Source organism: Pseudomonas sp. NFACC16-2, from assembly GCF_900119205.1.
In the GTDB taxonomy this organism is placed as follows: domain Bacteria; phylum Pseudomonadota; class Gammaproteobacteria; order Pseudomonadales; family Pseudomonadaceae; genus Aquipseudomonas; species Aquipseudomonas fluorescens_Q.
Genome location: NZ_FPIX01000017.1, coordinates 1 through 57,671, shown reverse-complemented (window position 1 = coordinate 57,671; position 57,671 = coordinate 1). Strand labels below are relative to the sequence as shown.

Annotated in this window: 38 protein-coding genes and 1 pseudogene (1 of these 39 running past the window's edge); 11 read left to right on the top strand and 28 right to left on the bottom strand. The window is 58.2% G+C overall.

Features of this window, described 5'->3' with window-relative positions:
• The 3 genes from ybeY to miaB form a co-directional block, all read right to left on the bottom strand.
• Positions 1-211, bottom strand: the beginning of a protein-coding gene (ybeY, locus tag BT116_RS15755) for an rRNA maturation RNase YbeY (RefSeq protein ID WP_072345401.1). It extends 248 nt beyond the left edge of the window; only the first 211 of its 459 coding nucleotides appear in the window; its start codon is at positions 209-211; the stop codon falls past the left edge of the window.
• On the bottom strand, positions 204-1,214 hold the full coding sequence (locus BT116_RS15750) for a PhoH family protein (RefSeq protein WP_063324241.1): 1,011 nt from the start codon (positions 1,212-1,214) through the stop codon (positions 204-206). The genes ybeY and BT116_RS15750 overlap by 8 nt, the downstream gene beginning before the upstream one ends.
• 215 nt (positions 1,215-1,429) lie before the next feature.
• A complete protein-coding gene (gene miaB / locus BT116_RS15745) occupies positions 1,430-2,758 on the bottom strand; it encodes a tRNA (N6-isopentenyl adenosine(37)-C2)-methylthiotransferase MiaB (protein WP_170845972.1) in 1,329 nt (442 codons plus the stop codon).
• 133 nt (positions 2,759-2,891) lie between these two features.
• Between miaB and BT116_RS15740 the strand changes: the two genes are divergently transcribed.
• Positions 2,892-3,221: a DUF1820 family protein gene (locus BT116_RS15740; protein ID WP_003185742.1), complete on the top strand. Its 330-nt coding sequence runs from the start codon at positions 2,892-2,894 to the stop codon at positions 3,219-3,221.
• Positions 3,222-3,415: 194 nt separating this feature from the next.
• Here the strand turns inward: BT116_RS15740 and BT116_RS15735 are convergent, their stop codons facing one another.
• The 4 genes from BT116_RS15735 to BT116_RS15720 form a co-directional block, all read right to left on the bottom strand.
• Positions 3,416-3,970 (bottom strand): tetratricopeptide repeat protein, encoded by a 555-nt coding sequence (locus tag BT116_RS15735; RefSeq protein WP_003205863.1) that lies wholly within the window; start codon positions 3,968-3,970, stop codon positions 3,416-3,418.
• Positions 3,971-4,187: 217 nt separating this feature from the next.
• Positions 4,188-5,471, bottom strand: coding sequence for a glutamate-1-semialdehyde 2,1-aminomutase (hemL, locus tag BT116_RS15730; protein WP_072345397.1), 1,284 nt, complete (start codon positions 5,469-5,471; stop codon positions 4,188-4,190).
• A gap of 28 nt (positions 5,472-5,499) precedes the next feature.
• Complete coding sequence (gene thiE / locus BT116_RS15725) at positions 5,500-6,126, bottom strand: thiamine phosphate synthase (protein ID WP_063324243.1); 627 nt, start codon at positions 6,124-6,126, stop codon at positions 5,500-5,502.
• 17 nt (positions 6,127-6,143) lie between these two features.
• On the bottom strand, positions 6,144-6,941 hold the full coding sequence (locus BT116_RS15720; RefSeq protein ID WP_003205858.1) for a hydroxymethylpyrimidine/phosphomethylpyrimidine kinase: 798 nt from the start codon (positions 6,939-6,941) through the stop codon (positions 6,144-6,146).
• Positions 6,942-7,403: 462 nt separating this feature from the next.
• On the opposite strand from BT116_RS15720, the gene BT116_RS15715 reads away from it, so the two are divergent.
• From BT116_RS15715 to BT116_RS15700, 4 genes are all read left to right on the top strand, one after another.
• Positions 7,404-9,788 carry a hybrid sensor histidine kinase/response regulator gene (locus BT116_RS15715; RefSeq protein WP_072345395.1) on the top strand — a complete coding sequence of 795 codons (2,385 nt, stop codon included), beginning with the start codon at positions 7,404-7,406 and terminating at the stop codon, positions 9,786-9,788.
• A 71-nt stretch (positions 9,789-9,859) separates the two neighbouring features.
• Entirely contained in the window at positions 9,860-11,509 is a 1,650-nt protein-coding gene (locus tag BT116_RS15710) for an acyl-CoA dehydrogenase family protein (RefSeq protein WP_072345393.1), read from the top strand.
• A gap of 92 nt (positions 11,510-11,601) precedes the next feature.
• Positions 11,602-13,101, top strand: a complete 1,500-nt coding sequence (gene amn, locus BT116_RS15705; protein WP_170845973.1) for an AMP nucleosidase — start codon at positions 11,602-11,604, stop codon at positions 13,099-13,101.
• A gap of 138 nt (positions 13,102-13,239) precedes the next feature.
• Complete coding sequence (locus tag BT116_RS15700; protein ID WP_161796661.1) at positions 13,240-13,806, top strand: pseudouridine synthase; 567 nt, start codon at positions 13,240-13,242, stop codon at positions 13,804-13,806.
• Here BT116_RS15700 and BT116_RS15695 read toward each other — a convergent pair.
• The 5 genes from BT116_RS15695 to BT116_RS15675 all read right to left on the bottom strand — a co-directional run bounded on the left by BT116_RS15695 (position 13,801) and on the right by BT116_RS15675 (position 27,269).
• Positions 13,801-14,010 carry a DUF2788 domain-containing protein gene (locus BT116_RS15695; protein WP_003185724.1) on the bottom strand — a complete coding sequence of 70 codons (210 nt, stop codon included), beginning with the start codon at positions 14,008-14,010 and terminating at the stop codon, positions 13,801-13,803. The two genes, BT116_RS15700 and BT116_RS15695, sit on opposite strands and share 6 nt — an antisense overlap.
• A 274-nt stretch (positions 14,011-14,284) precedes the next feature.
• Entirely contained in the window at positions 14,285-14,764 is a 480-nt protein-coding gene (locus tag BT116_RS15690; RefSeq protein ID WP_025215622.1) for an Lrp/AsnC family transcriptional regulator, read from the bottom strand.
• Positions 14,765-15,100: 336 nt separating this feature from the next.
• Entirely contained in the window at positions 15,101-15,778 is a 678-nt protein-coding gene (locus tag BT116_RS15685; protein ID WP_238992568.1) for a hypothetical protein, read from the bottom strand.
• A 122-nt stretch (positions 15,779-15,900) separates the two neighbouring features.
• Complete coding sequence (locus BT116_RS15680; RefSeq protein WP_083569154.1) at positions 15,901-25,542, bottom strand: hemagglutinin repeat-containing protein; 9,642 nt, start codon at positions 25,540-25,542, stop codon at positions 15,901-15,903.
• A 35-nt stretch (positions 25,543-25,577) separates the two neighbouring features.
• Positions 25,578-27,269 (bottom strand): ShlB/FhaC/HecB family hemolysin secretion/activation protein, encoded by a 1,692-nt coding sequence (locus tag BT116_RS15675; RefSeq protein WP_072345389.1) that lies wholly within the window; start codon positions 27,267-27,269, stop codon positions 25,578-25,580.
• A gap of 335 nt (positions 27,270-27,604) precedes the next feature.
• On the opposite strand from BT116_RS15675, the gene BT116_RS15670 reads away from it, so the two are divergent.
• On the top strand, positions 27,605-28,615 hold the full coding sequence (locus BT116_RS15670) for a DUF6515 family protein (protein WP_072345387.1): 1,011 nt from the start codon (positions 27,605-27,607) through the stop codon (positions 28,613-28,615).
• A gap of 184 nt (positions 28,616-28,799) precedes the next feature.
• On the opposite strand, the gene BT116_RS15665 is transcribed toward BT116_RS15670, so the two are convergent.
• A complete protein-coding gene (locus BT116_RS15665) occupies positions 28,800-29,693 on the bottom strand; it encodes a cation diffusion facilitator family transporter (protein WP_072345385.1) in 894 nt (297 codons plus the stop codon).
• A 28-nt stretch (positions 29,694-29,721) separates the two neighbouring features.
• Positions 29,722-30,141 carry a hypothetical protein gene (locus tag BT116_RS15660; protein ID WP_063324253.1) on the bottom strand — a complete coding sequence of 140 codons (420 nt, stop codon included), beginning with the start codon at positions 30,139-30,141 and terminating at the stop codon, positions 29,722-29,724.
• A 95-nt stretch (positions 30,142-30,236) separates the two neighbouring features.
• On the opposite strand from BT116_RS15660, the gene hrpB reads away from it, so the two are divergent.
• Positions 30,237-32,753, top strand: a complete 2,517-nt coding sequence (hrpB, locus tag BT116_RS15655) for an ATP-dependent helicase HrpB (RefSeq protein ID WP_072345383.1) — start codon at positions 30,237-30,239, stop codon at positions 32,751-32,753.
• A 131-nt stretch (positions 32,754-32,884) separates the two neighbouring features.
• On the opposite strand, the pseudogene BT116_RS30625 reads toward hrpB, so the two are convergent.
• From BT116_RS30625 to BT116_RS15620, 8 genes and pseudogenes are all read right to left on the bottom strand, one after another.
• Positions 32,885-32,995 (bottom strand): annotated as a pseudogene (locus tag BT116_RS30625) (endonuclease/exonuclease/phosphatase family protein); the annotation flags it as partial.
• Positions 32,996-33,174: 179 nt separating this feature from the next.
• Positions 33,175-33,888, bottom strand: coding sequence for an SDR family oxidoreductase (locus BT116_RS15650; RefSeq protein WP_072345381.1), 714 nt, complete (start codon positions 33,886-33,888; stop codon positions 33,175-33,177).
• Positions 33,889-33,890: 2 nt separating this feature from the next.
• Positions 33,891-41,288: a type I polyketide synthase gene (locus tag BT116_RS15645; RefSeq protein ID WP_072345379.1), complete on the bottom strand. Its 7,398-nt coding sequence runs from the start codon at positions 41,286-41,288 to the stop codon at positions 33,891-33,893.
• A 12-nt stretch (positions 41,289-41,300) separates the two neighbouring features.
• Positions 41,301-42,344, bottom strand: coding sequence for an ornithine cyclodeaminase family protein (locus tag BT116_RS15640; protein WP_072345377.1), 1,044 nt, complete (start codon positions 42,342-42,344; stop codon positions 41,301-41,303).
• Complete coding sequence (locus BT116_RS15635) at positions 42,341-43,402, bottom strand: Gfo/Idh/MocA family oxidoreductase (protein WP_072345375.1); 1,062 nt, start codon at positions 43,400-43,402, stop codon at positions 42,341-42,343. The genes BT116_RS15640 and BT116_RS15635 overlap by 4 nt, the downstream gene beginning before the upstream one ends.
• A 3-nt stretch (positions 43,403-43,405) precedes the next feature.
• Positions 43,406-44,092 carry a hypothetical protein gene (locus BT116_RS15630; RefSeq protein ID WP_072345373.1) on the bottom strand — a complete coding sequence of 229 codons (687 nt, stop codon included), beginning with the start codon at positions 44,090-44,092 and terminating at the stop codon, positions 43,406-43,408.
• The gene (locus BT116_RS15625; RefSeq protein WP_072345371.1) at positions 44,089-45,342 is read right to left on the bottom strand and encodes a M20 family metallopeptidase; all 1,254 of its coding nucleotides are present in this window, start codon (positions 45,340-45,342) and stop codon (positions 44,089-44,091) included. Before BT116_RS15625 ends, BT116_RS15630 begins: the two co-directional genes overlap by 4 nt.
• A gap of 21 nt (positions 45,343-45,363) precedes the next feature.
• Positions 45,364-46,680 (bottom strand): glutathionylspermidine synthase family protein, encoded by a 1,317-nt coding sequence (locus tag BT116_RS15620; protein WP_072345369.1) that lies wholly within the window; start codon positions 46,678-46,680, stop codon positions 45,364-45,366.
• Positions 46,681-46,861: 181 nt separating this feature from the next.
• Here BT116_RS15620 and BT116_RS15615 point away from each other — a divergent pair, with 181 nt between their 5' ends.
• The gene (locus tag BT116_RS15615) at positions 46,862-48,145 is read left to right on the top strand and encodes a nucleotide sugar dehydrogenase (RefSeq protein ID WP_072345367.1); all 1,284 of its coding nucleotides are present in this window, start codon (positions 46,862-46,864) and stop codon (positions 48,143-48,145) included.
• A 77-nt stretch (positions 48,146-48,222) separates the two neighbouring features.
• Here BT116_RS15615 and BT116_RS15610 read toward each other — a convergent pair whose 3' ends face one another.
• The 6 genes from BT116_RS15610 to BT116_RS15585 all read right to left on the bottom strand — a co-directional run bounded on the left by BT116_RS15610 (position 48,223) and on the right by BT116_RS15585 (position 55,611).
• Complete coding sequence (locus tag BT116_RS15610; protein WP_072345366.1) at positions 48,223-49,890, bottom strand: proline--tRNA ligase; 1,668 nt, start codon at positions 49,888-49,890, stop codon at positions 48,223-48,225.
• Complete coding sequence (locus tag BT116_RS15605) at positions 49,856-50,788, bottom strand: alpha/beta hydrolase (protein ID WP_170845974.1); 933 nt, start codon at positions 50,786-50,788, stop codon at positions 49,856-49,858. Before BT116_RS15605 ends, BT116_RS15610 begins: the two co-directional genes overlap by 35 nt.
• 18 nt (positions 50,789-50,806) lie before the next feature.
• Positions 50,807-51,523, bottom strand: a complete 717-nt coding sequence (locus tag BT116_RS15600) for an autoinducer binding domain-containing protein (RefSeq protein ID WP_072345362.1) — start codon at positions 51,521-51,523, stop codon at positions 50,807-50,809.
• Between the two features lie 253 nt (positions 51,524-51,776).
• Positions 51,777-52,976: an MFS transporter gene (locus tag BT116_RS15595; RefSeq protein ID WP_072345360.1), complete on the bottom strand. Its 1,200-nt coding sequence runs from the start codon at positions 52,974-52,976 to the stop codon at positions 51,777-51,779.
• A gap of 802 nt (positions 52,977-53,778) precedes the next feature.
• A complete protein-coding gene (locus tag BT116_RS15590; protein ID WP_072345358.1) occupies positions 53,779-54,858 on the bottom strand; it encodes an endonuclease/exonuclease/phosphatase family protein in 1,080 nt (359 codons plus the stop codon).
• 90 nt (positions 54,859-54,948) lie between these two features.
• Positions 54,949-55,611, bottom strand: coding sequence for a YciC family protein (locus BT116_RS15585; RefSeq protein WP_072345356.1), 663 nt, complete (start codon positions 55,609-55,611; stop codon positions 54,949-54,951).
• 175 nt (positions 55,612-55,786) lie between these two features.
• Here BT116_RS15585 and BT116_RS15580 point away from each other — a divergent pair, with 175 nt between their 5' ends.
• From BT116_RS15580 to BT116_RS15570, 3 genes are all read left to right on the top strand, one after another.
• Positions 55,787-56,536 carry a DUF2076 domain-containing protein gene (locus tag BT116_RS15580; protein ID WP_072345354.1) on the top strand — a complete coding sequence of 250 codons (750 nt, stop codon included), beginning with the start codon at positions 55,787-55,789 and terminating at the stop codon, positions 56,534-56,536.
• A 128-nt stretch (positions 56,537-56,664) separates the two neighbouring features.
• Positions 56,665-57,144 carry a LabA-like NYN domain-containing protein gene (locus tag BT116_RS15575; protein ID WP_063324258.1) on the top strand — a complete coding sequence of 160 codons (480 nt, stop codon included), beginning with the start codon at positions 56,665-56,667 and terminating at the stop codon, positions 57,142-57,144.
• Positions 57,145-57,165: 21 nt separating this feature from the next.
• Positions 57,166-57,671: 3'-5' exonuclease (locus tag BT116_RS15570; protein WP_072345351.1), on the top strand; the 506-nt coding region annotated here is incomplete at its 3' end.

Below are 57,671 nucleotides of genomic sequence, written 5' to 3'. Positions count from 1 at the left end.
GTACGTCGGCGGGGAACGACAGCACGTTGGTGGCGTAGTCTTTCTGCCGCCAGGTGTGGTTCAGTTCACGGCCTTCGGGCTCGTCCACCAGGCGGATCGTCAGCTCCGAGTCGGCGCTGCGCTGGCGCAGGGCCAGTTCGCACCATTGGCGGAACTGGGCTTCGCTGGGGGCGGCGTGTTTGCAGGCCACTTGCAGGTCGAGTTCAAGCATTGTGGCGATTGCCTTTGCCTTCAGGCGCATCGTCGGCCTCGCGATGCTCGAAGCGCTCGTAGGCTTCGACAATGCGCTGGACCAACGGATGACGCACCACGTCCTTGGGCATGAAGTGCGTGAAACTGATGCCCGGCACGTCCTTGAGCACCTGGATCACATGGTTCAGCCCGGACTTGGTGCCGCGGGGCAGGTCGACCTGGGTGATGTCCCCGGTGATGACGGCGGTGGAGCCGAAGCCGATGCGGGTCAGGAACATTTTCATCTGCTCGACCGTGGTGTTCTGGCTTTCGTCGAGGATGATGAAGCTGTTGTTCAGGGTCCGACCACGCATGTAGGCCAGCGGCGCGACCTCGATGACCTGGCGCTCGATCAGCTTGGCGACGTATTCGAAGCCGAGCATTTCATACAGCGCGTCATAGAGCGGGCGTAGGTACGGGTCGATTTTCTGGGCCAGGTCGCCGGGCAGGAAGCCGAGTTTTTCACCGGCTTCGACCGCCGGTCGCACCAGCAGGATACGCCGCACCTGTTCACGTTCCAGCGCATCGACGGCGCAGGCCACGGCCAGGTAGGTCTTGCCGGTACCGGCCGGGCCGATGCCGAAATTGATGTCGTTGCCCAGGATTTCCTTCACGTAGCGCTGCTGATTCAAGCCGCGCGGGCGAATCATGCCTTTTTTCGTGCGCAGGGCCACGGCAGGTTCCGACGGGGCATGGTTGTCGAGTTCTTCGACAGCCGACTCCTGCAGGAACAGGTGGACCGTATCCGGCGACAGCTCGCTCCCCTTGGTTTCCCGGTAGAGACGGCGCAGCAGGTTTTCCGCGGAGGTGGTGTGCTTGGGTTCGCCGATCAGTTCGAACTGGTTTCCGCGATTGCGGATCTCGATGGCCAGGCGCTGTTCGATCAAGCGCAGGTGCTCGTCGAATTGCCCGCACAGATTGGCGAAGCGGCGAGCCTCAAAGGGCTCGAGAATAAAGCGATGTGGTTCGATGGGTGCGTTCAAGGTCGTTTTTAGCCGCCCGGGGGCAATTAAGGTGAAATCAAGGATAACGCCAGTAGGCTGGGTGCGAAAGCTCTTAAACAGGCGAATCTGATCACAGGGCTTGGCACGGCCACTGTGGGAGCGAGCTTGCTCGCGATGGGGCCCTCACATTCAACATTGATATTGACTGTCGCACCGCTATCGCGAGCAAGCTCGCTCCCACAGGAAGTGTGGGGTTACTGGATCAGTGAACCGCGCAGGGAGTGCGGTTGCGCGGCGTCGATGTGCACGTCGGCGAACTGGCCGATCAGGGCCGGGGTGTCGCAGCGGAAGTTGACGATGCGGTTGTTTTCGGTTCGGCCTTGCAACTCGCCCGGGTCCTTTTTCGAGTAATCGGTCACCAGAATCCGCTGGACGGAGCCGACCATTTGTCGGCTGATCTCGAAACCTTGCTGGTTGAGGCGATGTTGCAATGCGTTGAGCCGTTCCTTTTTCAGTTCTTCGGGGGTGTCGTCCGCCAGGTCGGCCGCCGGAGTGCCAGGGCGCTGGCTGTAGACGAAGGAATAGGAGAAGTCGAAGCCCACGTCTTCGATCAGTTTCATGGTCTGCTGGAAGTCTTTCTCGGTTTCGCCAGGGAAGCCGACGATAAAGTCCGAGCTGATGCAGATCCCCGGCACCGCCGCGCGCAACTTGCGCAGCTTGGATTTGTACTCCAGTGCGGTGTGGTTGCGTTTCATGGCCGCCAGGATCCGGTCGGAGCCCGATTGCACCGGCAGGTGCAGGTGCTTGACCAGTTCAGGGACTTCGGCGTGGGCCTGGATCAGGCTGTCGGAGAACTCCAGCGGATGAGACGTGGTGTAGCGGATGCGGTCGATGCCATCCACTGCCGCCACGACGCGGATCAGTTCGGCGAGATCCGCCAGGCGCCCGTCATGGGTCAGGCCGCGATAGCCGTTGACGTTCTGTCCCAGCAGGGTCACTTCGCGCACGCCGTGTTCCGCCAGGTGGATGATTTCGGCGATCACGTCGTCGAACGGCCGGCTGACTTCTTCGCCGCGGGTGTAGGGCACCACGCAGAACGTGCAGTACTTGCTGCAACCTTCCATCACCGACACGTAGGCACTTGGGCCGTCGATGCGCGGTTCGGGCAGGTGGTCGAATTTTTCGATTTCCGGGAACGAGACGTCCACTTGCGGCAGCTTGGTGCTGCGCGCGGCGTCGATCATCTCCGGCAGGCGGTGCAAGGTCTGCGGGCCAAAGACCACGTCCACGTACGGCGCGCGATCACGAATGGCCGCGCCTTCCTGGCTGGCCACGCAACCGCCCACGGCGATGACCATTTCCGGGTTGGCCAACTTCAGTTCGCGCCAGCGGCCGAGCTGGGAATACACCCGGTCCTGGGCGCGTTCGCGAATCGAGCAGGTGTTTAGCAGGATCACGTCCGCGTCTTCAGCGCGGCCGGTGACTTCCAGGGCCTGGTGTTCACCCAGCAGATCGACCATGCGCGAGCTGTCGTACTCGTTCATCTGGCAACCGTGGGTTTCGATGTAAAGCTTCTTGGCCATGGACGGGATCATCACGTGATTCAAAGAACCGCGCATTATAGGGAACAAGTCCTTGGGTTCCTACCGCTATGCGAGCAGTGGCTATGCTATAGTTCGCGCCCTCATTTTTACCCGCCGATGTGTTTCGCCAGCCATGACCAAACGTGAAGCTCCAATCTACAAGGTGATTTTCCTCAACCAGGGCCAGGTGTTCGAAATGTACGCCAAGCAGATCTATCAAAGTGATCTGTGGGGTTTCCTGGAAGTGGAAGAATTCGTCTTTGGCGAGCGCACGCAAGTGGTCGTCGATCCGAGCGAGGAAAAGCTCAAGGCGCAGTTCGAAGGCGTGGTGCGCAGCTTCGTGCCGATGCATTCGATCGTGCGCATCGACGAAGTCGAACGCCTGGGCACCCCGAAAATCAGCGAAGCCCGCGGCGCGGTCGGCAATGTGATGCCGTTTCCGATGCCGATGCCTGAGAAGTAACCCTCGGCTCTTGGCAACATGAGTCTCTAAGGTCGGGCACAGTCCTTGCGGCGAGGGGATTTATCCTCGCTGGGGCGCGAAGCGACCCTAAAACCTGACACTGCGGTATTGGAGCTCGATTGAGTTGACGGATTTGGGGCCGCTTCGCAGCCCAGCGGGGATAAATCCCCTCGCCACAGGGGGTCGCAGTGAACTTAGGGCAGTGGCGAGAAGGGCGTACGCCCATCGGCGTTTTGCAATTCCATCAGGTACTTGCGAAAGATCTGCCCCAGCACCTGGGTGGCCACTTCCAACTCGTCACGGGGCATTTGCTCGGCGACTTCGTCGGCAGTGTCCAGGGCTTCTTCGGCGCCGTTGACCGCGGCCATCTTCAGGACGATATAGGCCTGGACGTTGTTGGCTGGCACGCCTTCGCCATGGAAGAACATGCCGCCGAGCTTGAATTGCGCCTGGGCATGGCCTTGCAGCGAGGCTTTTTCGAAGTAGTCGAGGGCTTTCTTGAGGTCGCGCGGCGCAGCCTTGCCTTCGTAGTAGAACTCGCCCAACTCGTATTGCGCTTGTGCATCACCTGCGTCCGCCGCTTTTTGACAGGCGTCGAGTGCCGGTGCGAGATCTTGTGGCTGGGTATTGAGCGTGCAACGGCCCAGCGCCGGGATCAACAACGAGTTACCGCCTGCCTGTGCATTCGCGAGCAGGGGCTGAAGGAGCAACAGGCAGCCCAAGGCAAGGGTGCGGCCGGTGCGGTTCATGGGAATCGACTTACCTCTGAGGGGCGCGCGGACCCTCCGGGGGATCCAATAAGCGCGCATTATGAAATAAGCAGGGCCATCCTTACAAAGTCTTTACTCGTTTTTCTGCTGCGAGGGAATGCTAATAGCTCCTTCGGGCATAAATACGTAGGAAAAAGGCGGGAGGTTGTCAGCAATCGCTGACGCCAGCTTCAGCCGGCGTCAGTTATCCACAGGCTTACTTCAGTGCCGCGAAGGCCCGTTCGGCCGCATTGAGGGTGATCTTCAGCTCGGTCTCGCCATGGGCGATGGAAGTGAAACCGGCTTCGAATGCGCTCGGGGCCAGGTACACGCCGCCGTCGAGCATCAGGTGGAAGAAGCGTTTGAAGCGGTCGGCGTCGCTGGCCATCACGTCTTCGAAGGTGACGATGTCATCGGCACCGCTGAAATACAGGCCGAACATGCCTCCGGCCTGGGTGGTCACGAACGGAATGCCGGCCGCGTCGGCGCGGACCTGCAAACCGTCGAGCAGGCGGGTGGTGTAGTCGGTCAGTTCGGCGTGGAAGCCCGGGCGGCTGATCAGGCGCAGCGTGGTCAGGCCGGCGGCCATGGCCAGTGGGTTGCCCGACAAGGTGCCGGCCTGGTAGACCGGGCCCAGCGGCGCGATGCATTCCATGATCTTGCGCTTGCCGCCGAAGCAGCCCACCGGCATGCCGCCGCCGATGATCTTGCCGAAGGTGCTCAGGTCCGGCGTGACGCCGTAATGGGCCTGGGCGCCGCCGAGGGCCACGCGGAAACCGGTCATCACTTCATCGAAAATCAACACCACGCCATGCTGGTCGCACAGGCTGCGCAGGCCTTCGAGGAAACCCGGTGCCGGCGGCACGCAGTTCATGTTGCCGGCCACTGGCTCGACGATGATGCACGCCACTTCCTGGCCGACTTCGCCGAGCATCTTCTCGACTTCTTCGAGGTCGTTGAATGGCAGGGTCAGGGTGTGTTTGGCGAACGCTGCCGGTACGCCTGCCGAGCTCGGCACGCCCTGGGTCAATGCGCCAGAACCGGCCTTGACCAGCAGGCTGTCGGAGTGGCCGTGGTAGCAGCCTTCGAACTTGATGATGCTGTCGCGGCCGGTAAAACCCCGCGCCAGGCGGATCGCGCTCATGGTCGCTTCGGTGCCGGAGCTGACCATGCGCACCATTTCCATCGACGGCACGATCGAGCAGACCAGGTCGGCCATCTCGGTTTCCATTGCGGTCGGGGCGCCGTAGGAGAGGCCGTGTACCAGTTGCTTGCGCACCGCATCCAGCACGTCCGGATGGCTGTGGCCGAGGATCATCGGGCCCCAGGAGCCGACGTAATCCACATAGCGCTTGTCGTCTTCGTCGGTGACGTACGCGCCTTCGGCGTGCTTGAAGAACAGTGGGGTGCCGCCGACGCTCTTGAACGCACGAACGGGCGAGTTCACGCCGCCGGGGATGTGTTTCTGGGCATTGGCAAACAGGGTTTCGGAACGGGACATGGTTGGGCTCTCGAAAACGGAAAATAGACTATTTGATCTGCAGCAGCTCATTGAAGGCGCGGGCGCGGCGCGTCACTTCAGTGGTGCTGTCGGCGCCGAACAGGCCGTGGACCACCGCCAGCAGGTCGACCCCGTGGGCCACCAGCGGGGCGGCATTGTCCAGGGTGATGCCGCCAATGGCGCACACCGGGATATGCAATTTGAGGTGCGCCTGTGCGAGCAGTTCAAGGTTTGCGCTGGGGGCGCCGGGCTTGGTGTTGGAATTGAAGAAACGCCCGAACGCGACATAACTGGCGCCTTCGCTGGCGGCCTGTTCGGCCAGTGCCAGGCTGGCGTGGCAAGTGGCACCGATGATCGCCTTGTGCCCGAGCAGTGCCCGCACTGGCGCCAACGGGCCATCGGTCTGGCCCAGGTGCACACCGACGCCCAGGCGCGCAGCCAGTTCGGCGTCGTCGTTGATGATCAACTGGGTCTTGTAGCGTTCGCACAGGTTGCGCAGTGCTTCGGCTTCCCGCAGGCGACGGGCCTCGTCGCTGCTTTTATCGCGGTATTGCAGCAGGGTGACGCCGCCTTCCAGTGCCGCTTCGACATAAGCGAGGAACTTGCCGGCCAGCAATTGGCTATCGGTGATGGCGTAAAGGCCACGTAATTTCATTCCACAGGCCTCCGGTGCTACGAGCAGAAATCCAGCGGCAGGCGACGCGGTACGAACTGGCCTTTGCCCAGTTGTTCGGCATCGCGCAAGGTGCGCCAGGTGTAATCCAGTGCGGTCTTGACGGCGCTGGCGAGCTGTTCGCCCTGGGCCAGTCGACCGGCCAGGGCGCTGGCCAGGGTACAGCCGGAACCGTGGTAACTGCCGGGCAGACGCTGGCAGGTAAAGGTTTCGCGCCCGCCGTCACGGCTGTACAGGCGATTATGGACTTCATGTTCGTCGCCGTGACCACCGGTGATCAACAGGTGTTTGACGAAGGGCAGCAGTTTTTCCGCGCATTCGTCGGCGCTGCCCTCGGGCAGTTCGGCGAGGATGCGTGCTTCAGGCAGGTTGGGGGTGGCGATGATGGCCAGGGGCAGCAGGCGTTCGCGCATGGCGTAGCCGACTTCATCCTTGCCCAGTCGCCCGCCACCGCCGGCGCGCAGCACCGGGTCGCAGACCATCGGCAGGTGCGGGTGCGCCTGGAGCAGTTCGACCACCGTGTCGACCATTTCCAGTGAGCCAAGCATCCCCAGCTTGACCGCTGCCACCTGGGCATCGTTGAGCACGGCATTGGCTTGTGCCAGTACCCACTCTCGGTCGAGCACTCGGAAATCGCTGACGTTGACGGTGTCTTGCACGGTCAACGCGGTAACGGCAGGGGCGGCATGGCAACCCTGGGCGAGCAGGGCTTCGATATCTGCCTGCAAGCCGGCGCCACCACTGGGATCGTGGCCGGAGAGGCAGAGGACAACGGGGCGAGAGCTGTAGATATTCATGGTGGGCGAGCTTACCACCAAACCCTTTCGATCGGCGCACGCCTGTAGTAGGTGAAGCTGCTATAGGCAGGATTTATTTGTGGTGAGGGGATTTATCCCCGCTGGGCTGCGAAGCGGCCCCAATACCCATCGCCTCGGTATATCAGACAGTTTGAATGGGGGCGCTTCGCACCCCAGCGGGGATAAATCCCCTCGCCACAGAACCCTGGGCCTGATCAAACAAACGAGAGCCTGGCTCCCGGGTCGTATTGCAATCTGACCAAAGCAACAGCTCTATCTCAATGCTTCGCGCTGGAACGCCCGTCCTAGAGCCTTCTGTAGGAAAGATTTCAATGGTGCAAATTGGCCATCAACGGCTATGCTACAGATGGATCCAACTCATAACAGGTAATGCCGGTTTTACGTCTACTCAGGGAATGGGGGGCTTCCTGACTCAACCGGACAGGCCACGCTGGGGCTTAAATGCGCTATTTGCTGATGTTGCTGCTGTGCTTGTCCCCTCTGGCAAGCGCCCTTGAATTCGGTGAGTTCACCCAAAGCCTGCCCTTGGGCCATGCCCTGCAGGTGTTCGAAGATGCGGGCGGCACGGCCTCCATCGACGATGTCTTGGCCCAGGCTGCCGCCGGTGCTTTCAAAACCCACGACCAAGCCACGCTGAACGCCGGTTACTCGCGATCAGCCTTCTGGTTGAAAATCGACCTGCACTACCGTCCTGTCAATCCGGACGCCCAGCGTACCTGGCTGCTGGAGCTGGCGTACCCGCCGCTGGACCACCTCGACTTGTATTTGCCCGATGCGTCGGGGGGCTATCGCCTGGTTCGCCAGACCGGTGATGCATTGCCGTTCGCCAGCCGCGAGATCCGCCAGAACAACTATCTATTCAGCCTGGCTTTCAAACCCGAACAACAGCAGACCCTGTACCTGCGCCTGCAAAGCCAGGGTTCGATCCAGGCGCCGCTGACGCTGTGGTCGAGCACCGCTTACCTCGAACAACAGCCAGTGCGCTTGTATGTACTGGGGATCATCTATGGCGTGCTGCTGGGGATGCTGGTCTACAACCTGTTCATTTACCTGAGCGTGCGCGACACCAGCTACCTCTATTACATCTTCTATATTGCCTCGTTCGGCCTGTACCAGTTGTCGGTCAACGGTGCCGCCGTGGAGTATTTCTGGCCGGACAACCCCTGGTGGGCCAACGCCGCGACGCCGTTCTTCATTGGCTGCGCGGGCCTGTTTGGCAGCCAGTTCGCCCGCAGTTTCCTGCAAACCGCCCAGCACAGTCGTTGGCTGGACCGCTTGCTGCTGGCGCTGATCGCCTACAGCGCTGTGGTGGTCGGCCTGTCGCTGATGACCAGTTATGCCCTGGCGCTGCGCCTGGCGACGGTGTTGGCGCTGCTGTTCACGGTGGCGATCTTTGCTGCCGGGTTGTTTGCCTGGTGGCGTGGCCTGCGGGTGGCGCGTTATTTCATCATTGCCTGGTCGGCGTTTCTGCTGGGGGGCATTGTCAATACGTTGATGGTGCTCGGTTACCTGCCAAACGTCTTTTTGACCATGTACGCCAGCCAGATCGGCTCGGCCATCGAAGTAGCGCTGTTGTCCCTGGCCCTGGCCGACCGTATCAATGCCATGCGCGAGCAGCAGGCACAGACCCTGTTGGACGCCGGGCAGAAACTCGAAGTGCTCAACCAGCAACTGGCCCACGGCAACAAGCTCAAGGATGAATTCCTCGCCACCCTGACCCATGAACTGCGCACGCCGATGAATGGCGTGATCGGTTCCCTTGAGCTGATGGAAACCGTCGAGATGGACGAGGAACTGACCCAGTATCAACAGACCGCCGCTGGTTCGGCGCGGGACATGATGCGCATGGTCAATGGCATCCTCACCCTGACCGAGTTGCAGGCCGGCAAGCTCAAGGTCTATCCGGCACCGTTCAGCCTGCGTGGGGTGGTCGATGCGCTGCAGGTGCAGTTCGGCGCCAATGCGGCGGCCAAGGGCCTGGATTTCAAGGTCGACGTGGCCCCTGGCCTGGCGGACCGGTTGCTTGGCGACAGTGGCAAACTGGCCCAGAGCCTGGAATGCCTGCTGGACAACGCCATCAAGTTCACCCGGGTTGGCGGCCTGACCCTGCGAGTCAGCGGCAGGCCGACGGCGCTTGATCGGCTGGTGCTGTCCTTTGCTGTCATCGACACCGGAATCGGTTTTACCGACCTGGGGGAAGCGACCTTGTACCAGCGCTTCTTCCAACTCGACGGCTCGATGACCCGCGAATACGGCGGTCTTGGCGTGGGCCTGGCCATTTGCCGGCAGTTGGTGGAACTGCTGGGCGGACGCCTGACCCACACCTCCGAACCCGGTCGTGGCAGCCGTTTCCAGTTGGATGTGGAGTTTGACGTGGCCTTGCCAGCGGTGGTCCCGACGCCGTTTTCCTTCGGTGGCCGCCAAGGCTCGCGTGTGCCGCAGGATTGCACGGTGCTACTGGCCGATGACAACAGCATCGATCAGTTGGTCATGCGCGGCATGTTGCTCAAGCTCGGTTATCGGGTGCGCACCGCCGACAGTGGCCGCGCCGCGCTGGATCTGCTGCACGGCGAGCGCTTTGATGCGGTGCTGCTCGACTGTCAGTTGCCGCCGCTGGACGGCGTGTCGCTCTGCTGCCAGATCCACACCTTGCCCGGCTGCGAGGAACTGCCGGTACTGGTGGTCAGCCCGAATGTGGCGCGCGAATGCTGTCCCTTGGGCGCTCAGATCGATTACCTGAACAAACCCGTGAAATTCGAGGCACTGCAGGCGATGCTCCAGCGCCGGGTGCTTTGCCCGAGACAGGGTGAAAGCGCCGACATTTAGGCGGATATGACACTTTGTCCGGCTTGGAGGTGGTGCTTAACTGAATCCCTGCCCGATCGAGGAGCCCTGTCATGAACCTGCACCAGTTCGCTGAAACCCACGACGTCACCAACCAACCGCCGTCCCTGGATGGCGCCAACCTGTACCGCATCGACCTGCCGCTGCAGCAGTGGTCGCAGTACTTTGGGGCGGGCTGGGCGCAGGCGCGGATCGATGCGTATGGGGCGCTGGCCGGCGGGCCGTTGATGGAAGCGGGCTTCCTGGCCAACCAGAACAAGCCGGTGTTCTCCAGCCATGACCGCTACGGTCATCGCATCGACCTGGTGGAGTTCCATCCTGCTTATCATCAGTTGATGCGCACCGCCGTCGAGCATGGCCTGCCGAGTTTGCCTTGGTCCCATCCACAGCCCGGCGCCCATGTCGCCCGTGCGTCGATGACCTATCTGCACAGCCAGGCCGAAGCCGGTACGGGTTGCCCGTTGACCATGACCTTCGCCAGCGTGCCGGCGCTGCGCCTGCAACCGGATCTGGCCGAGCGCTGGTTGCCGAAGGTGCTCGCCACCGAGTACGACCCGCGCAACGTCGGCATGGCCCACAAGGCCGGGGTGACCCTGGGCATGGCGATGACCGAAAAGCAGGGCGGCACCGATGTGCGGGCCAACACCACCAAAGCCTATCCGGTGGGCGCCAGCGGCCCGGGCCAGGCCTATGAACTGGTGGGCCACAAATGGTTCTGTTCGGCGCCGATGTGCGATGCCTTCCTCACTTTGGCCCAGACCGACAAGGGCCTGACCTGTTTCCTGCTGCCGCGCCATCGCCCCGACGACACCCGCAATCAGTTTTACATCCAGCGGCTGAAGAACAAGCTGGGTAATTGCTCCAATGCCTCCAGCGAAGTCGAGTTCCGTGGTGCACTGGCCTGGATGGTCGGTGAAGAAGGCCGCGGCGTGCCGACGATCATCGAGATGGTGGCCATGACCCGCTTCGATTGCATGGTCGGCTCCAGCGCCCTGATGCGCCAGGCGTTGACCCAGGCCAGTCATCACTGCGCGCACCGCAAGGTCGGCGGCAAGCTGTTGAGCGAGCAGCCGCTGATGCAAAACGTCCTCGCCGACCTGGCGCTGGAAAGTGAGTCGGCATTGGCCTTGAGCCTGCGCATGGGACGGGCGCTGGACCACTTGAGTGACGAGCACGAGGCCAAGTTCGCCCGGCTGGTGACAGCGGTGGGCAAGTACTGGATCTGCAAGCGCGCCCCCGCGATGATCAACGAAGCCGCCGAATGCATGGGCGGTGCCGGCTACGTCGAAGACAGCATCCTGCCGCGTCTGTACCGGGAGGCGCCGGTCAATTCGACATGGGAGGGTTCCGGCAACGTGCAATGCCTGGATGTGCTGCGCGCCTTGTCCAAGGAGCCCGGCGTGCTGGAGGTATTGTTCAGCGAATTGGGCGACGGCCACGGCGACAAGCGCCTGGCCGGCCATATCGACCGCTTGCAGGCCGCGTTCAAGGACTCCGACGACATCCAGTACCGCGCCCGGCAATTGACCGAAGACATCGCCGTGGGCCTGCAAGCCAAGCTGTTGCTCGAGGCGGGGAACAGCGCTGTCAGCGATGCCTTCATCGCCAGTCGCCTCGGCTCGGCTAGCCGGGTGTACGGCGCCTTGCCTCGGGGCTTGAATGTCGAAGCGATCGTGACGCGCTCCACCCCACACGGCTTCTAGACACAACACATACCCCTGTGGGAGCGCGCTCCCACAGGGAATCGATCGAGTCCATTACGCCACTGTTCCCGTCGGGCGGCGATGCAGGCAAGATGAAGGCCTGCAAGTCAGAACACAGGAAGCTGATCGTGACCGAAGCGTTTATTGTCGTTCAAACCGCCGAACAAGCCGTGGATCGTCTGGCGGCCCTGCACGAGCGTGCGACCACCGCGTTGAACCAGGCGCTGATGCGTTATCTCAAGGATCGCGTCGAGCCGGATGCCGAGCAGCGTGCGTTGTTTCGCTATCCCGCCTTGCGCCTGACCTATCACTGCCACGGCGAAGTCCCGCAAACCACCCGCGCTTACGCCAAGGTCCAGCTGCCCGGCACCTACAGTGTCACCGTGACCCATCCCGGCGCCTTCCGTAAATACTTGCTGGAACAGCTGGTCCCGCTGATGCACGACTTTACCGTCACCGTGGAAGTGGGCGTCAGCGAGCAGAACATTCCGTACCCGTACGTGGTGGAGCAGGGCGACGAACTGGCCGGCTCCGGCGTGACCGCCGCCGTGCTGGCACGAGTTTTCCCCAGCACCGACCTGTCGGCCGCCACCGATGGCATTGCCGACGGCCTCTATGATTGGGAAAACACCGACCCGCTGCCCTTGGCGCTGTTCGACGCGGCGCGGGTGGATTTTTCCCTGCGCCGGCTGGTGCACTACACCGGCAGCGACTGGCGCCATGTGCAGCCGTGGATCCTGCTGACCAACTACCACCGCTATGTCGACCAGTTCATCGTCCATGGCCTGGAGCAACTGCGCAGCGACCCGCGCTTTGTGCGCATGGTCCTGCCGGGCAACGTGATCATCGACAAGAACATGGACCATAGCGAAGCATCGGCCATTGCCGCCGGTGTGGTCTGGCACCGCTACCAGATGCCGGCCTATCACCTGCAGGCCAACGATGGCCATGGCGTGACCCTGGTGAACATCGGCGTCGGCCCGTCCAACGCCAAGAACATCACCGACCACCTGGCCGTGCTGCGCCCGCATTGCTGGCTGATGATCGGCCACTGCGGCGGGCTGCGGCAGTCCCAGACCATTGGCGACTACGTGCTGGCCCACGCCTACATGCGTCGCGATGGCATTCTCGACCGTGTGGTGCCGCCGAACATTCCGATTCCGGCCCTGGCCGAAGTGCAGATGGCCTTGCAGCAAGCGGCGGCCAACGTCACTGGCGAAAAGGGCGACGAGCTGAAGAAGCGCCTGCGCACCGGCACCGTGCTGACCTACGACGACCGTAACTGGGAATTGCGCTGGGCCCAGGAGCGTCCGTTGATCAACCTGTCCCGCGCCGTGGCGGTGGACATGGAAAGCGGCACCATCGCCGCCCAGGGTTATCGCTTGCGTGTGCCCTATGGCACGTTGCTGTGTGTTTCGGACAAGCCGCTGCACAGCGAAATCAAGCTGCCGGGCTCGGCCAACGCGTTCTATGAGCGGGCGGTCAACCAGCACCTGAAGATTGGCATCGCGGCGTTGGACCTGTTGCGCACCGAACTCAACTCGTTGCATTCGCGCAAGCTGCGCAGCTTCGACGAGCCGCCGTTCCGTTGATACGGCGGTGGTTATTTAGCGGTCAGGCCACTAGCATTGGCGGTCCTGACCGTTAGATGCCGTGCCACCATGCCCCGTCCTCCACGCCCCGCTTCCCGTCGCCCTGGCGCGAAGCTTCCAGCCTCCGCCCCGCGCCGTGTGGCCAAGGCCCCGCCGGCCGAGCCGAAGCTGATCCTGTTCAATAAGCCCTTCGATGTGCTGACGCAATTCAGTGACGGTGAAGGGCGGGCGACGCTCAAGGATTTTATCGACGTACCGGGCATCTACCCGGCCGGGCGGCTGGATCGCGACAGCGAAGGTTTGCTATTGCTCACCAATGATGGGCAGTTGCAGGCGCGTATCGCCGACCCCAAGCACAAGCTGGCCAAGACCTATTGGGTGCAGGTGGAGGGCGAACCGAGTGCCGAACAGTTGCAGCGATTGCGCGATGGGGTGGAGTTGAACGACGGCATGACCCTGCCGGCCGAGGCGCGCTCATTGGATGAGCCGCAACTGTGGCCGCGCAACCCGCCGGTACGTTTTCGTAAAAGCGTACCCACGAGTTGGGTGGAGCTGGTGATACGCGAGGGGCGCAATCGCCAGGTACGACGCATGACGGCCGCCGTGGGCTTGCCGACATTGCGTCTGGTGCGGGTCAGGATCGGCGACTGGACGATCGAAGGGCTCGATCAGGGCCAGTGGAAGGAAGTGCCAGCGCGCTTATAACGCCCCGGACTCGATCAGGCCGATCACCACGCTCTTGATCACGAACGCTGCCACGCCCAGCCCCAGCACAAAAAACAGGATGAACGAGCCGAAACGCCCGGCCTTGGACTTCTTCGCCAGATCCCAGACGATGAAGCCCATGAAAATGATCAGGATGCTGACCAGGCCGGTCATCATCCACTCTTCGAAAACAGCAGGATCCATCAGGACACTCCGGCGTAAGCGGGGTTGAAAAGGCGCGGCGAGTATAAGGCATGAGGCGCGGGCGCGGGATTGGCCTGCGGCGGTGTGTCGCAGCTATTCATCGGCTGGGCTGGAGATTTTGTGGAGAGGGGATTTTGTGGCGAGGGGATTTATCCCCGCTGGGCTGCGAAGCAGCCCTGAAGCAGTAAATTCAATCTTCCTGGCACACTGAGTTGCCTGGTTTAGGGGCTGCTGCGCAGCCCAGCGGGGATAAATCCCCTCGCCACAGAAACGGTCAGCTGCGCAGATGAGTCAACGGCAACTCGGTGCTGTTGAGCACCTGGTTCAGCACAAAGCTCGAACGCACACTGGTCACGCCATCGATCCGGGTCAGGTGCCCCAGCAGCAGTTTCTGGTAATGGTCCATATCCGGTACCACCACCTTGAGCTGGTAGTCCGCGTCCATCCCGGTGACCAGGCTGCACTCCAGTACTTGCGGCAGGTTGCGGATGGCCGCTTCGAAATTCTCGAAACGCTCGGGGGTGTGACGGTCCATGCCGATCAATACGTAGGCGGTCAGGCTCAGGCCCAGCATCTTGCGGTCGAGCAGGGCGACCTGGCGGGTGATGTAGCCGTCATCCTCCAGCTGCTTGACCCGTCGCGAACAGGGGGAGGGCGACAGGCCGATGCGTTCGGCCAGTTCCTGGTTGGAGATACGCGCATCGCGCTGCAATTCCGCCAGAATGCTCAGGTCGTAACGGTCGAGTTTGCTCATCGGTCGGGCCTTTGTCTTGTTAATTGCGGCAGATTATCTATCCGAGGTTAAAAATTGCGCAAGCGGTGTTTATTTCCGCAATCTTCGCAATCATCTGTCGGAGGCCCAGGCTTATCCTTATCACCAAGATCACTGCTCGGACAAACAGTCCAGTGCAGCCCGCCCAATCAGGCCGGCTGCGGTCGCAGTACCCACCGGTACTGGCAGACCCCCGAGCTGCACACTGTCCAGAAGACGGTGTGAGGTGAGCCGACGTCATAAGCGTCGAGCACGGACGAAATTCTCAAGGGGAGGCCGACGGGTCTCCCTTTTTTATTGGCGCCGATTCTGCTTTGGCTAGGGCACGTCATACCCGCAGGCGCGCAAGCGCTGGCGGGTCAGGCGTTTGTCCGGGTAGTCGGCGCCCCAGTTAAGGTGCTGGTCATAGCGGGATTTGACGTGGGCGCAGGCGGCTTTGATTTTTGCATCAGCCTCGGCCAGGGCTGCATCGGACAGGCGATTGATTTTCAGGCTCTGGAAAAACGGCAGGATAAAGGCCTGATCCAGGTCATAGCCCTTGGTGCCTTCGGCCAAGCGTTGCCCGGCGCGGACATGGAACGGTTGCCTCAGGCCGCTCTGGTTTTCCCAGCACCAGTACTTGACGACTTCTTCCCAGGAGCCCGTTGGGCTGTGCCAAACGTTATGAAAACGCAGGCACCGCATCCCTTGACGAGTGACCCAGTCGATCTCCTGTGGGCGAGGCTCGCTCGAATACAGATCCATCTGAGCCCGTTTGTTTTGCAGAAATTGCTCGGGAGCATAGAGGTCCTCTACGTTCCCATCGAGCATGCCCTCTACGATCAGGAACAGTGACGACGCCAAGACCTCAAGCTCACCGGAACGAAAGCTGCCGGAGGTGCCCGCCGACAGCACGTCGCGGCGTTTGTCGTAGGTAAAGCCACTTTTGATCGTGCCGCACGTGGTGTGTCGCAGCGGCTCGGGCAGGTCATAAGAGAAGCGAGGACTGAGGGTCACCCGCTGTTCTCCCACTTCACATAACATGCGGCTCAACCGCCGATCGTCCTCGTGCACCAACGGTGTCTGCCCGCAGCCCCAAAGGGTCACGGGCAGTAATAGCAGGGCAAGTCGGCTCAGCGTCAAAGTGAAGCGCCGAAGGCATTGCCGTTCTTGTCGATAAAGGTCGGTACGATATAGGTCTTGCTTCTGGTCCCGTCCGGGTTGGTGGTCGTGCCGTTCCTGAAGTCCTGCTGCAATTGACTGGCGCCGTTTCCGCACATCGATTGAACCTGGCACAGGTAGTTGGAGTGCGGGCTGTCTTTACCCATGAGGCCAGGGAGGGTGAAGACGGCCCCCAGGAAACGACTGATCGGGTCGCTGGAGTTCATGGCGTTGCGTCCCAGAAGGTCGGACACCGAATCGGTCATCGGCAGCATCCCGAAGAACACCTGCTTGTCTGGCCGGTTGACCTGGAACACTGCATTGTCGGTAGTGTTGAAGCCGGCTTTTTCCGCTGCGGTGAAGAATTTTTGCGCGTATACCGGCGCCCCTGAAAGCTGGATGCTGCCGGCGTTTTGGCCAAAATCCAGGCCTTCGAGTGCCCGGTAGGTGAGCAACGCACCCTGGCTATGGCCGACCAGGTCCAGCTTGAAGCCCTGGTCGATGCCTGCCTGGTAGAACTCATGCAACTGCTGGGCGTTGCCGGAGCGCTTGATGCCGCCGAGGTTCACGTCCCATGCCGATTCCAACAGGTCGCCGAGGAAACCATGTTCCGGGTTGTAGGCCTGCATATAGTTGTCACGGCCGGTTTGCATACCGCCATTGACCAGCGCCGCCTCGAATGCATTCTGGATGCCGTTGGTGGCAATCGCTCCCGGCGCGTCGGGACGCAGGATCATGTCGAACTTGGTCTTGGCCAGGTCCAGCAGTGGCTTGCCGGTTTTCGGGTCCATGGCAACGTTGCCCTTGGCATCTTTCTGATAGACCAGTTCGGTGCGGTAGAAGCTCATGTCGCCACTGAGCAGCACGGGTAACTGCGTGGCTACGCCACCGTGGCTGATCACGCCTGGCATCAGGCCCAGGGTTCCGTATGAGGTTTTGTCCATGGCGCTTTGCATCACACCCGGAATCCAGGCCAGAGGTGCCAGGCTCGGATTTTCAGCCAGCGCCTGCTCAGTGGCCTTGGTCAGGTGGCCGTAGTTCTTGAACAGATCGGAGCTGTTCTTGCCATAGTCCTGCAGCCCTTTTTTCCACCGATCCAAGGTTTGCGACGGGTTGCTCACCGAGTTCAGCGACGACTCGCTCACATAGAGTTCGGTACGCTTTTCCTTGTCCTTGGTGATGTCATAGGCCTTGGTCAGATCGCGGTTGAGGCCGCTGGTGGAGTTTTGCCCGGTAACCGCGTCGTTGCGCACGATGATGTTGCCCGCGCCGACTGTAGCGCGCACATCCTGCTCGCGCTCCTTGCGGTAGTCGTAGCCGCTCACGCTCCAGCCATTGAAGCCTTCCTTGGGCGCGCCGCTCAGGCTCTTGTCGCCAGTGAAGGCCACGTCCTTGCCGCCGGTGGCCTTGGCGCCGTTACCCGCGTCCGCGCCCCAACCAAAGGCACCGCCAACGTTGACGTAGTAGCTGTGCTCCTTGTCTACGCCATTGATGTCACGGAAGCCCAGTGTGTTGGTGTCGAGCTTGAGCTTGCCGTTGTCGGCGGCGATCAGCGCACCGTCGATCTGGGTGTGTTTCTCGGTGCGGATATCCACGCCGTTTTTACCGGTGATGCTGGTTTGCTGTTCAACCCAGTTGGTCTTGCCGGTGGTCTTGCCCGCCCCCACTGAACCGCTGACGCCACCGCCACCGGCCAGGCCGATGCTGACGGTGACGCTGGCATCGAACTGCTTGCCGCTGACTTTGCCGGTGTCTGGCACCGACGACACCAGCAGGTCGCCGCCGACGCGGCCAACCACTTCGTCGGCGCGCAGGTTGGCGCCGGCGATGGTGGTGTCGTTGCCGCTGTTGAAGCGCAGTTGGTTGCCTGCGTACAGGTAGGCGGTCTGCTGTTTCTCGGTTTCCCGTTCCAGCTTGCCCTTGCCCATGTCGACGCTGGCGTAGACAGCGATGAAGTCCTTGCCACCCAGGGCGATGCCGACTTCTCCGCCACCGCTGCGCCGGGTGGATTCGCTGTCGGAGTCGTTCTGTGCGGCGCGGATGGTCAGGTCCTTGCCGGCACGCAAATCGATATTGTGGCCGGCAATCACCTGGGTACCGATCATGGTCAGGTTCTCACTGGCCTCGATGTTGGTATCACGCCCGGAGAGCAGTACGCTCGGGTTGTTAGTGCCCTGGGTCATTTCTTCGCTGGCCACGCCGTTGCTGCCACCGATCCCGGCGCGGGCACTGCCGCCGCCGCTCTGGCCATTGATGCCGCCCTGGCTGCGGGTGGTCTGGCTCTCCTGGTTGATTGCGCCATGGGCCACGTCGAGGTTGACGTTCTTGCCCACCAGGGTGATGTCGCGCCCGGCCTCGAACTGACTGCCACGCACATTGAGGTTGTTACCGGCCACGGCGTTGATGTCACGCCCGGCGCTCAAAGTGGACGGGACGTTGTCGCGAATTTCCGAACGCGAGCTGGTGCCCTGGCTGGCCGAGCCAAAGTGGGTGGCACTGGTTGGCCCGGAGGTGAAGGAGTTGATGGCGTCCACGGTGCTGAGCACGCTGGAGGCCTTGCTGACGTTGTCCTCACCCTTGCCGGTGCCGTTGATGGCATCCATGGTGTTGCCATAATTGTGGCTGATGTTGACGGTCAGGCCATTGCGGTCGCGGGTCTTGCTGCGTTCCTGGATGAAAGTTTCATCGGCGGCATCGACATTGATGTCGCGTGTGGCCTGCAGGCTAATGTCGCGCCCGGCGTCCAGGCCCGCACCTTCGAGGGTCAGGTCGCGCCCGGCCTGAACGGTCATGTCCTGGCCGGCCGCCAGTTGGCTGCCAGCGGCAGTCTGCTGGGCGGCGCGGGATTTTTCCTTAGTCGCTTCGCGTCCGGCAAACGCAGTGAAACCATTGCGATCGCTTTCCAGGGACAGGCCGGTCTGCTTCGTGGATTTCCAGTTGCTCTGGTCCTGGCTGTTGCTGCCGGCCAGTACGTTGACGTCGCGCCCTGCGCCCACTTGCAGGTTACGCCCGGCCTGGGCGGTGCTGCCGATCATGTTCACGTCACGGATGCTCTGTACGGTGACATCGCGGCCAGCGGTGACTTGGCTGCCGACACTTTGGGTCTGCAGGTTTGCCTGTCCGGATTTTTTCGCCGAGGCGATGGAGATGAAGTTGCCGGAGGTACTGAAGCCAACTTTGCTTTTGTACTTCTCGCTTTGACTGGTGGACTCGTTGGCTGCGTCCATCAGGTTGACGTCGCCGTTCTTGTCGACCATCCCGGCGCGCAATTGCGCATCGCGCTTGGCGTCGACACGGCTGGCGGACAGGTTGACGTTACCGCCAGCGACCACCACGGCATCGTTTCCGGCGCTCAGCTCGCTGCCCACCTGGGTGATGCTGCTGGAACTGCGGCTATTGCCGCTTTTGCTCAGGCCGAAGCTGCCTTTTTTCTTCATGCTGTAGCTGCTGTCGGTCTGCTCTTGCGCCGACATCAGGTTCACGTCGCCGGCACCCCCCACCAGCAAGTCGTTGCCGGCCTTGAGCTGGCTGCCGATTACGCTTACATCGCGGCCACCCGTGAGGCCGATGCGTCCGTCCTTGTCCTGGGTGACGTTGACGGTCAGGTCGTGTCCGGCCTCGATCTGCGAAGCCACGTTGCTGGTCGCCGAGTCCGCGCTCTGGGTGGTTTTGCTTTTGCCCCAGGAACCTTTTTTCTTCTGGTAGAAGGTCGAGGACTGTTCGTCCTGGGCCGAGACAATGGCTATGTCATTGCCTGCATTGAGGGCCAGGTCATGACCGGCCTTGACTTGGCTCGCCACGACCGCCATGTCACGTCCGGCGTTCACTTCCAGGTTGCCGCCAGTGGTCACGCTGGAGCCGAGGGTCTTAACCGTGTTGTTGGTCACCAGGCCACGGCGGATCGCATTCTGGGTGAAGGTGTGATCCTGCACCGCGAGCATTTCCACGTCGCGGCCAGCATTGAGCGTGGCATTGCCGTCGCTGTTGATCTGGCCTTTGTTGGTCAGGTCGCGTCCGGTGCTGACATTCAATTGCTGGCGGGCACTGATCAGGCTGCCCTGATCCAGGTTGGTCCGCGAGCCGGAACCGTAGAGCACTTCCATGGCGGCGCGCTCGTTGACGACGTCGCCTTTGACGGCGGTGAGGTCGACCTGATTGCCACGTACTTCGCCGCCCAGGGCGTTGCGAATACTGTTCTGGGCCATCAGGCTCACACGCTCGCTGGCTTGCGTCAGACCGCCCTGATAGAGATTGTTCCCCGCCTCTGCCACCAGGTTGCTGTTGGCCCGCAGGGTGCCAACGTTGGTCAGGTCGTTGCCGGCCATCAGGTTAATATCCCGGGCCTGCACCAGGCTGCCGCCGCGCAGGTTGCGCGACTCGGCCTGGGCCAGGTAGAGCACCGGCACCAGGACTTGCTGGCCCTGCACCTGGCGGGTCTCCATCCAGACAATGTCGTGGGTCAACGCCGCCACTTGCTGGGCGCTCAGGGCTACGCCGACGCTCAGTTGCAACGAGTTCTTGGCGGCGATGGCGTTATCCATCAGGTACTGGTATTGCTCGTAGTCGCTGGTCAGGCTGGCGGCGAGGAAGCGCTGACCGGTCTGAGCCAGCACTGCTTCGCGGATCAGGCGGGTTTCGTACAAGCCATCACCCAGGCGACGCCAGCTGCGGTCGTCGTTGTAGCCCAACAGGCCCAGCATGTAGTCGGAGCTCATGAAGCGCGAGAGGTTGGTCAGGTTGGGGTTGGTCTCGATCAGGTAGCGGCTGTCCGGATTCTGGCTACGCACGAACAGGCCATAGTCACCTTCCGGCAGTCGATAGGTGGCGAGCGCTGTGGGGTCGACGGCGGCGAAAGGTACGCCGGCAAAGTCCACCGGTACAAAGCTGAGCTGGGTGCTGCCGTCGGCAGTGACACGCTCGACGCGCCGTACATCTGCCGCCACCTGGGTGCTGCCGCCACTGCCCAGGGCATTGACGGTGATGGTCTGGCCACCGACCAGGCCAACGGTGTTAGCCAGGCTCTGGCCGGTCAACTGGGCGCTGGCCTGTTGAGTCAAGGTGCCGTTTTCCAGGTTGCCGGTGACGGTGAGGTTCAACTGGCGACCGGACTGCAAGGTCGAGGCGTAACCCGTCTGGGTGCCGTTGTGTACGACGCTGCTCTGGCCGATGAGCGGGTACTGGGTGATCGCCGTCGGAATCGGTTGCTGCTGGTCCGGGGCGCTGCCGGCGTTGGCCGCGTTCCAGGCATTGGCGTTGGACTCTGCCCAACGGAAGTCGCCCTGTTTCACCCCGTGCAGGAAGTAAGTGGTGCTTTCGACACGCTGGTCGAGGGTCGCCCCACGGTTGTAGAAGTTTGTCGCGTTGACGAATGCGTCGCGGTTGGCGGCAAGCAGGCTTTGCTTGTTTTCCACGGTACCGGCATTGATCAGCAGGTCACGTCCGGCAATCAGGCGTGCGCCCGGAGAGTCCTGGATGATTTTTCCCAGGTAGGTGCTGTTGACGATAAAAGTCGCGGTGTGGTGCTTGCCGGAGCAGTCGGTACAGTTGATGTCGATGCGGCGGCTGACAAGGGATTCGCCGATCTCGAAGGTGTCCTTGGTGTTTTCCAGGTTGGCGACATTGAGGTTCATGTCGCCTTCGCTTTCGATGTTCGCCGAGCGGTTGCTCAGGCTGTTTGCCTGGCCACCGTCGAGGGCGGCGAAGCTCAGGTTGCCCTTGCTGTAGATGTCGCCGTAGAGGTTGCTCAGGGTGGCACCGCGCAGGTTCATGTCGGCGCCGCTGTAGATCAGGGTATCGGCTGAGGTGCTGATGCCGTTGCCCGCGAAGATGTCCACCTGGCCAAGGGCACCGAGGGTTCCGCGGTTGCTGACTTGTGCCGCGTGGATCTTGAGATTCTGGCTGGCGATCAGGCGCCCCAGGTTGTCCAGGTTGCCGCGCAGGTTGAGGGTGGTATCACCGGCACTGGCGATACGTCCGCCATTTTGGGTCAGGTTCCCCGCCGAGAGGCTGACGGCCTTGGCCGCCGACAGCAGGCCGTCATTATTCAGGTCGCCGGTGAGCGTCAGGCTCAGGTCGCCGTCGCTGAGTACTTCGCCGCTGTTGTTCAGGGTTGTGGCGCTTAACATCAGGTTGCTGGCACTGGCGATGCGGTCACCGGCCAGCAGGTTGAGGTTGTTGCCCACGGCCACATCCAGAGCGCCATTGAACTGCAGGCGCCCGGTGCCATTGATCGAGCCAATGTCCACATCGCCGTGGCCCAGACCCGTGATGCTGCCCTGGTTGCCGCTCAGGCTGGCGAGGTCGATCTTGAGCAGGCCTGCTCCGGTGTGTTCGACGCTGCCGGCAAGGTTGTTCAGTGCGCCAGCCTTGAGGTTGAGGGCCTGGCTGGTGACGCCGATGGAGCCGCTCTGGTTGTTCAGGTCGCCAGTGAGCAGAATCTGACTCAGGTTGCCGCCAATGGCGCGGATACGGCCAGTACTGTTATTCAGGTTGTCGCCGGTTAGCAGCAGGTTGCCGCCCGATTCGATCAGGCCGGTCTGGTTGTAGGTGCTCACAGCGTTGAGGCTCAGGGTCCTGGCGCTGATTTCACCGCCCGCGCGGTTGTCCAGAACCTGGCCCTGGCTGCTGAGCAGGTCTTGGGCATAGAGGCGGCCCGCCTGGTTGGTCAGGTTGTCGACCAGCAGTTTCAGGTCGCCGACCTGGGCGTTGATGAGCCCGGCCTTGCCTGCCAGTGCGCTGTTGTCCACAGAGACGGCCACCACTTCGGCGCTGTCGCCTTGCAAAGCACCGCCCTGGTTGTTCAGCGTGCCTTGATTAAGCTGTAGATCGGCGTGGCCGCCGCGCGCCAGCACCAGGCCTTCGCTGTTATTCACGGTGGTGGCGGTGATTTTCAAACCCTCGGTGCCGGACAGCAGTTGGCCCTTGCGGTTATCCACCACCGTACCCTGCACATCCAGGCGTTTGCCTGCGAGGGTACCGCCCTGATTGTCAAACTGTGTGGCCTGGGTCACGCGAACTGCCGACTCGCCACCGTCGATCAGGCCCAGGGCGTTGTTCAATACACCTGAGACCACCAGTTCAATCGTACCGCCGGAGGCAATCACCGAACCTTGTGCGCTGTTGTCCAGGCCGGAGGCATTGGCCCCGACACTACTGCCCAGCAGCACGCCGCCGTGGTTGTCGATGTCGCTGCCATTGATCTGCAAATGGCCGTCGCTCTGCACACGCCCCTGGTTGTTGAGCAATTGCCCCCGCGTCATGCCCTGGTCCTTGAGCGTCAGCAGCGCACCCCCGGTCCCGGCCAGCAGCAAGCCGTTGGCGCTGTTGTCGATGCGCCCTGCGCCAACGGTCAGTTGATCGCCCACCACGCGGCCGCCGCGGTTATCCAGCAAACCGCTTTGAGTCAACAGCAGTTGCTTGCCGACGATCACACCTTGCTGGTTGTTCAACGCTGCGGCGCTTACGTCGAGGTCGCCGACTTTGGCTTGAAGATGACCGGCGCTGTTGTTCAGTTGCTGGGCCACGACCATTGTCAGTTTGCCGGTCTCGGCGCTGAGCACGCCTTGGGTGTTCTGGCTGAGGCTGTCCAAACCCACGCTGAGCTGGCCGCCGTTGACGTTGCCCTTGAGGTTGTTCAGATCCCGGGCAGAGAGAGTGGCGACACTTGTGCCCTGCAGCAGGCCTTCGGTGTTGTTGACGTCCTGGGCGGTAAGGTCCAGTTGATCGGCGCTGATCTTGCCTTGCTGGTTGTTCAGGGCACCTTGGCTGACCAGGGTCAACTGCTGGCCCACCAGTGTGCCGCCCAGGTTGTCCACGGTCCCGGACTTGACGGTCAGCACGGAGGCCGCCTGGATCCGGCCGCCCTGGTTGATCAGGTCTTGAGTCACGGTCAATGCGTTGTTGCCAAGTTCGGCACTGATCAGGCCATTGGTGCTGTTGTCCAGGCGTTCGGCAGTCAGTTTCAGGTGATCGGCGACGACTTTGCCGCCCTGATTCAGCACCCTGGCGGCGCTGACATCCAGCAGGCTTTGGGCTTGCAGCACGCCGCCGGTGTTGTTGAGTTGGCCGCTGACCTTGAGGTTGGACTGGCCGACACTGGAAGCGATCAGGCCACCTTGGTTGTCCAGGCGCTCGGCGGTCAGTTGTAGTTGATCGGCGATCACCGAACCGCGCAGGTTGGTCAGTTGTCGAGTGTTGAGTTCGAGGTTGCCACCGGCCAGTTCGAGATGGCCGTCGGTGTTGTCCAGGCTGTCGAGATTGAGGGTGGTGGACTGGCCGTCGCCGAAGCGGATCAGAGCGCCCAGGTTGACGATGGCCGGAGTCAATAGAGACAGCGTGTTCAGACCCAGCACCCGCGCCGAGGTGCCCTGGTTGACCAGGCGAGCACTGGTCAGTCGAACGTTGGCGCCCTGGATGATGCCGTTCTGGTTGTCGATCACCTCGCTGGCGTCTACTGCGAGGTTGCGGCTGGCGACGACGTTACCGGTGTTGGTCAGTTGTTTGGCGGTGATGGTGACGTCGCCGCCCTGGTTGCGGGTGTTGTCCGGGTTCACCCCGGCTTCGACGATTCCGTTGTTGATGACCTTGCCGGCGCTGGTGACGGTGACTTTGTCGCGAGCGGCAATGCTCTTGCCCACCGTTACATTGGCGCGGGTGTTTACGCTGACCTGGGTGCCAGCGTAGACCTTGTCTTGTACGTCCAGGCTTTGTCCGTTGACGGTGATGGCCTGGTTGGCGCTGGCGTTGTTCATGCTGACCTTGCCGCTGGCGTCGATCTGGATGTCGCCCACGCTGGCCGCCATGTCGCCCGCCAGGCGCACGCCCACACCTTTTTCGGTACCCACCAGACGAATCGCACCGGCGTACATGCCGCCCAGGGCCGAGCTGTCGATGGCCAGCTCGGGTTTTTCGCTACCATCCTCGGCGCGGGCGGTGGCGCTCAGATTGTCGGCGCTGACGTCGTTGCGGCCAGTCACCACATTGAGGTTCTTCGCATAGATATTGGCGTTGAGTTTGGCGCTGCGGGTAATCAGGTCGAACTGGTCGACGTCACTGGCATCCAGGCCTGCACCTTCGATGCTGATGTCGCCACCGTCGACCTGGAAGCTGTCCAGGCGCTGGCCGTCCATGATGGGCTTGCCGGTGGTCAGGGTGGCGCGTGGCGTGTTGATAAAGCCACAACCGCTGCAGGTGATGCCATTGGGGTTGGCGACGATGACGCGTGCCGCTTGCCCGGCCACTTCGGTATAGCCGGCCAAGTGGCTGCGATTGCCACTGGTGATTTCGTTGAGGATGACCTGTGCGGCCTGGCCCTTGAGATTGCTGTTGCCGACGATGATGCCACCCAGTTGGGTGCTCTGCGTCTTACCAGTGGCGTTGTTGAGAATCACGCCGTTCTTGCCGACGTTGTAGTCGGTGAACTTGTTGTGGGAAAGCCCGCTGCCATTGGCGCCGTTGATGTTGATCACCGGCACGCCGTTACCCGCCGCCCCAATGGTTGTCTTACCCCCCGCTGCCGCGTCGACCGCAAGACCTGCCGCCGCCGCGACGATGGGATTGAGGAACACAATCGAGGCCAAAGACAGGGCAATACTCTGAGACAGGGGGCTACGAACGTCCATGTGAAAGTCTTCCATTTACAAGAGCGAGTCGGGTGTCAGAAAAACAGATCGACGCGGAAATACACCGGGCGTTCACGTTTTTCGATAATCCCCGGGCGTTCCAGTGAGCGGGCAAAACTCACGGAAGTTGCGAGGTTCTTGCCCCTGGCGTTGAACTCCAGGGCGTTACCGGTGAGACGACCGCGCTCGTCGGGGTTCGAGGATCTTCCCTCGATCACCCCGACATCGTAGGCAAACGCCACTCCGTACTCCTGCAACAGCGGTTGCAGGGGCTGCCAGGTCACAGCTCGGCGCCAGCGCAACTGGTTACGCCAGTAACCGCCGCTGTCGCCGGTCAAAGTCTGGTCTTGCAGGCCACGTACCGAACTGACACCACCGAGGCTGATTCGTTGCGGGCTGTAGAGTTCATCTTCGCTGCGCTGACCCGTTGCAAGGCTGTCGAAGCTGAAGTTTTCACCCCATAAGCGGAACGGCTGCAGGTAGCTCAGGGTCAGGCTGTATTTGTTGTAGCGCGATTGGGGGCCATGGTGGGAGCTGTCCCGTTGGGCATCCAGCATGCCAATCCCCTGTTGCCAGCCGGCATCCAGGTTGATGAACGCCGAGCTGACGCGCCGACCATGGTTGAGGTTCAATTGGGTCTCGGTGATGGTCACGCTGGAGGTGTCGATGAAGTTATCGTCCACGTAGTTGCGTGTGCGCAGTTGGCTGAGGCCGAAACTGACGCCGGTCTTGCTCACGTTATCGCGTTGCAGTACGCGCTCGGCGCGCAATGCGTGGTTCTTGCTGGTACCGTCATAACCGAATGTGTAGCCTTGGGCGTTGCCGCTGGCGCGGTAGAAGCTCTGGCTGTAGGCGTAATTGAAGGTCCACCAGCCGTAGGGCACGCTGTAATACAGGCTCTGATTGTCGGAGTGACGCCAGTGATCGCTGACCGCGTCCTGATTGGCGCGCAGGCTCAATTGGTCGGCCAGGCCCAATGGGCTGTCCCAGTCCAGGCCCAGACCCATTTGCTGCTGGCCAGTGCTGCGGTCGCCGTCGTTGTTACGCGTGGCCGATACGCGCCAGGGTTTTTCACGCTCGCCCTTGAGGCCGATACGGCTGCCACCGACCTGCTCGCCTGGTGCCAGTTCGAGCTGGGCCTGACGGGACGGCAAGCGACTGAGCTGATCCACCAATTGTTCCAGTTCCCGCAGGTTCAGCGGCTCGCCGGTCTGACCGGGAAAAGTCATGGCCAATTCGCGAGGGGTGGCCAGGGCGGAGCTGTCGAAGCCTTCAAGTCGCCCTTCGACTACCACTATTTTCAACACGCCGCCCGACAGATCCTGCTGCGGCAGGTAGGCTCGCGTTGTGACGAAACCGCGCTCGAGATAGTGATGGGTCAAGGCCTTGAGCAAGGTATTGATCTGTCCGACCGACAGGCATTGGTTCTGATAGGGTTTGATCAACTGCTCGCGCATGCCCGCGTCTAGGTGGGCCGCGCCCTCAAGCTCGATGGTCTTGATGTCGAAGCAACGTTTGTCGTCGGGGGTGGCAGGGGCAGGCGCGGGCAAGGTCTTGCCGGGCAGTTGTTGGAGTTCGTCGAGGCGTTTTTGTTGTTCTTGCAGCAGTTGCTGCTGACGATCACGAATCAGATCGCGGTCACCGGGTGTTTGGATGGGCGCGGCATGGACCAGGGATGTAAACACCGCACAACAAGCCAAAACGTGCGTAACGCCAAAACGTGACATGCCTTCATTCCCTTGAATGGCTAACTGCGGCGGATGCCGGCGGTTGTTTCAGGCGAATAAGAAGTCCCTGTCGCCTGGCGAAAACGATGGGCATCTTAAGTGGTAACGCTTCCTGTCTTGAAAAATTACTTGCAAATCCGACGAGCGGTAGTTGCCAGGTCATTTTTTGATGATGGCACTTTGCTTTGTCTGACGTGGCCTTGCGCAAAGGTGCTGGCCTGGTTGGGGATCAGCAAATGCCTGCGAAATAAACCCCGTGACTGATAACCTGTTGCAGAACCGGCCTGGGCTTTTCCAGTCTTATCATCAAGCCCTGAACCGTTGTGAGGAATTTCATGAAGTCGCGCATCTGGCGTTTGGCAGGTGTTGGTCTGTTGTGGGCAAGTGTCAGTGCGCAGGGAATGGCCGACGATCAGCAAAACCGTGGCGGACCGGACGGCGGTCGTGGTCAGGACGGGCGCGATGGCAACGGCCAGGGTTATTCGGGCCAGCCGCGGCCACAGAACAACGAAATCATTCGTGGCGACAACAGTCGTCAGTTCGAGGTCAAGCCACTGCCGCAATATCAGGGCGGCCAGTCGTATAACCGTCCGCCTCAAGACCCCAACGGTCCCGGCCGTCCACAGCAGCAACCCGGCAACAACCTGCCGATCCAGGGCCGGCCCGACAGCGTGACCCAGACCCGTGAACCGCAACCGGGGTATTACCGTGATATCCCGCGTCGCAACGATGGCTATCCCAGCGGCGGGTCACGTCCAAGCCATGACAACCGCCCTGAGCAGCATTGGCCCGGCCGCCCGGACGGGCATGGCAATGGCTGGGGCCCGGGCCCGCAGTACCGCCCGGGGTACGTGATCGACCGCTTCCCGGATCGCAACTACCGCGTGCCTTATCGCGGCCAGGATTATTTCTATTCCGGCGGCTACTGGTATCGCCCGCAAGGGCCGCGCTATGTCGTGGTCGCGCCTCCGCGGGGCATTCGTACCCGGTATCTGCCGGATTACGCTCGGGAGGTGTGGATCGGCAGTTCGCTGTTCTTTCTTGCCGCCGGCGCCTATTACATCTACGAAGCCAACACCCAGGATTACGTCGTGGTCGATGCGCCGGTCGCCAACCCGCAGCCGCAACCCCAAGGCAACAGCTACGACGTGGTGGCTTACCCGGCCAACGGCCAGTCGCCCGAGCAGGTCAACCAGGACGGGTACGATTGCTATCGCTGGGCGGTGCAGCAGAGTGGTTTCGATCCGCGCACCTACACCTATCCGCCGGCGCCGGAAGTGGTGCAGACCTATCGCCAGGCCCAGGGCAGTTGCTTGAGCAGTCGTGGGTATCAGGTGACTTATTGAATCTTCATAACCGAATCAGAGTCGGACACTTGCTTCTGTGGCGAGGGGATTTATCCCCGCTGGACTGCGCAGCAGTCCCAAAAAGCAGTTGATTCGATCTGTCTGGCAGACCGAGTGGTGAGGTTTCAGGGCTGCTGCGCAGCCCAACGGGGATAAATCCCCTCGCCACGTTCTGTGTTCGGCATCAAGCGTTGGCGCGCTTCACTACTTCCGACGGGTCGGCATGCACCAGCACTTCGGCCTTCGGATAAGCGCGATGGATCGCATCGGCGGCCTGGTCGCTGATGCCGTGGGCCACTGACAGGGTCAATTCCCCCGGCAGTTCCAGGTGCAACTGCACGAACCAGTGGTTACCGGAAATCCGCGTGCGCAGGTCATGGGCGCCCACGACACCCGGCACGGCACAGGCCAGCTCCAGCATGTGCTGGCTGACGTCGGGCGGCAGTTCCTGATCCATCAGTACCGCGAAACTTTCCCGGGCGATCTGGACGGCGCTCCACAGAATGTAGATGGCGATCCCCAGGCCGAACCAAGCGTCCAATTGATACCAGCCAAACCCGGCCAGCACCAGCGCCACCAGGATGCTGCCATTGAGCAACAAGTCGGAGCGATAGTGCAGCGAGTCGGCACGCACGGCGTTGGAACCGGTGGCGCGGATGACCCGATGCTGCAACGCCAGCAGTGCCAGGGTCAGCCCGAGGGAAAACACGATCACGCCGACGCTCAGCCAGGGGGCATCCACCGGCACCGGGTTTTTCAGCCGCTCGAAAGCCTGCAAGGCAATCAATACCGCACTGCCGCCGATAAACAGCGCCTGGGCCATGCCGGCCAGGGATTCGGCCTTGCCATGGCCGTAACGATGATCATCATCGGCGGGGCGCAGGGCGTAATGCACCGCCAGCAGATTGAGCAGCGAGGTGACGCCGTCCAATGCCGAGTCGGTCAGGCCGGCAAGCATGCTCACCGAGCCGCTCAGCCACCAGGCCAGCGCCTTGGCGACGACCAGGATGAGCGCCACGGCCACCGAAGCCCGGGTGGCCAGGCGCAGCAGGCGGGCGTGTTCGGTGCTGGGGGTCATGGCGCGGTCGTTCCTTCAGTAGCGCTTGTCATGCGGCGGGCTTGAGGCCGAGGGCGGCCAGTTGTTGCGCGCTGCCTTTGTGCTGGATCAGCCGAGGATCGTCCAGCGGAAAGCTGCGGCCCAGTTCGCGTTCCAGGATCGCCTGCAACACGTGGTTATTGACGGTGCCGTCGGGATTGATGGCCGGCTTGAGTTTTTCTGGCTCGATCTGGACGCTTTTGCCCGGCTCGAAGTAAATGGCGCCGGTGGCGAAGTCCACGGCGAAGGCGATCAGGCCGGGGATGATGTAGAACAGCAGGCCGACGGCATCGAGGGCGGCGATGGCCGGGTCGATCTTGCCGTCGATCTGGCCGCGACGGTCCGGGTAGAAGATCGAGCCACAGGCGCTGATTTGAGTCAGCAGGGCGGCGACCAGGACGCCACCGATCACGCGAAAGGGAATACGCATAGCAATCTCCTGAACAGGTAAAGGCGTTGCTGGTTGGAGTCCAGACCACGCTAAACAGTTCGCCGTTATACTCGGCCCTCTGTTTTGGAGCCAGCATGATTTCTTTGCCGATTGATGAAGTTTTACCCGCCCTGCGTCAAGCCTTGGCATCGCGCCACGAAGCCGTGCTCGAAGCGCCGCCTGGTGCCGGTAAAACCACCCGTGTTCCCCTGGCCTTGCTGAACGAGCCCTGGCTGGCCGGGCAGACCATCCTGATGCTCGAACCCCGGCGCCTGGCGGCACGGGCGGCGGCTGAGCGACTGGCCAGCGAGCTTAAGGAAAAGGTCGGTGAGACCGTCGGCTACCGGATTCGCCTCGACAGCAAGGTCGGCCCCAAGACCCGCATTGAAGTGGTCACCGAAGGCATCCTCACCCGCCGTTTGCAGGACGACCCGGCGCTGGACGGCGTAGGACTGCTGATTTTCGATGAATTCCATGAGCGCAGTCTCGACGCCGACCTGGCCCTGGCCTTGAGCCTCAACGGTCGGGAGCTGTTTCGCGAAGACCTGCCACTGAAGATCCTGCTGATGTCCGCGACCCTGGAAGGCGAGCGCCTGGCCGGGTTGCTGGACAATGCGCCAATCCTGCGCAGCGAAGGCCGCATGTTCCCGGTGACGGTGCGCTGGGGCCGGCCGTTCCAGCCCGGCGAGTTCGTCGAGCCGCGGCTGGTGCAGACCGTGCTGGAAGCACTGCACGATGAAACCGGCAGCGTCTTGGTGTTCTTGCCCGGGCAGGCGGAGATTCGCCGGGTCCATCAGCAACTGGCCGAGGCCTTGGGCGAGGGCGGCGATGTGTTGCTCTGTCCATTGCACGGTGAACTGGACCTCGCCGCTCAGCGCGCTGCCATCGACCCCGCGCCGCCCGGCCAGCGCAAAGTGGTGCTGGCCACCAACATTGCCGAAACCAGCCTGACCATCAATGGCGTGCGGGTGGTGATCGACGCCGGACTGGCCCGGGTGCCGCGTTTCGACCCGGGCAGCGGCATGACCCGGCTCGACACCCAGCGCATTTCCCGAGCCAGCGCCACCCAGCGAGCCGGTCGGGCCGGGCGGCTGGAGCCTGGTGTCTGCTATCGATTGTGGTCCGAAGACCAGCATGAACAATTAGCCGCCTACGCCAGCGCGGAGATTCTGTCGGCGGACCTGGCCGGATTGGCCCTGCAGTTGGGGCGCTGGGGCGTGACGCCGCAGCAATTGGTCTGGCTCGACATCCCGCCCACCGCCGCCTATGCCCAGGCCCAGGATCTGCTGCAACGCCTGGGCGCGCTGGAGGGCGAACAGCTGACCCGCCACGGCCAGGCCATGGCCGAGCTGCCGGCCCATCCGCGTATCGCTCACCTGCTGCTGCGCGGTCAGGCGCTGGGGCTGGCGGACATGGCCTGCAACGTCGCCGCACTGTTGGGCGAGCGCGATATTCTGCGCGGCGCCGGCGCGGATCTGCACAGTCGCCTGGCCTTGCTGTCCGGTGAAGAACGAGCAGCGCGCGGCGCCCAGGGCGGGGTGCAGCGGGCGCGACAACTGGCCCGGCAATATCGCGGTTACCTGCGGGGCAAGACCGAAGAAGCCGTCGCCGATCCCGATCACCCGCGCTGGCTCGGTGCACTGCTGGCTTTGGCTTATCCGGACCGCGTCGCCCAGCAGCGTCGGCCCGGCGGCGCTGAATATCGCCTGGCCAACGGCCGTGCGGCGCTGTTTGCCGAGGCTGACAGCCTGATGAAACAAGCGTGGCTGGTGATCGCCGACCTGGGCAGCCGCCAGGGGCAGCGGGAAGAACGGATCTACCTGGCGACGGATTTCGACCCGGCACTGTTCGACTCGGTATTGGCCGAGCAAGTGCACACGGCGGATCAACTGGATTGGGATGAGCGCGAAGGCGTGCTGCGCGCCGAGCGCCAGCGCAAGGTTGGCGAACTGGTGCTCAGCCGCGAACCGCTGACCGGCCTGGATGAGTCTGCCCGTAGCCAGGCCCTGGTGAACCTGGTGCGGCGCAAGGGCCTGGAATTATTGCCCTGGACCCCGGAACTGCGGCAATGGCAGGCGCGGGTGGCGCTGCTGCGTCGCCTGGACCTGGACGCCAAGGGCGAGAGCCAATGGCCGGATGTCAGCGATAGTGCCTTGCTGGACAGCCTCGAACATTGGTTGATGCCGTATCTGGGCCGAGTCTCGCGCCTCAGCCATTTTGCCAACCTGGACTTGTCGAGCATCGTTCACAACCTGTTGCCCTGGCCCCTGCCGCAACGCTTGGATGAACTGGCGCCGCACCATTTGAGCGTGCCTTCGGGGTCGTCGATCCGCCTGGACTACAGCGAGCATCCGCCGATCCTGGCGGTGCGTTTGCAGGAGCTCTTCGGCTTGGCCGACACGCCGCGCATCGCTGGCGGGCGGCAGGTGGTCAAGCTGCACCTGCTGTCACCGGCGCGCCGACCGGTGCAAGTCACCCAGGACCTGGCGAACTTCTGGCGCAGCACCTACGCCGAGGTGAAGAAAGACCTCAAGGGGCGCTATCCCAAGCATTACTGGCCGGACGATCCGCTGGTGGCGGAGGCCACGGCGCGGGTCAAGCCGCGTAAGTGAATTGATTCCGGATTTGAAGCTGAAATACAAACTCTGTGGGAGCGAGCCAGCTCGCGATAGCAGTGTGTCAGTCAATAGGAGTTTGACTGATCTACCGCTATCGCGAGCAGGCTCGCTCCGACATTTGTTTGTTACGGCGCTGCCGGCAACAAAAACCGCGCAATCACCGGCAAATGGTCGGAGGTCCGCAAGGTGTCGTCCTGCCGCACTTGGGCTTCGATCCGTTTGATTCGCGGGCGATGCGGTCGGGGCCGTTGATGCAGGCAAGAGCCATGCCGCAGGTCTCGATCATGCTTTAATTAAAACCAGTTTCGTAGCCCGCAAAAGCCGCAAGCACGGTGGTTTTGACGTGTCAGCGAAAACTATATTCGAGTCGCCATCGGTGGGCACCACCCCAAGAGGTAAGACTTTCTACCATGGCTCAATCGGGTTGAAACAAAGGCCTGAGAATAACCTCGCTTATGTCGACATGAGTTGGTGAGGTCAGTGTGTTGATGATGACCTCAGCTACGTCTTCTGGCGTCAAGGGATCAAAATGACTCAGCAGATCTGTAGCATGCTCTTGACAATCATTGAAGAAACTTGCGGTAAAATCCGTGTCTTTGACAAAGCCGGGATGTATTACGGTCACCTTAGTAGTTCTACTGTTTTGACGAATCTCAGTGCGAAAATGGCTCATAAGTTCATCCGCAGCCCCTTTGGTCGCGCCATACAAATGGTTGCCAGGGGTCTTGGAAGGGCGTTTGGCCGCAAGGCTTCCAATCATCACCAAATGTGTAACCCGTTGATCAGTAGCAACGAAGTTGAGTAGGGCCATTAGCCCGAGCAGATTGGTCTCAATAATTTTGCGCCAACTTTCGTATCGTTCCAGATCAAAGGGCGCATAGTAGCCTACTCCCACACAATTGATGACCCATTTGGGAGTTAGGTTGTGACTGTTCAAATAGCAAGTTAGTTGACGCTTAAGGTCAGGTTGTGTGATGTCGAGCGACAGACTTTCTATGCCTTTAAGGTCAGTGTGCCGGCGGCTGATGCCAATGACTCTTTCGCCTTTGGCCACCAGCATGGTCGCCAGCGCCTTGCCTATGCCTGATGAACTGCCAAACACCAGATAGGCATCCTTCTGTTGAGACATGGCTAAGCCTCTTCTACGATCAAATCCAACAGGCTAAAATAACGCTCCACCCATTGTTCGATTTGGCTTTGAGTGAATTTATCTGCCCGATAGGAAAACTCCATCAGGTAATGATCGCCTTCTGTCTGTATGACAAGTTCAAAGTCACGCATCAGCTTCTCAGCTGGAAATTTAGCCAATCCAAGCGCTTCCGGACGGCCGGATGAATAGGTTCGGTGTCCCCTCACCGAGTCTTTCGGAAAGTTTTGAAGCAATATGTAAGCCTTGAAAGCATCATTCAGACTACAGCCCACGAACGGCTCCACAGACTGCACCAGATCGATCAGCGAATAATCCTGGTGCTGGTGGAAGTCCAACAGTGTTTCATTAACGCGTTGCAGGATTAGCTCCGTACGATCAAGCCCGGTCAGGTTGAACCTGAGGGGAAGCGGGTTGACGAAGCAGCCGATCACTTCATCCAGCCCTGCATGATGGCGCCCTGCAGCAGTGGTCCCGATGATAAGGTCATGGGTGTGCGTGACCTCCTTGAGCATCATGACGAAGGCTGCAGTGAACAACGGAAACAGAGTGGTCTGCGAACGACGTGCTGCGTCTTTGAGCAAGGCCAGTTTATCAGCCGACAAAACGGTGCTTAAACTTGCAGCCGTAGCGGAGCGCTCGTTAATCGGTTCGAGCGCGGGGTCCGATGGCAGTGTGGTGATTGTTGTCGCGCCCCTGAAATGCTCACGCCAGAAATATCGGTTTTTCTCATAGCCACCTGAACGTGCCTGTTTATTCTGGTAGGCCGAAAAGTTCGCATATTGTTTAACGGCGGGTATATCGTCTTGTCCTGCCTCAAGCGCCCGGTAGTACTGTTCAAAGCGCTCGACGAACAAGGAGAAAGACCAACCATCGATGGCGATGTGGTGAATTCGTCCAGCCAGAAAATGCCGGGATTCGCTCTGACGTACCAAGGCAAACTCAAGAGGCGCTTCGACACCCAGATCAAATTCGCGCTCCAGCAAATCTTGCAACCGGGCGCGTTCGCAAGCGGTGCCAGAATCTGTGAAGTCCAATACTTGCAGGTGCGGAATATGCTCTGCCAGCCTCTGCCTGATCGCGCCGCCGGGCTTCGATACATAACATGACCGCAGCACATCATGTCTCGTACAGAGCCACTCATAGGCGGTGCGGGCGATAGTCAAATTGATCGGCCCTTCAATGGCAATCAGGACACTGATATAGCCGTAACCCTGTGGCTCCAGTTTGTACCAGCGCTCCTGTATCTGCGAAGCGTCAGCTATTTGCGGCGGCTCCATTATCCATTTGAGATCGACGGGGGCTATGTCATTGGCTTGGGGGCTGAGCGTTGTTACTCGATTGACGAACTCTGAAAACGTCTTGGTCTCCAGCATATCCTTTGGCGACAGCTTCACGCCCAAAGCCTTATTGACTTCCAGAACCACCTTGATCGCACCCAGCGAGTCCCCGCCTAGCTTCAAGAAACTCGCTTCATCGTCTATGTCGACGCCCAGGACCTTGGTCCATATCTTGGAAAGCTGACTCGGTAACGTTAGCGGCTGCTGGATGGCTGGATGCCCGTGCTCAGGCTCCAAGCGTTCTGACTCACTGGAAAGCGCCAGCGCTTCTTGAGTAGAGGCCAATCGCTCATTCAGGTCCACGGTCGACAAAGTGAAAATACATTCGTTACTGGCCAGCGCGGCCGGTATGACTTGCAGGGCTCCCGCCAGGTCCATTTTGGGGAAAAGATGGGTAGAGCCCAGCTGAATATTCGTACCGGTTTTATCCAGGATAATGTCCCACACATCCCAGCGAATGATGTTCCAGGCGCATTTTGATGTCCGGGATACCTGCCGCGCAGCGTCCTCGAGCATGATATTGGACCAAACGTAAGGCCCATAACCCAAACCACCCAACATCACGGAGTTGGACGAGCAGGCGAGTTTGAACTTCATCGGCCTGTCGGCGAATGTCGACTCAATGACAAGCAAACCCAAAGCTTTTGCGCTTCGCTGGCTCGCGTATTGTTGCTCGTCCTCGCTGCCGATGAACTCGAGAAAGCTGCCCTCATCCAACTCCGCAGCAGCATGGAACACCGCATCAATGTTGATACCGCGCGCATCCAGTTGCTTGATGGCGCGTTGAAAACTGCCGGCATCCGCTACATCGCAGCTTAGATAAACCCTCTCGGGACACAGCGCGCTGATCTCGCTCAACAGTTGCGTGACCCTGGGGGCTGTCGCAGGGCTGCGGCCCATTATCACAGGCGTTACGTTGTGGGAGGCCAGATACTTGGCGACTTCCTTGCCGACCCGGCCGCAGCCACCGGTGATCAGGCACACCGTAGCACCGAGCAGTTCATCGGGTTTAGCCGAAGGCAGGGGGGCCAGCCTGTAGTCGAGGCGATAGCGGACCTGGTCGTAATGCGCTACCGGTTCAAAATGGCGAGCCAGCAACTCGTTGCAAACAATTCGAGTATCGAATTTTTTCCCATGGATAACGGCATACCGGGTTTGTTGTTTCTCCTGGGACAGTACACGAATCAGTGAGCTGAACGCGGTTACACTTTCAGGCGAAGGCTGTGAGTCGGCCTCACTGAACACGGTCAGGCTGCGAGGTGGGCGGGGGGTACGTTGCAGTGCGCTCAACAGTGTGATGAAACTTTGAGGAATAGCTGCTTTATCAGGATGGCCATCACCTTGATTTTTGTCGATCAGTACGACATCCAAGTGAACATTTCCGGTGCTGGCATCGCACAGGTAGGCCAGTAACGCTGCCGGGCTGGAAGCCGCGTGTTCAAGATCGCTCAGCGACTGGAAAACGATCGGATTGAAATTCTCCAGAGTAGTGGGCAAATCATTGGGAAACGTTGCTCGCCAGGCGGCTTGGTAGTTCCACAATTGCGGTGCAGTCGTACCCTTGAGCGGGCGGGCAGGGGCGGGTCGCTTTCGATTGTTGGTAACTTGATAAACGGTACCGACAAAGGGGTGCCTTGGTACAAAATGACGCCGGTGGGGCTTCTGCGTCCCGTTGATCAGAGTCAAATCCAGTGCCATCCCCCAGCGACATGCATCACCGAGAGCGCGCAGCAGTGTCATCACGTCGCCCTCTGAGCCGGCACGCGGGTAAGTCGCCAGGCCTTGTGTATCGCTGTCGGGAAACTGATATTTGGCCAGCGTCGGCAGGCCGGATGTCGGCCCTGCTTCGATGTACATCAAATCGCCCATTTGCTTTTGGCTCTCTTCCAACGCCTGCCCGAACTGCACAGGCTCGATGGAATGAGCGGTCCAATGCATGCCATTAGACATCTGCTCTTTGGTCAATCGTTTGCCATTCAGTGAACTGTAGATCGGTAATTTTGGCTCATGCCAAGCGCACATATTGGCCAGGCCGTCCAGAGGCTGTGCGGCTTGTGTCATCAACGGACAATGATTAGCTTTTTTGTTGGGAAGCAAGGTGAAGCGAATAGCGTCGTCAGCTAGCTGTCGAGTGAAATCGGTGATCGCCTCTTGGCTGCCAGAAACCAGTGTGTGTTCTCGGCTGTTGGTGCCTGAATGATAAAGGGGCGCCGCCGCGCAGCGGGTCAAAGACTCCATGACCTGCGCCTGCGACAGGCTTACCGAAACCATCGCCCCGTTAGCGGCGTGCAGATCTTCCAGGCGTCCTCGCTCTTGCACCAGCTTGACGCCGTCCTCCAGGCTCAGTGCCTGGGCGAAACACGCAGCGCTGTACTCACCCAGAGAGTGGCCAATCAACACATCAGGCCGCAGACCAAAGTCTTCCAGTAAATGCGCGGTTGAATAGGACAACATCAGAATCAAGGGCTGGAGCAGTTCGGCCCTGTCGCAAATCACCGGGCTCAATTCTTCCGGATCGGTCAGCCAGCGTTGCAACACATCGCGATTGTCCGGTCGCAGATAGCCCATCGCTTGGTCTACATGCTTACGAAACCGCGGATACCTGTGGTACAAACCCGGCCCGGCAGTAATCTCGTTGCGTCCGTGACCAGGAAAGAGGAATGCCAGCTTTTTTCCGGCGCTGGTTTGCGCAGGGCAAAGGTGGCTTGGGCTCTCGTCCAGTCCTGTTACAAGTTGCGGCAGTGAGGAGGCGACGAAAGCTTTGACTATGTCCTGGTATTTGCCAGGCTGATTCAAGATCGCCGCAGCCTCCATGAGACCAGCATCAAGGGTGTGCATCCAGCGGGCAAGCTTCGCGCAATGAGTGTCCAGCGAGAGAGGGGTTTTGCCCTTTATCACAATGAGCTGAGGTTCATCCCGGTTATCGGCTGTTCGCCGGGCTGGCTCGAAGCCTTGCAAGATGCAATGCGCGTTGGTCCCGCCAAATCCGTAGGAACTGACCCCAATAAATGTAGGCTTGCTGCCTGTCACGATCGGTACGTTGGCAGTCGCTACCTTGAGGCGGGAAGCATCCAACCCCAAATCGGGATTCGGTTGCTGGTGATTGATGGTTTTCGGCCAGATTCCTGTATGCAACGCCATCGCTGACTTTATCAACCCGCACACGCCGGCTGCACGATTGGTGTGGCCGATATTGCCCTTGATGCTACCCAGGATCAACGGGGACGCAGGTACAGGCTGATGACTGATGAAGACGTCACGCAGCCCCTGGATTTCAATGGCATCGCCTAACGGTGTCGCCGTGCCATGTGCCTCGATGAAGTCAATCTGGCCAGGTTCGAGCGCTGCATTTTGCAAGGCTTTGCGGATAACACGGGTTTGCCCGCTGACACTTGGGGCGGTGTATCCGACTTTATCCGCACCGTCGTTATTGATCGCAGTGCTTTTCAAAATCGCCAGGATCGGGTTGTTGTCCCGTAGCGCCGCACTCAATCGTTTGAGCACTACTACGCCTACGCCACTGGTGATATTCGTTCCTTGAGCTGCGGTGTCGAACGGTCTCGTTTCGCCATCGCTGGACAGAATCAGCCCCGGCTCGAAGGTCGGGCATGCTTCCTGGGGATATTGCATGGAAGCGGCCCCGGCGATAGCCGCTTCACATTCGCCATTACGAATGGCTTGACTGGCAAGGTGCACAGCGACCAGGGAGGTTGAGCAGGCAGTCTGAACGCCAAGCGCGGGTCCCGTCAGATTCAGTTTGTAGGCAACACGCGAGGCGATGAAGTCTTTGTCATTGCCAATGAGTGCCTGGAGGAAGTCAGCGGTTGTTTCGACATGTTCGACAAGCTCCAGGATGTAACTGGGGAACTCCGATCCCACATAAACGCCAACATCAAGAGCGGCCTTCTTGCCAAGATCGTAGCCGCTGCTTTCCAAGGCATCATAGGAGGCCTGCAGTAACAGCCGATGTTGGGGATCCATCCATTGCGCCTCTTTGGCGCTGATTCCAAAAAAGCCGGCATCGAAGTGCAAGCTGTTGGCGATGATGCCCCTTTTGCTGATGATCTGCGCCTGATCGGGTCGCGAGCCATCGAACCAAGGTCCTGGGAGCGTGTCAGTGGGCATGGTACGCAATCCTGACCGGCCCTCTATCAGCATGTCCCAAAGTTCGAACACATCGTTGGCATCCGGAAAGTAACCAGAGGCACCGACTATGGCTATCTCGTCAGTATCATCCTTGTCCGCGGTGACGGGGGTTGTCGGCTGGGGAGTGGGTGGCGCTTGGGACCGGCTTCGTTCGTTACGGACGAAATCAAACAATTTTTGCGCCGAACCATGTTGGAACAACACCTTGGGAGGCAGCGAAATACCGAGCGCGGTCGTGAGTTTTGTCGCACCCTGGATCAGTGAAATCGAGTTGGCACCCGCGTCGAAAAACGAACAGGCAGGTTCCAGTTGTTCAAGCTCCAGTACCTGTTGCACAAGCGAGGTAAATGACAGGAGATCATCCGTCACGACAGCCGCATCACCGGGTTCTGTCCCGGTAGACGGTACCAGTGCTTTCTTATCAATCTTTCCTGTAGGGCCAATAGGAAAAGCCCGCAGCCAGACGATCTTCGTTGGGATCATATAGCCAGGTAACGTTAGTGCCAGCGCTCGGCGCAGTTGAACACTATCCTGATCCTCAGGAGCGGTATACCACGCCGCCAGAATATTTTGCCCACGACTATTGGGGACGGCCAATACAACGGCGCCAGTGATTTGTGGCAATGCCCTGAGGACCGATTCAACTTCACCCAATTCCACCAGGTGCCCGGAAATCTTAACTTGATCATCAGTGCGATTGATAAATACCAGTCGGCCCTGGGCGTCATATTTGGCGAGGTCACCCGTTTTGAAAAAAGGGTTACCAGCCAGCGTCACGAAACGCTCAGCTTGCGCCTCGGGCTTGTTGATATAGCCTCTGGCCAGGCACGGCCCCGCCAGAAAGAGTTCGCCTTGCTCACCAGGCTCGGTAATATCGGTTCCATCCGGCCTCAGCAATCTAATATCAATATTGCTGATCGGGAACCCGACCGGGACTCTGGAAATTTGCGCGGCACTGCCGCCCTGCAGCGTCAATGAAGTCACTACATGGGATTCGGACACGCCATAATGATTATGCAACCGCACTGCTGTTTCATTGAGCAGGCGTTTGAGTACCGGTGTGATATACAACTGCTCTCCCGCCGTCACGATATCGGTCAGCGAAGTTGCCGCGCGCAGGAGATCGTCCGTGGTGCTCAAAATACCGGTCAATGAAGAAACAGACAAGTAAACCACGTTGATACCGTGTTCGACGATATAGCCGATCATTTCGGTCTGATCGTACTTCGCGTCCTCGGGAAGGATGTGCAGCACACCGCCGCTGGTCAAGGTGCCGAAAATCTCTTGCAGACACACGTCAAATGCAATGGACGAAACCTGCAGCACTTTACCCGATGAGAAGATTCCACTTTCTTCATTCTGCCAGCGTATCAGGTTGTTTAGTGTCTCCCGTGTCTGGAGGATGCCCTTGGGCACGCCAGTTGTCCCCGAAGTATAGATAACATAGGCATCGACGGCGCTGCTGTCGATTGTGCTTGTCTCAGTAGAGCGCGCTTGGTTATAAACAGACTGCATGCCCTGAGCACTAATGGTATTTTCAGGGTTTACTATGTGCGAAAAACTCTCGTCTACTTCGCCAAATACAAAGCAGGGTTCGCTATCTTGCAATATATAGTTAATTCGTTGCCGGGGTAAATTCAAGTCCATCAAGACAGCAACACCGCCTGCGCGTCTTATTGCCAGCAGTGCAATGCAACAATCTATTCCCCGGTCCATCAGAAGCGCAATGCGATCACCTGTCTTGACACCATGGCCCACTAAGTATGATGTCACTTTGTCAATACGTTTTGCCAGTTCGCCAAAACTTAGTGCGAGAGCGCCTTGAACGAGGGCAGTCGAATCAGGATTAGACCGGACGACATCAGTCAGCCGGTCAGACAGGTAATCGTAGGACATGGTCGCACCGAATTATTTATGAAGGAATGAGTACGGATCAAGAACATCAGGACTGAATATTTCGATGGGTAGCCGTTTACCGATACGCAATTCTGTTGCCAGTTCGATCAACAGTTCCAGGGCTAAATAATCTTCAAAGGCGTAACCCGTTGAGTCGAACACTGTCAGTCGATCTTTAAAACCTTGTGCCTTGCCAGGCTCGCGACAAAATTGCGCCAGTTCGTAACCAACCTCTTTTTCTGTCAGTTGCTGGCATTCCCCTTCACGCAGTGCTTGGCCCAAGTGATCGGGACATACATAAGCGCGCTGCAGAAGTTGTTTAGGAAGCTCAATTTTTCCCACAATATCTGAACCGACCGCGTTGATATGCAGCGACTCTTTCAGACCGAAGTCGCCGATAACAGGCGGTTGGTGGATCCCATTGGAGGTCACAGTGCAAATGATGTCGGACGACTTCTGAATATCCTCCAATGACGCAAGTCGAACATCAATGCCCATCGACGCTGCTCGTTTGCTAAAGCTCTGTTGGTGGGCCGGGTTTTTGTCAAACACCAACACTTCGGAAAGTTCGAATGTCCGACTCAGCGCATGAAGTTGTGTCAGAGCCTGAGCGCCCGTACCTACTAGACCCAGGACTTTTGATTGGCTGGACGCCAGATGTTTGCTGGCCACCGCCGACGCTGCACCTGTCCTGACAGCCGTCAGGAAAATAGCATCGGTGACCGCTAATAATTGCCCGGTGTTTGCATCAAACTTGTTCAAACTGCCGATGATGGTGGGCAGCTTGTTCTCTACAGGATTGTTCGGGGTATAAGCCACATTTTTAATAGTGATGCATTTGTTGACTTCGTAGTGAGGCATCCACTCAAAAATGCCCTCGTTATTACTCCCTCTCAGAAAGCCATCCCGCAATGGGGTAACTGACTGTTTAGGATCATGGTGGGCAAGGCCGAGCTCCAGTCTGGCGATCATCATATCCATGAAATCATCCAGAGAAATACGCTGCATCAGTTCTTTGATATCGGAATGATCCAGGACCAAGGTGTGTTGGTTCATACAAGCTCCCTAAATAGCTGTAACTTCTCCATGGAAACGGATGAGGCATCAAGTTCGGCCAATGCGACTTGAATACGCTCTGCGTCATTAAAGTCTGCGTACTTGTGAACGTGCTCCGGTTGATGGGAGGCGTTCCATACATCTACCAGGTAATCGCTTAACTTCTTGATATGTCTGAGAGAGGCATCCAGTTCATCGCTGCGATAGTTTTTACTGAGCAGGACCTCTCTCTTGCCGCCAAGGGGCGCGACCTTGTAAACCGTCAGTTGATCATCATCCCACCTCGGGTTGTCGAAGTTGAACTGAAGCTGATAGGTATCGCGTCCGTCCGCAGAGCGGGCATAGAGAATGAATACCCGTTCTCTGTAGGGCAACACAAACGAACTGCGTCCTACCAGCGGAATATCGTTGATCAATGCGAGCAGGCTGACACTGTCATCTATTCGATCGCCTGAAATTGAAAAGTCGCTGTGGGTCGTGTTCGCGGATACAACTTTAAATGTTGGTTCATACTGCAACGAAAAAAGAAATGACAAATCCAGTGCGTGGCTTATTTCGCTGAGCACGCCCATTGTCGGTCTGGGGTCCTTGACTCTGTATTTACCCCACGAGAACTCAATGCGGGTAACAGTCGGTGCATGGGCTTTGAGCCAAGTGAGGCCATCCTCAACAATGCGACTGTACCGCTCACAAAAATTCACCGTGGTTTTAATGGGCGATAGCAGGGGTTTTATCTTCAGCAGTTCTTCAAGGGTTTTAGTCAACGGCTTTTCGCAGATAATTGATTTGATACTCGAAAATTTCACAACTATCTCGAGCACCTCATAGTGCTGCTCTTCATTCACGCTGAGTACTACCGTGCTTGGTTTGTGTTCAAGCAACGCTTCTTCTATACACGAGTAGCAAGGTATAGCGTTGATACCTGAAATCGCAGTCGCGTTTGCATCAATAATGGCCACGATTTCATATAGTTCATTGGCGGGTGCAGAGGTCAGTGCCTGATAAAACCTTTTTCCCGCGCGGCCGAACCCAATGATCGCAACTGTAAGCTTCGACATGTTTCAGGCCTTTATAAAATCAAGAATCGATTCAAGCGCTAAGCCTGTATCGGCTGCAAGCCACAGTTCATCGCCTACCTCCGAGCAGTAAGTAAAAGAGCCCATCGCACATTTATAGTGATCTCGGAAAGCATCATGCAAAATGACGATGCTACCCGGTTGCATCTTTGCGTTAGCTGCCAGCAGACAGCGTCGGCGCTTACGTCCATCTACAATGTAAACGTCAAAAGACGGCTTATCCAGAGGAAAGTCTACGTAATCGTCCAGGTTGGCCAAACGGTCTCGTCTATATTCTTCACCAAGAAAAGGCTTCAACTCCCCACTATTCCAGCAGAGCGCATTGATAACACCACCACCGTCCAAGGTAACCTTGGCATGCTTGAGCTCGACCGTATCTTGTTTCAGGGTGAAATTAGAAAATTGTTTTAGCTCTTCGACCAAGTAGTTATCGAAGAATGCCCTGTTGTATTCCAGTGCGGTCCATTCAAATTTATGAAGTTCTTCATTAAGCAATGAGGCATATGAAACTGTGCTCTTGCCCGCGCCCCACTCCAGAACCCGCAGCGGCTGTTTTTTCTTGCTTGCCGCGTATGAAAGAACCTCATGGATTATCTCGCCATCACGTACGCTCATCCATGCGTAGGGACTGATCTCTTCGCTGTCAGTTGGATTCGATTGCATTGTTGTCATAGTCTTACCTCATGATTGGACAAAAGGGTGATAAGCGTATTTATCCCTGAGAGCATGTCGTCGATCTGTACATATTCGTTATTGCTGTGTGCCTGGCTCAACGACCCAACACCCCAGATGACGATTTCTTGCGGGTTTAACTTTTCGTAATGCCTGGCATCGCAGCTGACATGCCAAAGCGTGGGAGCGTGCTGTTGAACAAGTGCTGGCGCGGAATAGGTAGTCAATGCGTTAAGGAGAGGTCCCTGAGGTTTTCCGATGTAGCCTCGATTGCGCAGCCCGCTCATGGTCAGCGCTACATCCACACCCGCCGAAGTAAGTCGTTGCTCAACGATTTTCATCCCTTCCTCGCAATTCAGGTCGGGAGGCAGGCCCAGGTTGCACCTCAGCCGAAATATCTCCATGGCGGTTCCGTGCCAGCCTTTCGCCTCGCACTCGTTGATATTCAGCTGAATGACCCTTGCGTCGTCACCTAGAGTTTGATAACCCTCCATGGCAAGGGCTTGAGTATTCAATTCATTGCTAAGTGTTTTGAGGGACGTGACGATATCGAAGACATGGTCAAACAACCCCTTGCCATGGCTACAGCCCATATGTCCCGTTTCGCCGCTGCAAGTGACATCAAAGGTGACGCAACCCCGATGACCGTAATAGGGAAGCAGGTCCGTACATTCCATTACCAGCACTGCGTCGGCCGTGTCCGGGTAAAGCGTGCAGGAAAGAGCCCCATTGCCGCCGGCTTCTTCGTCAGTTACGAAATCGACCTCGATGTCGTAGGCGGACTGCAAATCCAGTTGCTTCATTAGCCTGAGGGCTTCCAGCAATATAATGATATTGGCCTTGTTATCCGCACTGCCCCGGCCATACACCCGTTCGTTGTCAACAAGACCCGACCAGGGTTGGGGGTGTTTGCCGGCCGGTACCACATCAACATGAATGGATATTCTCAGGCGCGGTTTATCCGTGTGGGGCCAGCGGGCCTTCAAATTACGCCGGGGGCTCTGATTGTTTAAGACAAAAGGGGGGGTGTAATCGTCATGGATATCCAGTTCAGGATGAGGTTCCTGTCGATAATGCTCCATTCCCAATGCGTCGAGCCATTTCTCGATGAGAGGAAACGCGCGCTCTTCGTTTGGCGCAACGGTATCAATTTTTATAAGCTCAGCAAGTTGGGACGTTATGCGTTCGCGACTTTGCGCGAGATAGGCGTCCAGTGGCAATCCGATATGTACAGCCGCGAGATTCTCCATTGCAGGTTTCTTCCTTGATTATTATACCGGCAGTAGTACTGTTAGAGCGTTCTTGTCGTCCCACGTCAACGCCTTTGACCCTTCTTTGATCAATCTGACGATGATGCCCGCGACCTCACTGTCTAGAACGTAGGGGCCGATAATCGCCTCTAGATATTCTTCGCAGACGTCTCCCTGCTCAGTAGAAAAGCGCATCTTGAATCGATCACTGTCTATATATTCTTGTGCAATATAGTCACCTGAGGTTAATGCCTGATTAACAACAGTCAGCCATTGCGTCGATGACAGCTGTCTACCGATGAAAACATTGAGCCCCATATTGGAATCTTTTTTCTTTAGGACGAAATCTGCCTGCCGATTCAGCAATTCATCGCGGTAGTGCGAGAGCATCGTCTCAGACATCACGCTGGCACTGAGGTTATAAGATTTTGGAATATGGTTTTTTATCAGCGCCGCTTCCTCGCTTGAATATTCATCCCTATGAGCCCATAAGTAGCCGAGGATGTATTTGCTGGTGAGAAGCTGGCAATGATTGGTTGTAATAAATGCGGTCTTGTTGATACTGCTTTCTATATCAAGATACGCAGCGGGGCTGCGGCCATACTTAACCACATCTTGTAATTGATACAATCTGATGACAGCATCCACTGCGAGGCCGTTTAAAGTTACCGTGCCGTCGTCAATAGTCAATTCTTCAGGGTCTAGAATACTCGAGGTAATGCCCTGATCGCGGAGAAAACGATTAACTTCAGAGTAAAATCGTGGGAAGTATCGGGTGTAATCCTCTTTAAGTCCGAGCAGGATAATATGAGGATTTTCTTTTTTTAGTGTGGTTCTGAGAAATTGTGAAAACTTATGAAGTAACAGTTCATCACGGCGCAATGCAAGCGGATCGCGGTGTTCATGGTTATCCATAAAAAACGCTTGCAGCATATGGGTTTCGGTGAAGCCTCCGAGCAGGCTATTGAAATTGAACTCCAGCAGCTTAGGCACGCCTGAACTGAAAATAATATCGGCCCTGCCCATCTTTGCGGCAAGGTAATCAAAGCGATGAGTTCTATAATCGTTGACGGTAGGAATATCGCCAATACCAAGAGTTGTAACAGGCGCGTTTTTCAAAATATCCAGCGCGGCGCGTTCGATTAGCTTCGCGAGTTTAACGACCGTCGTGCAGAGTGCCTGATAATGATCTTTCTCAAAGAAAATCGGCTGCAATGCCAGGTGTTCCTGGCGTTGAGAGTACTCAAGTCCGTTCATCGTTTTGAGAAGTGCTTCGGCTCGCGTCAACCGGGCTGGATGATCATGCTCACTGAAACTGTTACTGGAAATGTTTTTCATACCGTCTCCCTCGTTTGCCCAAGTTACCAAAATCGTTGCTGACCGGTACCTGTCCAGATAGACGGGTGTATGGATATCCACCCGTCTATGTAAACAGGTGCGTTCGCCCACAGGTCAGGCATATCGTGATGGATGCAAGGAGATTTCGCTAATTCAAAATTTCGACAATAGGCGCTGGCAGATGAATTCGATTGCGACCAAGGAAATTGCTATAGGTGTTATCGGGCTTGGGTATGTAGGACTTCCTCTCGCACTCGAGTTTGGGAAATTTTACAGAACTGTCGGGTATGATCTGGATGCCACTATCATCACAGAATTGATGAGTGGCTATGACCGTAAACTTGAAGTTGAAGCCTCGCATTTTCAGGCATCACGCATGCTCAATTTCTGTTATAGCAGCAGTGACTTGGCCCAGTGCACTGTCTTTATCGTTACCGTTCCAACGCCCGTCGATGAGTTCAATACACCGGACCTGAAACCCCTGATTAGCGCTACTCAAACGATTGCACGAATTTTGAAGGAGGGGGATTGCGTCATTTATGAGTCTACGGTGTACCCCGGAGCAACGGAGGAGGTTTGCGTCCCCATCCTTGAAGAACTATCGGGGTTGAAGTTAAATAGCACATTCTTTGTAGGGTATTCTCCGGAACGTATCAATCCAGGTGACAAAGGGCATTGTTTGACGGAAGTTATCAAGGTGACCGCTGGATCCTGTCCTTTTGCGACTGATCTGGTCGATGGTCTTTATCGATCTATCATTCAAGCCGGGACTCACAAGGCGCCTGACATACGGACAGCCGAAGCAAGTAAAATACTGGAAAATATTCAGCGTGATGTGAATATTGCCTTGGTCAATGAAATGGCGATGCTCTTCGATAAAATGAACATTGACGTTCGCGATGTACTCGCAGCTGCCAGAACCAAATGGAATTTTGCAGACTACACACCTGGCTTGGTGGGAGGACACTGCATTGGTGTTGATCCTTATTACCTCATCCACAAGTCCAGAGAGGTAGGCTTTCATCCGCAGTTGATTGAATCTGCGCGGCGTATCAATGATTCTGTGCCGGCCTTTATTGCCAATCGCTTTGTAAGGCAAATGATTAATAAAAAGATAGACATGACCGCCGGACGTATCTTGGTGCTCGGCGGTACTTTTAAGCCAAACTGCTGCGATGTCCGCAACTCGTTGGTATTTGATGTGCTTGCCGAGCTTTCAAAATACGGCGCTACGATTGATTTATATGATCCGTGGATATTCAAACATTATGACGCTTCGGGAAAAACGTTCAGGATTGTCGAATCATTGAGTACGGACCATTACGATGGCTTGCTACTGGCCGTCAACCATGATGTTTTTTTCGAGGAGGGCGAGTTTCTGCATTTTGATGCGGTAAAACCCCTAGGCGTGATATTTGACCTCTCTGGAAAAATCGACCCTCAGCGCCTGGATGCTCGATTGTAGTAGGTTTTTGAGTCGCCATTAAGACGAGCCAACAGGGTTGGCTCGTTGCTGTTTGAACCCCGAAAGATATGGGTGCCTTACCAGCTGGCCCGTGTCACGGTTTTCATCACGTCTGCCCAAGACAACAATCTGCGCTCACCGCTTCGGCGTTCCATGAGTTCGTACTGTTCTCCCTCAAGGCCACGTTTACTGGCGATGGCGATGAAGGGTACGCCAATCAATTCCATATCCTTGATCCTGGCACCGAACCGGATCGTCCGGTCATCCAGGCAAACATCAATGTGGGCTTGCTTGGATTTTTCATATAAGTGCTCGGCAAAGCTCATGACCGCGGGCGCGTCCACTTCAATGGGAACGATCGCCAGTAGAAAGGGAGCAATGCTGCGAGGCCAGATAATCCCTTTTTCATCGTGGTTTTGTTCGATGCACGCTGCGACAACCCGAGAAACCCCTATTCCGTAACAGCCCATCTGCAACGTTCTGCTTATGCCGTTTTGATCAGGTATCACCAGGTCGAAAGGCGTGCTGTATTTGTCGCCCAATTGAAAGATGTGGCCGACCTCGATTCCCTTTGCGATTTTTAGTTTGCCTGCATGGTCGGGGCTTGATTCTCCTTCTTTTACGTTGCGCAGATCATGGTGTTCGTAATGCCCGGACAGCGCGATCAGGTCCACGCCTTGCCAGTATCCGGCATTGGCTTCAACCCTCAGATTCACGTCACGCAGATTGCGAATTCCCTGGTCAGCGAAGATTCGATAGCTACTGGAAATCGCTTTCCCAAGCTCTTCGAGGTCGGCTGGTCGAACCTGTACGGGCTCACTTTTCAGCTTGACCTGTTTGCTCAGTTTTACGCTGTTCAGTTGATCCTCGGCGTTGATGAGGATGCATACGGGGCGGTCTTCAAAATCCTTTGAGAAGAACACTGCGATGGTGTCATGTTCGCCCAGGTTTTGGGTCGGTGCCTGTGAGTCTTTTACGAATGCTGGTGCGCGTGCTGACAGCGCTGTCGATTCGTGGCCCCGCCGACTCGGTGCCGGGGCATGCTCAACGTTTGCTGCATATTCCGACTCCTCGCAATAGGCGATGGTGTCTTCCCCTGACTGGGCAATGACATGGAACTCATGGGAGTATTGTCCCCCGATATCGCCAGAGTCAGCTTCAACCACCTTGAAGTCCAAGCCTAATTCCGAAAATATGGTAGAGTAGCAGCTTTTCAGGGATTGGTAAGTCGTGTGAAGATCTGCCGAATCTAGGTGAAACGAATAGGCATCTTTCATCAAAAATTCGCGGGCGCGCATAACGCCAAAACGCGGGCGTGTTTCATCCCTGAACTTGGTTTGAAGCTGATAGAACACTTGAGGGAGTTGTTTGTAGCTTACCAACTCTTGTTTGAAATACGAGCAAATTGACTCCTCGTTTGTCGGCCCGTAGCAGAATTCAGCGTCGCCCCGATCTTGGATTTTTAATAATAGATCTCCGTATTCATTCCATCGACCGCTGATTTGCCATAAGGCAGCAGGTTGTAAGGTAGGAAACTTCAGCTCGTGAGCACCACAGCGATTCATCTGGTCGCGAACGATACCCTCGACTTTGGACAATACTTTCAAGCCAATAGGCGTCCAAGTATATAAGCCGGCGGCGACGCGACGTATGAATCCCCCGCGCAGCATCAGTTGATGACTGACCAGTTCGGCGCTGTTAGGTGACTCTTTATATGTGGTTAGTGGGTATTTTTGTAATTTCATGCGTGGTCCTTGTTTTGCGAATAAAGTTAGTGATGTATTTAATGACATCCTGAACTTCGGGGAATAATTTTTCTAATGTGATAAAGCCGTGAGGCAATCCTTTTAAAATAAAATGATCCACCGCTGCGCCAGAGCGCTGAATTTTTTGGTGGTATTTGATGTTTTCATCAAAAAGAATGTCGAGTGTTCCTGATACTAGTAAGGTCGGCGCGAGCTTCTCAGTCGGATAAAGAGACGGTGAAGCATACCAGTCATCTTGTCTGTGCGTATCTGGCAAGTATCCCGACAGGTGATGGCTTAACTGTTGTAGCGAATATAAGGGGCTTTTTCTGGTGTTGCGTATGTATGCCCTGATGTCCGTGTTTAGGATCGGGTACATTAAGATCTGGCCAGAGTAGTTGATGGCGGACTCTCTACAGTATATCGCTAACGCGGCAGCCAGATTGCCACCAGCGCTATCACCACAAAAATACAGTTCTTCATCGTTTAGGTAATAGCTGGCTTTATGCTCAAGCAAATGCCTGAGTATCGACGTGCAGGCTGTCACGGTGCCGGGATAATTGAGGGTAGGACATAGGCCGTAGTCCAAGCTATAGATATTCATTTGCGTGTCTGCACACAATTGCATGCAGAAAGCATCGTGACTATCTGGGCTGCCGTAGTGCCATCCTCCTCCATGGGTAAAGACTATTCCGCCCAAGCTTCCAGCGGCATGTTCCGGTCGGTAAAGACGAAATTTGATACTTTCATTTAGTCGTACATCTTTCTTAAAAACTGAAAAAGTACGAGGTATAGCTAGCTGGCTGCGAACAAAAAGGTAAGCGTGTGCGTCGCATTGGTGGGCGGCATCAGACAAGTTCTTCAGGACGTCCAATGCAACTGTGAGGGAGTTTTTCAACTTGCTACTCCACGCCAGCTATAATTGATTTATTGAAGCCATCATGACGGCTGCTTGAATTTTACTGGTGACTTTTAGCTTTTCCAGTATGTTCGTTACATGAAAGCTAACCGTGCGTTCGGAAATATTCATAATGATCGCTAACTCGGGCACGGTTTTTCCGTCAGCAGACCATCGTAGAACCTCCTGTTCCTTTGGTGTCAAAAGTCTTATTCGATCAAGGTCATTGGCTCTCAGGCATTGGCTGCTAATACGTCGGTGCAGTATCGAACCTATGCAGTCAAAAAATACCTGTAGCTTCTGAACTTCCAATTTGCTCATGGCGCCTTTTGCACGACTCAGAGATAATAGCCCGAAGATACTTCCCGTATCCCATAGTGGATGAGAGATGCCATAGTTTAATCCATGCTTTTTTGCTTCGGTCCATAGCTTTTGAGTAAGTTTGTTTTCTTGGAATAAATCGTCTGTCCAGATAAATGGCTGGCTGGTGGCACGGCCAAGACGAATAACTGGATCGATTTCCAAATAGGAGCATTTATGGTAATGATTTACCCAAGATTCTGGATAATTTTCATACATATAGGTTTTGGGTTTGACGGTCGGGAGGGGACTTTGGACTACGTAGCTGACATAGTCGAATCCCAGCATATTGGCGATACTGACAAGCTCGGAGAAGATATTCTCTTCTTTGCAGTACATCAGTTTTTCATAGTAATCCAATATTTTTTGTCGCATTTTTTCATCCTGAAATAAGCCGACGTTACTAGAGGAAGAGCTTCCATGTCATAGCGAGCTTAAATACCGTTTTACTTGATATTTAGAACGCTGACCTTACCCCTGCTGCTTGTTTGAATAACAATTTCCATCATTAAGGAGTCTGGGTGTTGATTTTTCTCATTGCAACCTGTAAATGCCTCCAGTTACACACATGGGCGCGATGATGCATACTGGACAGTTTGCGCTAAACAACAACGTTTCTGCAGGTTCACTACGACGTCGCGAACGGGAGTTCCCGTATCCGTCGGTAACTGCATACCGCTATCAGCAACACCGCTGTACCGGCCGCTAGCGCAGCGGTAAATCCGTGCCGTGCGCCTTCCATATCCACTAACTGGCCCGATGCCGCGGCACCTACAGCCACGCCAATATTCAGTCCGGCCAGCAACCAAGCCATGCCTTCGGTCAATTGTCTTTCCGGCACGATTCGCTCTACCAGTGACATCGCTACGATCGTGGTGGGTGCAAAGAAAAGGCCAGCTAACAGCACCGCACAGGCGAGGCTGGCTATGTTGACCGCCAACAATAAAGGCAGTGTCGTTGCAGCGGTAGCCAGGCTCCCCCACAACAGGAGTTTGTGCAGCGGTATTTCCAGTTTGAGCGCGCCGAACAACAGGCCGGCGGCGCACGAACTGACGGCATAACAGGACAACACAATACTGGCCGCCGCCGGGTTGCCCATTTGTCCGGCGAACGCGACACTTACAATATCGACCGTCCCGACGATTACACCCATAGCGACCATCAGCCATGTTAACCACCGGACATCCGGCAGGCGGAAGACGGAGGTGGTACGTTTGCTCACCTCTTCAGGAGATTTCACGGGAGGTTCAGTAGTGGCTAGAGCAGCCAGGGCGAGTGCGCCGATCCCCAGAAGTACTGCTGCAGCCAACGGTCCTGCTTCGGGGATTACGGCCACACTCAACCCGACGGAAACTGGCGGACCTGCAACAAAGCTTACCTCGTCTAGCACAGTCTCCAGAGCAAAAGCACTTTGCAAGTGCGGCGTGCCCCTATAGATTGCTGTCCAGCGGGCGCGGACCATTGCGGACATGCTCGGCATGAACCCCGCCAGTACGGCTGCCGCGAACAGCGTCCAATCCGGTTTATGCCAATAAGTACAAGACAAAAGCAGAAGAATGCCCACAATGCTGATGCCAGCAAACAATGGTAACAATTTGCACTGGCCATACCGATCCATCAAGCGAGATATTTGCGGTGACATCAGTGCATAGGTCAGAACAAAGGTGGCAGAGACTGTCCCTGCTAGCGCGTAGTTACCTCGCAATTGTGACATCATTGTAATGATGCCAATCCCTGTCATAGGTATCGGTAATCGCGCGACGAAGCCAGCCAGCGAAAATGCCTTGGCACCGGGTGCTCTGAATAGTATTAGGTAGGGATTGGTCATACTCGATACTCCTTATAATATGAATTTGGCCTTCCTGGACCCCGGCAGATTGAAATATATATTTATTTGTGCGGCATCGATTGAAACTGGTGCAGGGTTGATTGCTGATTTTTCCCCAGTAATGGTGGATAGGTTTAGCAGTAGTGTTCCTAGTGAGAAAAGGTATCAAGCCCTCCGCATTCACCCCTAGCGTCTACCCTAGCGTTATTGAGGCGGCGAGGCTACTCGCCACTTCAGCTTCGGAGAGTCCTTATTTAAAAGAAAAGCGGCAAGATGAGACCTCTCGGAGATTCCGCGATAAATACCGGGGCCTACATGCGTCCATCCGCTATTTTTGTCTTGAAATTCCATATCTGCGAATGCTCGTCAAGATGAGTTCGGCGCTGGCCCGTGCGATTGACTGCACAAGCTTTGTTCGAAAGCTGTTGCGGTGATCCAAATCGTTACCATTTGGCTCGCCCAAGCCATGGGCATGCATGCCTGCCTACACTGACACGGCGATGGGCCGTTTGGTTTCGGTGTTCGGCGCAGCGCAGCCGCACTGTGTTTATCTGATCGCTAACCGCTAACCGCTAACCGCTAACCGCTAACCACTCGCCACTCGCATGAGGATATTGGTCCGGATGGGCTTGCATTTGGCTGGCGGTCTTAAGCCGAGACTGATGCGGCTGATACGCCATTATCGCGAATAAGCTCGCTTGTATGTTTGGACTTGAAGGGGCGGGACTAAAAGCTTGATTCCGACTCCAGCCAGTACGGACCGCGGAAGACTTCTCCCACAGTGGTGCTTCGGTGAGTCCTGCTAAGGCGCAGCCGGCAACAAAAAACGCGCAATCACCGGCAAGTGATCGGAGATGCGCAAGGTATCGTCCTGTCGCACCTGGGCTTCGACCCGCTTGATGCGCGGGCTGTAGAAGAGGTAGTCGACAGTGCGGTCGGGGCCGTTGAGGCCGGGGTCGTTCGGGTAGTGGGTCAGCCAGTGTGCGCGGTCGATGCCGCTGGCCTCGTTGTTGGTGGGGATCATCGGGTATTTGTCCCACAACAGGTGCAAGGGGCTGTCGGCGGAGTAGGGCGTGCGTTGCTCGGACGGCAGGCGCCGGTACTGGCCCAGGGGCAGCAGGTTGAAGTCGCCGCCGATCAGCCAGGGTGTGCCAGCGGATTCGAATTTATCCAAGGCCTCGGCCACGGCGGTGATTTGTCTGGGCAGGGTTTCGTTCGGCTCGGTGGCCCGTTCCAGATGGGTGTTGAGCACCGCCAGCTGACCGCCGCCGCTCAGCGACAGATAGCTCACCAACAAGGCATTTTTGGGCTGGAACTGTCGGCTGATGATGTTGGCGTCTGCCACCGGCAGTTGTACCCGTTCGGCATGGTCGACGCGGTAGCGACTCAGGGTCGCCAGTTGCCGGCCGACGCTGCCGAAGATGTGTGGATCGGGGGTGAAGTCGGCCTTCCAGTCGAAAGTGCTGGTGCCGCACGGATAGAGGTCGGCCAGCCGCTCCTGCAACAGCTTGAGCTGGTCCTGGTAATCGCTGGCCTTGGCGCCCTTGTCCAGTTCCTGGAGCAGCACGACGTCCGGTTGCTCATCGCGGATGACCCGTGCCACTTCGTCGAGGCTGAAGGCCATGTCTTCCAGGGTCGGGCTTTCATCGTTGCCCTGGGCCAGGTCGTGCCAGAACACGTAGCGTTTGCCGGCGAGGAACTGGACGTTCCAGGTCATCACCTTCAAGGCCTGGCCGGGCACCAGCGGTGCTGCGTTGGCGGTGCAACTGACCGGCACGCTTTCCCGGGGCTCTGGCCGCCAGGTCAGGCCGTAGATCGACAAGGCGGCCAGGCTGAGGATCAACAGCAGGCCCAGCAAGGTGTGGCGCAGTAGACGGGTCATGGCTCGGCTTATGGGCGAAACGCAAAAGTGCTCCCGAGCATAACCGAGAGCGGTTCCCAAGCCCAAGCCCAGGGCTATCGCCGAGTGCGATCAGCGGCGCTCGGGCTTGGCTTCGATCAGCATGAACAGGCGAAACAGCACCACGGTGGTGAACAGTTGCAGGAAGCTGTGGACGCTTTCGATCAGCAAGCTGACCGCGGGGTTCTGGGGTGACGGATACACCGAGACGCTGGCGCCCTTGAGCAGCCACAGCGGGCCCATCACCGCGAGAATGCACAGCAGGATCCGCCAGAAGTTGCCGCGGGACAGGTTCAGGCTTTCCTTCATCGCCGCCAGGGGGGCCAGGCCCCTGAGCACCAACAGGTATTCGCCGAAGGCCAGGGTCACCATCAGCCACAGGCCCGGCAGGAAGTACAACGACAGCCCCACCAGGATCAACAACGTGTTGAGGGCCGTCAGCAAGGCAAAGCGTGGCCACAGCGTGAGGGCCGTTGCGAGCAGGTCCCGGGTGCGTGGTGCTTCGCCGCGGCTGCGGGCGTCGAGAAACAGGATCAGCGCGGCGGTGTACAAGGGGTACACCAGCAGCCCGACGATCACGCTGTAGCCGGGAAAGCCGTCGGGGCCGACGGCGCTGTCCACGCCTTGCTGCAGCAAAGCCTCGAGTATGACCAGTGGCAGGCACAGTTGGGCGATTCGGCCCAGATGGCGCTTGAAGAAATACAAAGAGTCGCGCAGCACGTCAAACGGATTCATGAGTCGGTATCGCAGTTGAAAAAGCGGTCCGACACTTTAACCGATCAGGCGCCCGCACAAGCAAACGTAAACATCAGGTAAAGACCATTGAAAGCTTTCCGGCGAACCCCATTACTGATGGGCACCGGTCTTCGGGACCGGAATGGTTTCTACCCGGCAATCTAATGAGGTCGCCATGAACAGCGAAGAACAAACCCTGATCGATGGACTGTTTTCACGGCTGCAACAGGCCGAAAAGGATTCAGCCCCGCGCGACGCCCAGGCCGAGGCGCGGATCAAGGAACACCTGGCCAGCCAGCCAGCGGCGGGCTATTTCATGGCCCAGGCGATTCTGGTGCAGGAGGCCGCGATCAAGCGCCTTGACGAACAGAACAAGCAACTCACTCAGCAAACCGAGCAATTGCAGGCCGAGCTGCAACGGGCCCGTTCCCAGCCATCGGCGCCCAGCGGTGGCGGAGGTTTTCTGTCGAGCATTTTTGGTGGCAGCGCCCGGGACTCACGCCCGGCAAGCGCACCGACATCCAGTGGCGGAGGCTGGCGCGAACCGGCACAGCCCTCCTTCAATGCCCAGCCCCAACCGGGCTTCGGCGCGCCGTCCGGCAATTACGGCGCACCGCAGCAGCAGGCCCCGGCAGCGGGCAGCTTCCTGGGCGGCGCCCTGAAAACCGCGGCGGGCGTGGCCGGCGGCGTGATGTTGGCCCAAGGCATCAGCAGCCTGTTTCACAGTAACCAGCAGCCGCAGGAAATCGTCGAGGTCATCAAGGAAGAGCCGGCCCAACCGGTCAACGACACCGCAGACAACGGCTGGGGCGATGACTCGCGTATGGCCGACAACGACGCCTACGGCAACGACCAGGGTGGGTTCAGCGACGCGGACTACAGCGACGATTCTTCTTTCTTCGGCGACGACGACTCCTTCGTCTGACCTGCCATTCGTCCGGGGCGCACAGGCGCCTCGGGCCGATTATTCGCGGAACAATCCTTCGGGCTGGCATACTGGGCGACTTTTCGGCCCTGGTGGCCTGTGTGCGTGTGCATCCAAGAGGAAACGCGGTGAAAAAAATTGCAGTGTTCGCCGATGTCCAGAACCTCTACTACACCGTGCGCCAAGCCTACGGTTGCCATTTCAACTACGCCGCGCTGTGGGCTGATGTCAGCAAGCAGGGGCAGATCGTCGAGGCCTATGCCTACGCGATCGATCGCGGTGACAGCAAGCAGCAGCAATTCCAGCAGATCCTGCGCAACCTGGGTTTCGTCGTGAAGCTCAAGCCCTACATCCAGCGCAGCGACGGCTCGGCCAAGGGCGACTGGGACGTGGGCATCACGCTGGACATCATGGACGCCGCCGACCACGTCGACGAAGTGGTGCTGGCCTCCGGCGACGGCGATTTCGATATGTTGCTCGAACGCATCATCACCAAGCACGGCGTGCAAGCCGTGGCCTATGGCGTGCCGGGGTTGACCGCCAACTCGCTGATCCGCGCCGCCAGCCGCTACGTGCCGATCGAAGGCGCGTTGTTGCTCAAGAATTGATTTTCACGGAGTTCAAAAGGTTTGGAACGCATCGCAGTCATCGACTTTGAAACCACCGGCATCACCCCGAGCAGCAGTTGCCGGGCCACTGAAATCGCGGTGGTAATGCTCGAGCAAGGCCGGATCGTCGACCGCTACCAGAGCCTGATGAATGCCGGTGTGCGCGTCCCTGCGTTTATCGAGCAACTGACCGGCATCAGCAACGCCATGCTGCGCAGCGCCCCGTCGGCGGAAAAAGTGATGAACGAGGTCAACGAGTTCGTCGGTATCACGCCACTGCTGGCCCACAATGCCGCGTTCGACCAGAAATTCTGGGACTTTGAACTGGGACGGATCAAGCGCACCCGCCTGCAGAATTTTGCCTGTTCACTGTTGCTGGCCCGGCGCCTGATGCCGGCGGCGCCGAACCACAAGCTCGGCACGCTCAACGCGTTCGCCGGCCTGCCCCATACCGGCCAGGCTCACCGGGCCATGGCCGATGCCGAAATGGCCGCCAACCTCACCGCGCACCTGGCTTCGGAATTGCG

What these genes read in the sequence shown, in the direction of transcription:
- miaB (WP_170845972.1), bottom strand. Translation starts at nt 2,758, where the DNA reads ATGGCCAAGAAGCTTTACATCGAAACCCACGGTTGCCAGATGAACGAG.
- BT116_RS15740 (WP_003185742.1), top strand. Translation starts at nt 2,892, where the DNA reads ATGACCAAACGTGAAGCTCCAATCTACAAGGTGATTTTCCTCAACCAG.
- BT116_RS15735 (WP_003205863.1), bottom strand. Translation starts at nt 3,970, where the DNA reads ATGAACCGCACCGGCCGCACCCTTGCCTTGGGCTGCCTGTTGCTCCTT.
- hemL (WP_072345397.1), bottom strand. Translation starts at nt 5,471, where the DNA reads ATGTCCCGTTCCGAAACCCTGTTTGCCAATGCCCAGAAACACATCCCC.
- thiE (WP_063324243.1), bottom strand. Translation starts at nt 6,126, where the DNA reads ATGAAATTACGTGGCCTTTACGCCATCACCGATAGCCAATTGCTGGCC.
- BT116_RS15720 (WP_003205858.1), bottom strand. Translation starts at nt 6,941, where the DNA reads ATGAATATCTACAGCTCTCGCCCCGTTGTCCTCTGCCTCTCCGGCCAC.
- BT116_RS15715 (WP_072345395.1), top strand. Translation starts at nt 7,404, where the DNA reads ATGCGCTATTTGCTGATGTTGCTGCTGTGCTTGTCCCCTCTGGCAAGC.
- BT116_RS15710 (WP_072345393.1), top strand. Translation starts at nt 9,860, where the DNA reads ATGAACCTGCACCAGTTCGCTGAAACCCACGACGTCACCAACCAACCG.
- amn (WP_170845973.1), top strand. Translation starts at nt 11,602, where the DNA reads ATGAAGGCCTGCAAGTCAGAACACAGGAAGCTGATCGTGACCGAAGCG.
- BT116_RS15695 (WP_003185724.1), bottom strand. Translation starts at nt 14,010, where the DNA reads ATGGATCCTGCTGTTTTCGAAGAGTGGATGATGACCGGCCTGGTCAGC.
- BT116_RS15690 (WP_025215622.1), bottom strand. Translation starts at nt 14,764, where the DNA reads ATGAGCAAACTCGACCGTTACGACCTGAGCATTCTGGCGGAATTGCAG.
- BT116_RS15680 (WP_083569154.1), bottom strand. Translation starts at nt 25,542, where the DNA reads ATGGACGTTCGTAGCCCCCTGTCTCAGAGTATTGCCCTGTCTTTGGCC.
- BT116_RS15675 (WP_072345389.1), bottom strand. Translation starts at nt 27,269, where the DNA reads ATGTCACGTTTTGGCGTTACGCACGTTTTGGCTTGTTGTGCGGTGTTT.
- BT116_RS15670 (WP_072345387.1), top strand. Translation starts at nt 27,605, where the DNA reads ATGAAGTCGCGCATCTGGCGTTTGGCAGGTGTTGGTCTGTTGTGGGCA.
- BT116_RS15665 (WP_072345385.1), bottom strand. Translation starts at nt 29,693, where the DNA reads ATGACCCCCAGCACCGAACACGCCCGCCTGCTGCGCCTGGCCACCCGG.
- BT116_RS15660 (WP_063324253.1), bottom strand. Translation starts at nt 30,141, where the DNA reads ATGCGTATTCCCTTTCGCGTGATCGGTGGCGTCCTGGTCGCCGCCCTG.
- hrpB (WP_072345383.1), top strand. Translation starts at nt 30,237, where the DNA reads ATGATTTCTTTGCCGATTGATGAAGTTTTACCCGCCCTGCGTCAAGCC.
- BT116_RS15650 (WP_072345381.1), bottom strand. Translation starts at nt 33,888, where the DNA reads ATGTCTCAACAGAAGGATGCCTATCTGGTGTTTGGCAGTTCATCAGGC.
- BT116_RS15645 (WP_072345379.1), bottom strand. Translation starts at nt 41,288, where the DNA reads ATGTCCTACGATTACCTGTCTGACCGGCTGACTGATGTCGTCCGGTCT.
- BT116_RS15640 (WP_072345377.1), bottom strand. Translation starts at nt 42,344, where the DNA reads ATGAACCAACACACCTTGGTCCTGGATCATTCCGATATCAAAGAACTG.
- BT116_RS15635 (WP_072345375.1), bottom strand. Translation starts at nt 43,402, where the DNA reads ATGTCGAAGCTTACAGTTGCGATCATTGGGTTCGGCCGCGCGGGAAAA.
- BT116_RS15630 (WP_072345373.1), bottom strand. Translation starts at nt 44,092, where the DNA reads ATGACAACAATGCAATCGAATCCAACTGACAGCGAAGAGATCAGTCCC.
- BT116_RS15625 (WP_072345371.1), bottom strand. Translation starts at nt 45,342, where the DNA reads ATGGAGAATCTCGCGGCTGTACATATCGGATTGCCACTGGACGCCTAT.
- BT116_RS15620 (WP_072345369.1), bottom strand. Translation starts at nt 46,680, where the DNA reads ATGAAAAACATTTCCAGTAACAGTTTCAGTGAGCATGATCATCCAGCC.
- BT116_RS15615 (WP_072345367.1), top strand. Translation starts at nt 46,862, where the DNA reads ATGAATTCGATTGCGACCAAGGAAATTGCTATAGGTGTTATCGGGCTT.
- BT116_RS15610 (WP_072345366.1), bottom strand. Translation starts at nt 49,890, where the DNA reads ATGAAATTACAAAAATACCCACTAACCACATATAAAGAGTCACCTAAC.
- BT116_RS15600 (WP_072345362.1), bottom strand. Translation starts at nt 51,523, where the DNA reads ATGCGACAAAAAATATTGGATTACTATGAAAAACTGATGTACTGCAAA.
- BT116_RS15595 (WP_072345360.1), bottom strand. Translation starts at nt 52,976, where the DNA reads ATGACCAATCCCTACCTAATACTATTCAGAGCACCCGGTGCCAAGGCA.
- BT116_RS15590 (WP_072345358.1), bottom strand. Translation starts at nt 54,858, where the DNA reads ATGACCCGTCTACTGCGCCACACCTTGCTGGGCCTGCTGTTGATCCTC.
- BT116_RS15585 (WP_072345356.1), bottom strand. Translation starts at nt 55,611, where the DNA reads ATGAATCCGTTTGACGTGCTGCGCGACTCTTTGTATTTCTTCAAGCGC.
- BT116_RS15580 (WP_072345354.1), top strand. Translation starts at nt 55,787, where the DNA reads ATGAACAGCGAAGAACAAACCCTGATCGATGGACTGTTTTCACGGCTG.